Here is a 57671-nt window from a genome sequence, read left to right as displayed (position 1 = left end):
GAGTCCGCGTTTCGACCGGTATCGGTCAGTACCGAAGCCTTCATAGCATCGGTCAATGTGGCATCGCCGGTTACAACACCCGCAGAGGCCTGCCCGTTCTGCCCCGCGGCAGATGAGAGAACACCATTGAACAGCCCGGCAACGGCATTGGTTTGACCAGAACCGCTTGCACCATTGACGCCTGCACCCGGCCCTCCCGCAGACAAGGCCGCCGCGCCGGATCGACCGGCTTGTGGGTTCAACCAGGACTGTAACTCGACAAAAGTGAGTGGCAGCGCTGTTGGCTCGGCTTCGCCCTCAGCGGCAACAGCCGTTTCAGCAGATTCCCGCTGCTGGGCATCAGCGACAGCATCGGCCTTCTCGCCGCCTTTTGCCTCGGTGCGGGCGCTGGCTTCTGTCTTTGCATCGGAGTCCGCGTCGCGGGCAGACCGGGATTCATCAGCAGACTTTGCATCGGCGTGGCGATCCGCTTTCTGGCGGTCCAGCCGCTTCTTCTCTGCCTGGGAGACAGATTCAAAATCGCTTTTTCTGTCAGCCGGGTCCCGGCTGTTTCCGGATTTTGACGGGCCGGGATCTTGCTGAGTCCCCGGCGCGGGGGTTTGGGGGAGAACCATCTGGGCCATGGCAACCTCTTGCCGCTTTTATCGCATTGTCGCCCTCACCTTGCCGGACCTGGCCAGTGTTCGGGCGGTTAATCCTCTCTATGCGAAAGACTTAGCAATTGTGATGCCAGAGCAAAGAAAAACTATCGAACCAGCAATCCGTCCAGGCGCTTGATAACCTGCTCGAATTCCCTGTCGATCTCATCCAGCAAATCCGGCGCATCTTCCAGCCGCGACTCTTTCCCGGCCACCTCGGCCTTCAGACAGAGATCACCAAGCCTGGGAGCCCCGATATTGATGCAACTGCCCTTGAAACTGTGGGCGGTTCTGGCAAATGCGTCACTGTCCTCTGCCTTGAGGCCTTCCCGTAGCGCCCGGATTCTGTCCCGGGAATCTGCCAGATAGGTCTGTATCAGCACTTCGAACTCATCCTCCATGACGTCGCGAAGTTCTGCCAGTGCCTCCTCGTCCAGGTGTGGTTTATCAGTCATTTCGATTCTCCGCTGTACGGGCGAACTGCCAATCATAAACAATTTCAACATGATTGCCCTGTTCATGAAACCTGATGGTCTCAGCCAGACGTTTCAAGAGCAGCAGGCCCCGCCCTGCATAACGCCCGCTCGTCGTTGGGGAAATACCGGAGGCCACACTGGGATGATTCCGGAAATCAAACCCCTGGCCACTGTCCTCGCAAACAACACGAAGCCGGCCGCCATCCGGTTTCAGGGAATGATGCAGTGTAAACCGGATGTAGTGCCCCTCGACGCTGGCCAGACGCCGATTGCGCTCGGCATAATAACGGCCAAAGCCCTCCGGTGAGTGCTTCCATTCCGACGGCAGCTCCAGAACACCGTGTTCCAGTGCATTGTTATAGAGTTCCGCCAGCAAGGTATAGATTTCGCCGCTTTTCCTTCGCAGGCCCGGCACTTCCATGCAGATATGGAGCAACAGAGGCAGGGGACTGAACTCGCCGAGGGTCCTTTCCCGGATTTCGTAGGTGCATCGCCATTCCGCCGGCCCTGCCAGAGCAGACGGTGCAGCGCGGTCCGGCAGGGTAGCAAAACCCGCCTCGTCCATCATTTCCAGACAGCAAAGCGTCAGGTCGTCGCCATCCTCAAAGTTGCCGGTAAACCGGTGAACCGCGGCCATCATGGCGTCAAACGGGTGGTCGCCCACATCCAGTCGATCCAGCGTGCCGGTAACCCCCCGCTCTCCAAACACGTTGCCGGCGCTGTCGGCAGATTCCAGAAAGCCGTCGGTCATCATCAGCACCCGATCACCCGGGGCAGCACCGACCCTTTCGAATTCGGCATTGAACTGGTCAGGCGCAAGGATACCGAGTGGCAGATGCCTGGACGGCAATGCCACCTGCTCCCCCGAGGCCCGAATCAGCCAGCTGTCTGGCAGACCACCATTCCAGATCTGCACCTGGTTGAGCTTGAAGTCCGCCTCGACCATGGCGCCACAGCAGAACATGCCGGTGGGCAGAATACGTTTGAGCTTCTGATTAATCTCCCGCAATACGTCCTGACCGTTAAAGCCTTTGTTGGCCATACCATAGAAGATCTCGGCAACCGGCATGGCACCAATGGCAGCAGGCAGACCATGGCCGGTGAAGTCCCCCATGAAGATCAACACCCCGCCCGCCGGCCGTGGCGAGGCGAACAGCACATCACCATTGAAAATGGACTGGGGCGAGGCGTGATAGCGAATGTTGGTGGCATCCAGGCAACCCGAGTGGGCAACGTTGTCGAATACCCGCTTGGCAATTTCCTGCTCTTCGGTCAGCTGTCGATTCCGCTCTCGTATCAGATCCCGCTGGTCCGTCAGGGTCTGGTGCATGAGCCGCATCCGGTTGAACGCCTTGATCTTGGCTTCGATGATGATCCGGTTGTAGGGCTTGCTCAGAAAATCATCGCCACCGGCCTCCAGGCAGCGGGCCAGCGCGCTGGCCTCAGACAGGGAGGTCAGGAAGATCAGCGGAACCAGCCGCTCGCCAGCCAGAAATTTTATCTCACGGGCAGCCTCCATCCCGTCCATGATCGGCATGAGGGCGTCGAGCAGAACCAGATCCGGTGCTTCCTGCCGGAATAATGAAACTGCATCCAGCCCGTTGGCCACGTCCAGAACCTCGTGCCCAAGACGCTTGAGGAGTGTTTTGAGGATAAGCCGGTCGCTGTCCGAATCGTCAGCGATGAGTATTCTCAGAGGCCTGGTGTGTTCTGCGACGGGATCATCCATGACTACTCCGGCAGTCCGCGAGTATCAGCGGATGTTGAACAATTGCTCGAAATTGGAGATGGAAAGAATCCGCCGTACATCGTTATTGCAGTTTTCGATCACAATGCGGGCGCTGTCACCCCCCGCGTAATCCCTGAGCAACAACAACATGCCAAGGGCCGAGCTGTCCAGGTAGGTGGTGTCCGACAGGTCCACAATGTAGTAGCGGACATCCGGATCGCCGTGCTCATAGGCGTCCCGGAACGCCTGATGGGTGCTGAAATCAAACCGCCCCTCGATACTGATAACAAGGGTCTGACCGTCATCATCGCGGCGCGTCTGAATCGGCATTCCTTAACCTCCCGGGGTATCAAGAGCAGCATTAAACCGGCGGTTTCCGCCAGTTCTTCCTTTCGGTAAGGATAGCTGAGTGGACTGATTTTGCATCCGTATTTACTTGATGTGGAGCAAGGTTCAGCGTCGACGGCGATTAAAGGCCCGCCCGGCTGCCTCGTCCGAGATTTTCTGTTCGCGAAGATCCTGCTCTTTCTGCTCCTGTTGGCGGCAGGTTTCGATGTACTTTTCCATGCCACGCCGCCGCTCCCAGGCCTGTTGCCATTCCTGCTTGCGCGCCTCGAAGACCTGCTCAGCCTGCTCCAGCTGCTTCTGCTGTTGACGGATCACCTGATCCAGTTGCGCGATAAAGGCCTGCCAGGCCTGGAGACGCGACACCTGCACCACACCCTGCTGGCTGTTGCGGATCTGATCCCGGTATTCCTGTTGATACCGGTTCAGGTTCTGCACCTGTTCACGCTGCTGCTCCGCCAGTTTTCGAGCCTCGCCCATACGCTCCAGAGCTTCCTGCTCCTTTCGCTCTTCAAGGGAAAGTACCACTTCCAGCCGCCGGGATCGCAGCATCAGGCGTCACCCCCGCCGCCCGAGGCCGGATTCGGAACTGCCGATTTGCGCCGCTCGGGAGACCGGCGCTCCGGTACCACTGCCAGCAACTGCTCAACACTTTCTTTCAACGGGGCGCTTTCATTCAGCCCCTGCTGCAGAAACTGCCGCATATTGCCGATGTGCGTGATGGCAAAATCGGTCTCCGGGTCCGAGCCCTTCACATAGGCGCCCACGGAAATCAGGTCCCGGGCCTGCTGATAACGGGAATACACCTGTTTGAACCGTTGGGCTCTGGAGAAATGTTCGGTCTCGGTGACCTGGGGCATCACCCGGCTGATGGAAGCCTCCACATCAATGGCCGGATAATGTCCCTCTTCGGCAAGCCGACGGGACAGCACGATATGGCCGTCCAGAATCGCACGTGCCGCATCGGCAATCGGGTCCTGCTGGTCGTCGCCTTCAGTAAGCACGGTATAGAACGCAGTGATTGAGCCGCCCCCGGGTCGGCCGTTGCCGGTTCGCTCCACCAACTGGGGCAGCTTGGCAAACACCGAAGGCGGGTAGCCTTTGGTCGCCGGCGGCTCACCCACGGCCAGAGCAATTTCCCGCTGGGCCTGCGCATAGCGGGTCAGGGAATCCATCAGCAGCAGCACCCGCTTGCCCTGATCCCGGTAGTACTCGGCAATCCGGGTGGTCAGCATGGCGGCGCGCAGCCGCATCAGTGGGGAGTCATCAGCCGGCGCTGCAACCACTACCGAGCGGGAAAGGCCCTCCTCGCCCAGTATGTCTTCGATAAACTCCTTTACCTCACGCCCCCGTTCACCAATCAAGCCGACGACGGTGATGTCGGCATCGGTGAAACGGGTCATCATACCCAGCAGCATACTCTTGCCCACGCCACTGCCGGCAAACAGACCGAGGCGCTGCCCCTGACCGACGGTCATCAGCGCATTAATTGCCCGGATACCCACATCCATGGACTGTCGCACCGGCGCACGATTCAGGGGATTGATGATGTCGCCGGTAAGCGCAACGCGAGCCTCGGCCTGCAGAGGGCCTTTCCCGTCCAGGGGCTCGCCACTGCCATCCACTACGCGACCGAGCAACTGCGGCCCTACCGGCACGCGGCTCGCTGCGGAAAGAGGCACCACCCTGGCACCGGGCTTGAGTCCTTCAATCGCCGTGAGGGGCATCAGGTAAACCTTGTCGTCCTCGAACCCCACCACCTCGGCTTCAACATTGCCGGTGTTCTGGCCGAAGATCACGCAACGGTCACCGACGACCATCGGACAGCCAACACACTCGAGGGTGAGGCCGACCATGCGGGTCAATCGGCCGGAGAGCTCAGGTTCAGGTTCGTTGCCCAGAAAGCCCTGAAAACGGTTCAGGCGATCAGCGAGGTTCGAGGTCATCGCCGTCACCTTCGTCTTCAGCCGGCTTCGGGTCGTCTGCGGGTTCGCCGGAATCCCGTGAATCCAGTACGTCCCGATGGAAACCCGTCAGGTCTTCCATCATGGAATCCAGCTCCTCGGTTTCTCCGACCTCGCTGTCGTTCAACTGCTGGTCCAGCATGCTCTGAACCGCCCGCTGGAAGCGTTTTTCAACGGTGAAATCCACCAGGCTGTGGCGGGTTTCCACCTTGCAGCCACCGGGCAGAATGCTGGCGTCTTCAATGACCGAGGCGGAGGCATCCAGGCGAGCGGTCACCTCACGGACCATCTCGCAATCTTCGGGATTGATGTGGATGCGGATGTTTTCAGCGGTGGAAGGTAACGCTTCGACGGCGCGGCGAACCACATGCCGGATCTGGGAGGAGTCGATGGTCAGTTCACGGTAGACGACAGCCCGCGCCAGAACCGTGGTCAGATTGACCAGCGAGGTTTCAAGTTCGTCTTCATGCCGTTTTATTGGCAGCAGCAGCTCACCCAGCAAATGTTCGAGACGGTCGAGTTTGGTATCGATTTCCTTGCGCGTGTCGTCGTAGCCCTGGGTTCTGCCCTGCTCCCTGCCTTCTTCAAGGCCGCTTTCCAGACCTTCCCTGTGCCCTTCTTCCTTCCCGGCTTTCAGACCGTCCTCGTAGCCCTGGTCACGCCCCTCTTTATAGCCGTCTTCACGGGCTGCCTGACGGATCTCGTCTATGTCAGCTGCCGTCAGGGGTTTGACTTCCCGCTCCTCTTCCCGGGCCACTTCGTTGCCTCGGGCGTCCAGCAGTGGCAGCTCCCAGCGTTCATAGGCGGTCAGCTGCTCCTTCGGGATCCGGTTTACATCTCGGCTGGAATCTTTCATCACATCATTTCTTCGCCAGCGCCGCCGAGGGAGATTTCCCCGGCCTCGGCCATACGACGTGCGATGGTAATAATATCTTTCTGGGCCGACTCAACCTCGCTGACTTTGACCGGCCCCTTGGCCTCAAGATCATCCTGCAGCAGCTCCGCTGCACGCTTGGACATGTTCTTGAAGATCTTGTTCTGGACTTCCTCGTCGGCGCCCTTCAGAGCCACCACCAGGACTTCCGAGGACACTTCCCGCAACAATGCCTGGATGCCCCGATCGTCCACTTCCTTCAGGTTGTCGAACACGAACATCAGATCCTCGATGGTGCTGGCAAGGTCAGGATCCATGTCCTTGATGGAATCCATCAGATTGCCTTCAATGCTCCGATCCATGAAGTTCATGATGTCCGCTGCGCGCTTGACCCCGCCAATACGACTGGTCTGGGAGGCGGCACCGCCGGAGAACTGTTTCTCCAGAATGTCGTTGAGCTCCTGCAGCGCCTGGGGCTGGATACTCTCCAGTGATGCCACTCGCATCATGACGTCCAGGCGCACTTTTTCATCCAGGGTGCCAAGAATTTCGGCCGCCTGATCCGGGTCGAGGTAGGAAATAACAATGGCCTGGATTTGCGGGTGTTCGTAACGAATGATGTCCCCAACGGCACGGGGCTCCATCCACTTGAGAGTATCAAGCCCTGTGGTATTGCCGCCAATCAGGATACGGTCGATCAGGCTGGATGCCTTATCATCGCCCAGGGCCTGAGTGAGCATCGTCCGGATGTACTCGTCATTGCCCACACCCAGACCGGTCTGACCGCCCACGGCATCGACAAACTGGTTCATCACGTAGGTGACTTCGTCTTTGCTGACATCCTTCATCTGGGCCATGGCCACGCCCACACGCTGAACCTCCTTGGGGCCCATGTGCTTGAGGATTTCAGCCGCGTCTGCTTCGCCCAGTGACATCAGCAGAATCGCAGCCTGCTCCACCCTCGGGATTTTCCGCTGGGGCTTCTTTGGCTCAGTGCCACCCTGTTGATTGGCTTGCTCAGTCATCGACATTCACCCATTGGCGCATTACCTGTGCGACCCGCGCCGGGTCTTCGGCAATCAGACCTTTCAGTGCGTTCAACTGCCTATCATAACCGTCCGTGGCACCCGGCAAAAGAAGATCATCCTGGGAGGACATGGCCTTGCGCAACTCATCGCCACCCTCTATGTCGTCCAGAGCGCCGTAGCCGCCGCTATCTCCGGAATCCAGCCCACGCTCCCGCTGACCACCGCCCGACAGGCTCTTGAGCGTGGGACGCAGCAGCCCAAGCACCAGAACCAGTATGACCAGGCCGGCCAGTACCTGCTTCATCAGGTCCCAGAACCAGGGCTGCTCCCAGAAGGCCGGGGCTTCGAATTCAACCGTTTCTTCCGGTGCGAAGGCAGTATTCATCACCGTAACACTGTCGCCCCGGGCAGCGGAATAACCCACTGCATCCCGCACCAGCATGCTCAGGCGCTGTAGTTCCTGCTCCGGCCAGGGCTCGTAGCTGACTTCGCCAGTCTGGGGATCGACCACTTTCATGTCATCCACCGCCAGAGCGACAGTAACCCGCTTAACTCGTCCCAGCTCCTGCCGCCGGTAGCTCACCGTTCGATCCATCTCGTAGTTCCGGGTGGATTCACGACGCACGTTGACCGGCTGGGGAGCCGCCCCTTCGCCATCGCCTTGAGCACCGGCAGCCTGCTCCGGAACAGCGGCATCGGCCGGCGGCTGGTTCGCCAGCGCGCCGGGAATACCGCCCTGGGCCCCTGCGGCACGCTGTTCCGTTAGCTCACGCTCACTGCGGACAGCCTGTTGTTCAGGATTAAACAGCTCCTCTGCCTGTTCCACCGAGGAAAAATCAAGATCTGCCGAGACTTCAGCACGATAGCGACCATCACCCACAATCGGTGCAATCAGCGAGGCGACTCGGCGGGTAAGGCGCTCCTCGACTTTGGCGGTATATTCATACTGGTCCGCCATCTGGTCGGCATTGGTCTGGCTTTCCTTGCCGGTCAGCAAATTGCCGTTCTGGTCGACAACGGTCACATGTTCCTTGCTCATCATGGGAACACTGCCGGCTACCAGGTTCACAATGGCACTGATCTGCTCCTGTTCCGGCCGGCGGCCAGCAAAGACTTCGAGAAATACCGACGCAGACGGATCGCGGGCATCGCGTACAAACACAGAGCGCTCCGGAATCGCCAGGTGCACCCGTGCATTCCGCACCCCGCGCATACTGGCAACGGTGCGGGCAAGCTCACCCTCGAGCCCACGACGATAAGAAATGGTTTCCATGAATTGGGACGTACCCAGACCGCGCTCCTGGTCCAGCAGCTCGTAGCCCATGGTTTGCCGATCTGTAACACCCTCGGCCGCCAGCTTCAGCCGCGCGTTGTAGACCTGATCCGAGGGAACCAGCAACGCGCCGGTGCGCGGGTCCATTTTATAGTCGATGCCGTTGCTCTCGAGGATGGTGGTTACGTCCTGGGGGTTGTAGGAGGAGAGATCGCCCACCACCGGCTGGTAGTTGGGCTCCTGGGCCCAAAGCACAACCGCCAGGCCCAACGCTACACTGGCGGCAAGCCCTACCATCAGGCCGATCTGGCGCAGCAGGTTCAGCCGGTTGAACCCCATGAAAAGGTCGCTACGGCTCTCTGACGCATCACCCTCGCGGGCCGCCGGCATGTTCGAGGCGTTGGTTTCTGCAGGTACGCTGGCCATGACTCTGCTCCGTTATCAGATCGGCATGTTCATAATGTCTTCGTAGGCCCGAACCACCCGGTTACGTACCTGGGTCAGCGCTTCGAAGGAGACAGAGGATTTCTGGGCGGCAATCATCACGCGCGTGATGTCCACGTTCGGATCGCCCATATCGTATGCGGTTCGCAGATCCCCCGCGGTTTTCTGGAGGTCGTTCACGTTGTTCACGGCATTGCTCAGCATGTCATTGAAGCTGGGCGTTTCCTGGGTTTCCTGAACCTGGCGGGGACCGTCGATGCGGCCACGAACCGATTGATCCTGCTCGATCCGCTGGTTCTGCATCATCTGGGAACGCAGGGACCGGATATCGGACAAAACACTGTTGATGTCGGCACGCTGAACCATAACTTTCTCCTGGCGCCGCCCTCCCCGGGACGGATTTGCTCTTGGGGTGCTATTAGTCCCGATAAAGCAATTGGCAGGCCAAGTAGTTTTTAACATTAAATATCATACAGTTAGATATCTAACGCCTGGTGCGCAAGAAATCACTGACGGACTTTTGACGACGGATAAAAAAACGGCACCCCGAGGGGTGCCAATGAAGGAGTTCGTCTTGCAGGGGGTCAGACCAAGGCCATTTCGGCGTCCAGATCGATTCCGGCGTCGCGCATCTGGGCCAGCTTGTACCTGAGTGTTCGGGGACTGATCCCCAATTGCTCTGCAGCCCTGTTGCGACGCCCACGCTCTTTCCGGAGTGTCTGGATAATAATACGGAATTCCTGCTGTCTCAGATCATCCCCCAGCGAAACTGCGCCTTCAGGCTCATCGAACTGGCCATGAGGCGGCTGATCGCAGGCGGAACTTCCGGAGTCTGAAATGCCCGCCGCGTCCTCTGTGGTGCCGCCGAATTCAGGTGGCGAAGCCGGCTCCACACTCCGAATGTCCGGTCGGCCGGTGATACCCAGCTCCAGGCACAGGTCGCCGGAGTGAATAACATTGCCCTGGTGCAGCACCAGGGCTCGCTGGATTGCGTTGTCCAGCTCCCGGACATTGCCCGGCCACTGATGATTCATCAACGCGCTTTTCGCGTCCTGGGCAAAGGCAATCCCGGTCAGCTTCATTTTTCGGCAGTGTTTTTTAAGCAGCGACGTGGCCAACGGCATGATGTCCAGTCGGCGCTCCCGGAGCGGCTGCCAGTGCATCGGAAACACCGTCAGGCGGTAGTACAGATCTTCCCGGAACTTGCCTTCGCGCACGTAATCCGCGAGGTCCCGGTTGGTCGTTGCCACTACCCGGACATCCAGACTGATGGTCTTGCGACCACCAACCCGCTCCACTTCGCGCTCCTGCAACACCCGCAACAGCTTGGACTGGAGCCCCAGGTCCATCTCCGATATCTCGTCCAGAAGAATGGTGCCACCGTTGGCCTGCTCGAACTTGCCGGGCGAAGAGGCGACGGCACCGGTGAAGGCGCCCTTCTCGTGCCCGAACAGGATGGCCTCCAGCATGTTTTCGGGAATCGCCGCACAGTTGATAGCCACGAAGGGCTGATCCGCCCTTGGGGATTGCTGATGGATATAACGGGCGAGCACTTCCTTGCCGGTTCCGCTTTCCCCGGAGATCATGACCGTCGAATCACTGCCGGCCACCTTGGTTGCCAGCTGGAACATGCGCTTGCTGATCGGATCCTCGGCCACCGGCTCATCGCTGGCTTTTTCGCGCCCGCCGCCGACGATCTTGCTGACGGCGTCCACCAGGAAACGCGGCTCGAACGGCTTGACCAGGTAATCAATGGCGCCAGCCTGCATGGCCGACACCGCATCGCTAATCTGGCCATAGGCCGTGATCAGCATCATTGGCAGCCCCGGATACAACCGTTGGACCTCGGCCAGCAACTGGTGCCCCGACAGACCCGGCATGTTGACATCGCTGACCACCATATCCACCGGGGACTCTGCCAGTCTCTCGAGCGCCTCATTAGCATTGGACGCTTCCCGTACCCGGAATTTTGCCAGTTCAAGGGTGGTTACCAGCGCTTCCCGCAGGTCATGGTCATCCTCAACAATCAGAATCTGGGCCTTGGCCATGGTTGCCTCCGATCAGTGTCTGTTACGTAATTGCGGTAGACGCAAAGTAGCGATGGCGCCGCCCTGGTCCGGCGATTCAATGGTGAACCGCCCCTGATGGGCCTTGATAACGGCCTGTACCACCGCAAGACCAAGCCCTGTTCCGTGGGATTTGGTCGTGTAAAAAGCTTCTGTTAAACGGCCCGCGTCCGAAGACTCGAACCCCGGCCCGTTATCCAGAACACGAATGACGAGTTCGCCGGTTTCTTCCTTTACCCGGACGACAACATGGGTCGCACCGGCTTCAAGGCTGTTATTAACAAGATTGGTGCAGGCGCCTACGAGGGCGTCACGGTTACACATGAGACGACAGTCGCTGGAGATGTCGTTCTCGAGACTTACCTGTGCGCCGGGAGCAGGCTTCAGCCCTTCGACAGCCGAGGCCAGTGCTGAAACCAGCTTACCGGCAGACAGCTCCTCTGCCAGCCGGGTTTCGCCCCGGGCGAAGATCAGCATATCGCGCACCTGTTGCTCCAGATGGGTCAGGCGGGACATCAAACGCGAGGCACAGCGCTGTCGCATTTCCTCATCCAGGTCTTCCTGGCTCAGATGGCCGCCATAGAGAATGGCCGCAGACAGCGGGGTGCGAATCTGGTGAGCAAGGGACGCAACCATCTTGCCCATGGCAGACAGACGCTGGGCGTGGGCCAGCTGCGCCTGCAAATGCCGGGTTTCAGTAAGGTCGGTCAGCAGAATCAGCTGGCCGGGCTGGTTCTCCATGGTCCGGATCTCGATGCTGACCCTGCGACCGTCTTTCAGGGAAACCTCGTGGCCATCGTCCCGCCGGGGCGCGAAACAGCGATGGATGACATCCACCCAGCGGGCGCCATCCAGGGGTTCTCCCAGCAACGCAATGGCTGCCGGGTTCGTCTGCGTCACCACGCCCTGGCTGTCCAGGACCACAACGCCGGCCGGCAATGCTTTCAGAAGGGTCGACAGGCGGTCCGCCAGTTGCTCTTTCTCTTCAAGCTCCTGTTGACGCTGAAGCGATTCCTGAGTCAGCTCGCCGGAAAGCTGGTTGACCCGTGATTCAAGGGTTCTGTAGGAGTCAGTAATCTGTCGCGACATCCGGTTGAACAATTCCAGGGCGGAATCCACCGCCGCGTCGTCCTGCTCTGGAAACAGGGCCGTAACCTTGTCGTTTACATCCGCCGCAGCGTTGGCTTTCGCGCTGCCCGCGCCGGACTGAAGAACAAACTGTGCCTGACTCATAACCTGACTCCCCGATCGGCCCGTCGGTTCGGACCCCATAGTTCGGATACTTCGTTTGCAGGTTCTTAAGCCAGCACCGTGCCAACTTGAATTTTTCTATATATTTCAGAAAGAAAGGTAATTCCGGAAGAGGGGAATGACAATTTTACGTCGGCGGGAAATGCAAACGGCGCCTCAGGTTACGAACCTTTGACGCCGTTTCAGCAACTTCAGAAACCGGACATTCCCGGTCAGGATTCCTCGGATTCCTCTTCCCGGAGCCCGTACTTGCGAACCTTCTCGACCAGGGTGGTGCGACGGATTCGCAGCTTCTCGGCCGCCCTGGCCACCACACCACCGGCTTCGTCGAGCGCCTGTTGGATCAGCTGCTTCTCGAGGTTGGAGAGGTAGTCCTTGAGGTCAATGCCGTTCACCGGCAACAACGCCGGGGCATCCAGACCCACCAGACCGGGAATGCTGGATGGCATCCCGGTGTCCTCCACCGGACGGTTTTCGTCGTAGTCGTCAACATAGCGGAACTTCTTGGGCAGCTCCTGCACGCCAATCACGCCGTAGGGGTGCATGATCGACAGGCGTTCAACCAGATTGGCCAGCTCACGGACATTACCGGGCCAATCGTGGCGACACAGACTCATGATCGCCGCCGAGTTCATCCGCAACGAACCGCGCTTCTCTTTTTCCATCCGGGAAATAAGCTCGTTGATCAGCAGGGGAATATCTTCCACCCGATCACGCAGAGCCGGCATTTCGATGGGGAACACATTCAGGCGGTAATAGAGATCCTCCCGGAAATCCCCGGACTCGATCATGTCTTCCAGATGCTTGTGAGTGGCGGCAATTACCCGAACATCCGCGGACTGGGTCCGATTGCTACCCACCCGCTCGAAGGTACGCTCCTGCAAAACCCGAAGAATCTTCACCTGCATGTTGAGCGGCATGTCGCCGATCTCGTCCAGAAACAGGGTACCGCCCTCCGCCATCTCGAAGCGCCCTACCCGGGCCGTGATTGCACCGGTAAAGGCGCCTTTTTCATGGCCGAACAGTTCGCTTTCCAGCAGTTCGGCCGGAATGGCGCCACAGTTAACCGGCACAAACGGTTTGTCCCGGCGGGACGAATGATAATGCAGGTTGCGGGCAACCACCTCCTTGCCGGTGCCCGATTCGCCGGTAATCAGGACACTGACGTCCTTATCGGCCACCTGTTCCATCAACTGCCGTACCTGCTGGACCTTACGGCTGGTTCCCACAAGGCTGCGAAAGAGCTGAAGACCTCGCTGCTGGCCCCGCTCCCGGGAACGGCTGAACTGGTCCCGGTAAATCTGGGCCCGGTAGAGGGAATCAACAAACTTGGTGTAATTCAGCGGCCATTCCATGCGGGCAATAATGCGCCCGCTGGCATCATCGGGCAGGCCCTTCAGTTCAGGATGCCCAACAACCAGCAAAGGAACTCCCTTGACGGCATTGCTGACAGTCGTAATGGCCTCGGTGGCGCCAGCGTCCTCTCCGTTCACCACCGCGACCGAGATATCTGAAAGGCTATCCTCGTCGCCGCTGTTCAAAAGTGCCCTGGCGTCATCGCCAGCAAGGACCTGCTCCTCGCCGATGAACTCAAGAATGGTGACCATGTCCCGCAATCTTGAATCGTCCTCGCTCAGCACCAGCACTTTGTTATTTTTAGACATTCAACCGGATCTCTTGAGGGATTTGTGCGGTATTTAAGACTGTAAGGACGACAGAGTCAATTTTATGACGCTATTTCGGTCGATTCGAGGAGACGTTCTGATAGGCCTTTGCTGCACTTCGATTCCGGTTGACTCCCTTGAGACCGTCTTCCGCTTCCTTGCGGGCAATGCGGGCAGATTCATCCGCTGCGTCAATAAACTGCTGCAACTCCTGCAAGCGGAGCCTCACCGGCTCCGCCTCCACCTCTCCCGCTTCCAGGGCAGCCATGAGTGGCTCGACGGCCGGCTTCACCTTCTCGTTAAGACTGGCCATCGCCTCCCAGTCTTTGTCCGCGAGAGCGCGACCAAGATCGGCCATCAGCTGGTCGAGGTGGTCGAGGTGAGTCTGCGGGTCTGCCATGTCGGTCTCCTTGAAATTCAACGGCGAGCAGCACGACGGGCAGCTGAGGCAGTAAACTCACTGCCCCGGAACCCGGGGCTGAAATCATACGCCGGGAAACCATCATCCAACCCATCAATGTAGTAACGCTCCGCCTTCAGGTCGTAAGTCATCTCCATGGTAGTCCAGAAAACCGGCTCACTGTAATAGCTGATGTTGTGGGCCTCGGACACACGCCACAAATTTCCCTCCGCATCGTATTCCTCGGAGGCCAGAATCTGCCAGCTGTCCTCATCCACGTAGAAAACGCGGCGATCATAGATGTGGCTGATCCCGGTCCGGCGTTTCGCTTCCACCACCCATACCCGATGAAGCTCATACCGGGTCAGTTCCTGATTGATGTGGCCCGGACGAATCACGTCATCGGCTTCAACCTGCGGACCGTGCAGCTTGTAGGCGTTGTAGGGCACGAACAGCTCCCGCTTGCCTTTCAGCTCCCAGTCGTACTGGTTGGGCGCCCCGTTGTACATATCTTTCTGGTCTACCGAACGCAGGGACGATGAATTCGGAAGGTCGGTCTCGTAGGCCAGGTTGGGCGACCTGCGAAGCCGCCGGGAACCGGAATCATAACGCCAGGCCAGACGCGGTGAGCGCACCTGATCGAGGGTTTCGTGGACCAGCGTAATGGTGCCAGCCAGCGACGAGGGCGCAATGGTGTCTGTCTTCAGGTAGAAAATCTTGTTATCGATTTCCGCCAGTTCCGCTCCTTTCTGACTATAAGCAAAAAAGTAGTCGTAATCATTGATCACCGGATTGTAGGAGCCATCCCTCTGCGGCGTCGCAGACGCACTGCGCAGGGAAATCTCTTCCCCCCGGTAACGCAGGATGTGGTTCCAGATGACTTCCAGGCCGTCTTTCGGAATCGGGAACGGGCTGGTCATGATGGTGTCACGGACACCATTACCATTGTCGAGCAGCTCCGCTGTGAGGGCATTGTCGCGAAACTTGTCGTAAACATGCTCCGGAAACGCGGCGGTGCGCCGGGTCTGGTAAACCGGCATGAAAAAGTCAGGCCCATACTTCTCCAGCATGGCAATGTGGCCATCCGACAGCTTATCCCGGTACAGGTCAAGATTGTCGGAGGTTATAACGAAAAGGGCCTCATCTTCCGGAAATGGATCAATTTCAACCTGGCCCTTGCGCCAACCCTCCGGGGGCGTAGCAAGGCCTCCGGTCCACTCGGGAATGCTGCCTGACCGGTTGCCCTCCCGCTCGGCTCCAACCGGAGTGAGATCCTCACCCAACCGCTCGGCTTCGGCGGTCGTGACTTTGGCCAGAGCCTGTCCGGAAAAACCGAGAAAAACCAGGGCGACACCTGCAACGATGTGGCTTCGCATCCCTTACACCTCCAGAAGTTCATGCTGTTGGGTAGCCGCAACGATCAGAACTCGCACAGCCGGGCGCCTTTTTGCCAAATTCAAACGGTCGTTTCAAGTGAATGTTTGTATTTTCTTGTGAAACCTGCCTGCCCAGACAGTTGAAGAAATTTGCCACCAGAAATGGTATAGTGGCCAATTAATTTTCCGGGGTTACACCCGCGCTGGCGATTGAAGGTATTCCATGGCCTCGCAATGGCACTCACTGGTTTCGCAAAAGCTCTTTCTCGCCCGCACTTTGCTGGGACAACTGGACCAGGCAGGAGCTGAGGGTGAAGGCCAACCCCCTAATGAGGCGGAACAGGCCTTGCGCCGTGAGGCAGCCATCCAGGGAGCAATCGAGTTGCTCCTACGGTCCCGGAAATTATTGCTGGTGATGGTTGCCAGGCTGTACCAGAGAAAATCGGAAGAACCTGCAACTCTGGATGAACTGGCCGCTCTGATCGGACCAGAACCGAATGAAATCGGTCGGCTGAGAGAACTGGAACAGCGCTCAGGAAGCTGGTGGAACCACATGGAACAACTGGAACGCTCACAGAGCCGACCACCGGCGACCAAAAAAACCGTGAGCGCGGAGAACATCATTGCGGTATCCGCCGATGCCGGCCCGGATAGATCCGCTACGGCGTTACTGAAAACCCTGAACGCCGTCAAACATTTTGCCGATGATCTGGAAGACCAGCACAGCGAGTGGTAAGCCACTTCAGCGGCAGGCAGTTTCAGATCTTATTAACTTGAAGGTTTATTTAATGTCACCATCGTTTTTTGAAATCGTGCAACTGACCAACGGTGATTACGCCCTGCGCCGCATTGATGATGACAGTGCGCCGCTGGTAAGAATCTCTTTCTCGGAAGAAGCCCGGGAAATGATGGAAGACCGTGATATGTCAGTCGCCAAAGCAATGATTGCCGCAGGTATTGAGGCGGTTGGCAATGTTGCCCACGATATCGACTGGGAAGATGACGAACTGGACGCCCCAGACGCCCAGCCCTCCTACACTCTCCACTGAGTAATTAACGCTGCCTGAGAACCACCCCATGGCTGTTGCCTTCGGCAGAAGCCTTTTGCAGGGATTCGAGGGCAGTGCGGCCCAATTTACGGGTCCACATCACTACCGCATGACACGTACCTGCGCTGAGGGCTCGCTCGGCCAGCTCCTGCGCGGGATAGTCCGGTGTTGATCGAAGCACCAGCAACTCGCCCGCCACGATGCCATGCATTTTTTGCCACTTGCTGACCAACGCCTGAGGCGGGTCGATCCAGGCCAGCCAACGCTTTTCCTGATTCAGCTGGGTAAGCATGGGCAACAGTAGCTGGAAGTTTTCCACCTGACCCTCGGGCAGGATAATTTCCGTTACATTGCCCGAAGCCCTCGCATCAGAAGGCTCCGAAGAACGTCGGGCGCGAATGACAGAGCGTCGCTCGCGGGCGGCAGTTGCCGGCACTGAACAGGACAGAGCATTGGGATTGTAGGCCAGATTCTGATTAAAGCTCATTTGTTCCATAATTCACCCGTTTTCAATCTATCAGAGGCTATCCGGCCTGATCAGTGCAGATCAGAGCGGCGGATAACACCGACACCCAGACCTTCGATGAACAGTTCCTGTTCGGTCAGGTCCACTTCAATAGGTGCGAATTCCTCGTTCTCGGCAATCAGGTAGACTTTTGATCCTTCCCTGCGGAAACGTTTTACCGTGACCTCATCGCCAACCCGGGCAACCACCACCTGGCCATTGTGAACATCCTGGGTGCTGTGCACTGCCAGTAAATCGCCATCAAGAATGCCAATATCCTTCATGCTCATGCCCCGAACCCGCAGCAGGTAATCTGCAGACGGCGAGAAGAACTCAGGCTGAAGCGTACAATGATCCTCAATATGCTCCTGGGCGAGAATTGGACTACCCGCCGCGACCTGCCCAATAACCGGCAACCCCAGATCCTCTTCGGCCTCAGGCAGGCGGATCCCGCGACTGGCACCGGGCACCATTTCAATGGCCCCTTTCCGGGCCAGCGCACGAAGGTGCTCCTCCGCGGCATTGGCCGAACGGAAGCCCAGCTCCGCAGCGATTTCAGCGCGGGTTGGCGGATAGCCGGTCTCATCGACGTATCGGCGTATGATCTCCAGTACCTGTGACTGCCTTGCTGTGAGCTTCATCAAGCTACTCCGCTAATTCGGGCCCGAGCTCGGATTTTCCTTACGGAAACCCGTTTCGGGCGCCCTGTTTTTATATACAGTACAGTGACTATATACAGTGTTTTATCCAGTGTAAAGTCAACCCCCATGATTTTCTTGCGTTCGCTTAACAATGATGATCAACAGCGGTGTGATATGGTTGATGCACGAGTCCTCACGAACCTGGGAGCAGCATGACTCAAGACAGCACCTGCAGGATGCCTGATGTCCTGGAGACAAACGAAGGGAAGGAACGCCGCGTTGGCGTCGAGATCGAATTGTCTGGTCTGGGCTACGATGAGCTGGTCACACTGGCCGCCAGACTGCTGAAAGGAACCCCGGTACTGAAGTCACGATATGTAACGGCGCTGCAAACAGAGCTGGGCGAATTCACGGTGGAACTGGATTCCGATCCTATCAAGGATCTTGATCTGGCCGATGAGCGGCTTCCGGAATCCATCCGGGAGTTGGGAGGCCAGGCAATGGACGTGATCGATGCAGCCGCCGAGCGCGTTGTGCCCCTGGAGATCATCAGCCCTCCCCTGCCATTTTCCAGCCTGGAAGCCATCGAATCCCTCGTCGACAACCTCAGAGAGGCCGGTGCACTGGGCAGCCGGGATGCCATCTACTTCGCGTTCGGCCTGCAGCTTAACCCGGAATTGCCCGATCTCAGGCCAGAGACAATGGTCCGTTACTTCCAGGCGTTTGCGGCGTTGTACGACTGGCTCAAGAACCGGCATCAGCTGGATGTCAGCCGCAAATTCACCACCTATATCGAACCCTGGCACGGCCGCTACACCGAGCTTCTGATGGAAGAAAACTACCATCCAAACCTTGGCGAGCTGATGGAGGACTACCTGGAGTTCAATCCGACCCGCAACCGGGCGCTTGATCTGCTGCCGCTCTTTGCCCATCTGGACAGGGAGCGCCTTGAACGCCATGTGCGGGATCCGAGGATCAAGAGCCGGCCCACCCTGCACTACCGCTTGCCGGATTGCGACATCGATAATCCTGATTGGCATTTTTCCACCGTGTGGAACGATTGGATCGTCCTGGAGCAACTGGCCAATAATCCGGACGATCTGGCCGATATGCGCCGACTCTTCCGGGAACGGCGGAAACTCAATCTCCACAACCTGACCCACAGCTGGCAGGAAACTACCAACGACTGGCTGGCCAAGAACGGGTATGTCTGAACAAGATCCCGAACAGGAGCTCGAGGTTCCCGGCCTGACCATCGGCATCAGCGGTCCCGCCCGAAAAAGCCTGGCCCATCGTCTGATCAGCCTGGGCCTGCGTCTTCACGGCGCCCGCACCCACTACATTCGCCCCGGGTCACGGGTCGCCGTGGCCATGCTGGATGGCCTGGTGCTCTCTGGCGGCACCCATGTCCATCCGGAGCGATATGGCCAGGAACCCCAGGTTACCGCCAACTATGATCGCAAACGGGATGCAACCGATCAGTCACTGCTTGAGCAGGCTGAGGCCATTGGTATCCCGGTGCTCGGAATTTGCCGGGGCGCACAGTTCATCAACGTATTTCACGGCGGGTCCCTGTGCCAGAACGTGACCCCGCTGAGGGTAAACACCCGGCACCGCCCCTTGCTGCTCCCTCTGCAAACCGTGCGCCTGGTAACGCCCAGCCGGCTTGAAGCGGCCATGCGCTCGCCGGTAATCGGCGCCAACCGGATCCACAGCCAGGCGATCAAGCGCCTGGGCCGCAATCTGCGCGTAACCGCCGTGGACAATGATCTTTTCGTACAGGCCATTGAGAGCACGCGAGGTCAGTGGTTAACGGGCATTCAGTGGCACCCGGAATACCTGCTCTATCACGGTGGGCATCGGCGCATCTTTGGCCAGTTCGTGGATGCCGCCCGCCGATTCAAACTGGCGCGCCTGGAACCCGATTCCGGCGAAGCCTGACCCATCAACGATTTCCAAAGGAGGAAATCCCGTGAACGGACGGAACCCCGAACACCGGATACTTCGACAATCCCGTTATCTTCTTTCCCTGGCACTCGCATTGCCGGCTGTGGCCCTGGCGGGAGAGGTGACGCTTACCGGCGAAGGCAGTGTTCGTTATGAGCCAGACAGCGCCCGGCTACAGTTTACCGCCAGTGCCGAGCACGCCCTCCCCCAAAAGGCTACCGAACGGGTGGCTGAACTGATGTCGCAGTGGCGTGATCGCATCACCGATTATCGGGATCGACTCAACGACTATTCCGATGCGACGGTGAACCTTTACACCCGCATGATTCCAGCGCCGGAGCGCGGTGAGGACCCCGAAAAACAGGCTGTCGCCTCGCAGACCATAAGCTTCAGCATCAGTGACCTGAGCCTGTTGAACCCGCTACTACGTGAAGCTCAGGCCGTGGGTCTGGATTACCAGCTTGGGCCCCATCAGTTCTTCCATTCGGATGAAACCGGCATGGAGCAGGAAGCACTGGCCAGAGCCATTGCCGACGCGCAGGCGAGGTGCAGGTTCGTGGCGAGCCGGCTCGACCAGACCTGCGGCGATGTGGTCACCATCAACATTAATGGTGGGCATCGACCGGTGCCGATGATGATGTCGGAAGCCAAATCAATGTCAGATACCGTTTCAAGCGTGGGCGAGCGGGAGATCCGTGCTTCGGTGAGTGCGACCTTCGAACTGGAGTAACCTCAGAAATCCCGCGTATAGAAGATATCCAGGGAGGCCGCCAGCCCACTGGCAGCCTCCAGGTAGAAGTACCGGCCCAGATCATAGCGTAAGGCAACGGTGGTGATCGGCTCAAAGATGCCGACACCGTATCGAACGCTCAACTCATCCGTGAGGTAACCGCTGGCCACCACCGACGTCTGATCGCCGGAGCCCTCTGCCTCAAGAGTCAGCTGGCGAATACCGAACTCCTCGCCAATCTGCCCGGTCACCTTGCTGGCCTGGGTCAGCCCCAACGAAAGCGCCGCCCGGCTCATCTGACCTTCGTCACCCTGGCTTTGGGGGGGCCTGCCCAGGATCACGTAGGACAATGCATCTGTCTGCGGCATATCCGGGTTGGAGAACACCTCCGTCTCCGGTGATTGCACCGGCCCCGTCAGACGTATACCGGCAACCACGGTATCCACCCGCCGCACGGCCTCGATATCGAGATAGGGTTGAGCCAGGTTACCGACGAACAGCAGCCTGGCACGCCTGAGTTCGAGCTCCTGACCATAGGCCTCATACTGGCCATTGACCAGTTGAAGCGTGCCCCGGGTGTCCATATCGTTGCTGATCCTGAGGGAGCCCTCCAGATCGCCCGTCACGCCGAAGGCGGCAAACGTCACCTGATCTTCCCCTACTACGACCTTTACATCCATGTTGAGTGAACGGACTACGGGCTCCTCCCTCTCGACACCGACGATGACTTCATCCTCGGAAACCGACACAGCCTGTTCAGGTAGCCCCTTTATTTCTATATCCCCTCTCGGAACGGCAACCTGTCCAACGATTTCCAGGGTTCCCTCCCGGAACACAAGAGTCAGATCCGGCTCTACCTCAAGCTGGGCATAAGGCTCAACATTGAACGGTATCCGCTCCCCGGAGATGCGGATTTCCCCCCGCGGCGCCTGTTGCCAGTCGACCTCACCATCCAGGATGGTCTTACTTCGGGCATTGCTCTGGATTCTGCCGCTAATTTGTGCCGAATATCCCGAGAATTCGATACTGGCAATCATCTCCTCAATGGGCACCGGCAACCGGGGATCTGAAACCCGTCCATCCACCAGGTGCAATTCGCCGGTTACAGCTGGTTTCATCAGCGGGCCTGAAAGCTGACCCTGGCCGTTTACCTGCCCCGCCACCTCATCAAGCCCTGACAGCAGCCCGGCAAGGGCAATATCCAGCCCTTCCAGATTGAAGGATCCCTCAACATTGCGGTTTTCGGAGTTCGGGTCCAGCCCCATATCCAGGGTAAATCTGCCCAACTCGGGACCGGACAGACGAACGGCGACATCGGCTTGTTGAGGCTTGAACGCAACCTCGGTGGTAAACGCATCATAGTCCAGTGATTCCCACTCACCATCGACCAACAGCTGGAACTCGCCGTCACCGGCATCAAGATAAACCCGACCATCCGGGCCTTCCGCTGTCGTCGTAAAATCAATCTCGCCATTTAACCGCGCGTTCCAGCGCACGGTTTCCGGCAACAAGGGTGCCAGGGCCACCGTTGGGAACCGGTCGATGCGATAGGCGATATCGGGAACAGGTAGCAGTGTCTGATCATCGGCGCAGACGGTGCTCTGTTGCCAGCGCCAGCAATGGTTACCGAAGGCCAGCTTTCCATTGGCGCCATAGTCCAGGGTCGCCGGCGATTCCAGCTGCCATCGCTGGGACTGCTCCGGAAGATTGATCAGACCGCTCGAGAGCTGACCCTGCCAGGTTTTCCATTCAGAACCAGCCCCACCCTCAAACGCCAACTCCAGATCTGCTTCGGAATGCTCAGCCCTCACACTCAATGTGTGTTGCCCCGGGGTTCCGTTCGCCTGGAGCGTGAGCGTTTCAAGGTCCTGGCCGAATCCCCGGAGATTCTCGGCCCGTAGCCGGCTTGCAAGACTCAGCCCGTCTTCCAGTTCGGCATCCAGGCTCAGGGTCTCAATGGATAGCTGATCCTGCCAGGCAAGGTTTTGGCCGCTCGCTTTCAGCTCTCCCGCCGGGCGCTCTGGCGTTCCCTCAGCCATCAAGGTCGCTTCAAGATTACCGGTCAGGCCGGGCAGAACGATCTCGGGCTCGGGCAAGTACAGGGCCAGGTCACCGCGCAACAGATTGCCCCAGGTGCCACTTCCTTCCACCCGATTGTTACCAATCACCAGATTCAGCCCGGACAACTCCCAGCTACCGGATGAAGTATCAAGGCTTCCTTCAAGAGACGCGGGATTGGAGCGCCAGTCACCCTTGAGGTCCCAGTTGGCGCTCATGGCAGGTATAGGGCCGTCTCCGAGCTGCCCTTCGGTAGTGACATCGCCACTCAGGCTGGCTTCAAGGACCGGCACCCAGTAACCCGGGTTGAAATCCTGGAGGGCCAGCGCCGCCTGCCAGGATAGCGGCCCGGAAAAGTTCACCGAGCCCTTCCCGGTAAGCGATCCGGCGCCGGTACTGATCCTCAGATCGGTCAGTTTGGTTTGCTCGGTGTCACCATCGACAGTTGTCGACAGTTCAGCACTCCCCTGAGGGCCATCGACCCCGGCTTCAAGCTCTGCGTGGTAGCTTCCCTCCCGCCAGGAGGCGGTGCCATCCAGCGACCGAAGCACAACCGCAGGCTCTTCAAGGCCCGGAACCAGGGTGTACCAGGGAAACCCACGCAAGCGCACATCGGTGCTGGCCTCCAGGCCCTCACTCCAGGCCACACGCCCGTTGGCCACCACAGTATCCCGCTCACTGCCATTCTCCCCATCGGTGGCCAGCTCAATACGGATATTCTCGGCTGCCTGTGTGGTAACGCGCCCCTCCAGTGTCAGCTGCACCGGCCCCGTTGTGCCGGGCAACCTGGCCTGACCCCGGGTCTGGAAACCTCTCTGAAGGCTGCCACGGGCTTCCAGGAACCAGTCGTTGAGCACCAGCGTCTCCGGCAGGGTCTCAACTGCCCGGAACTGTTCAGAGGTAATCCGAAGTTTTGCCGGCAGGCTTGGATCCAGCGGTTCGACTTCCCCGGAGAGTTCGGCATTCAGATAACCGCGACTCGTGACCTCCACCATCAGGTCTCGCACGCTGCCAGAGAGTATGGCGTCCAGCATCCACTGGTCACCATAGGGTGGCGGAATATCCGCGGTGACCTCCAGATTGACGGGCCAATCCCGTCGGGTCTCGATCCGCCCGGCGGCGGACACGGTGTAATCGCCCAACTGATACCAGGCGCGGTCGATCCTCCAGTCAGCACCCGACCCACCGGCATCCAGCTCAAGCCGGTCCCAGACCCTGTTACCATTCAAGGTGAAAGGCCCCATCCGGACGCCGCTGATATTCAGCCCAAGGGGCAGGTCCACGCCCGGCAGCGTGATTGCGCCCCCGCTTCCGGACTTGTCGGCAGGAGGCAACTGTGTGACTTCGAGGGTCTCTGCCCTCAGGCTTTCGACACAAAGCTGCTTTTTCAACAGGCAGGAAGGCGACCAGTCCACGAGCGGGGATTCAACGATGACTTCAACCCCGTAGCCACGCCATTGCAGGTGGTCAGCCTGCCACTGGCCAAATAGTGAACCGCGGTCATTTTCGACCTGTAGCCCCGGCACCTGTTCTATGACCCAGGCAGTTCCGGTCTCGGAACGCAGAGCAAGCAAGACAGCCGCCAGCAACAAAACGGGCACCAGGAACAGAAGCCCCAGACACACAAGCAGCCAGAAGCGCAGGCGGTGCCGGCGAGCCGGTTGCTGCTGATGCTTGTCGTCGGACGTTTCCGGTGTCTGCGTCACAGCTCAGGCCCCATGGAAAAGTGAAGTCGCCAGTCCCCGCCAAATTCCCGGTCCAGTCCTTTGGCGATGTCCAGCCGCAGCGGACCAACCGGGCTGATCCAGCGAATGCCGATGCCCGCGCCCGTTGCCAGGGGATCATTCAGATCATTAATGGCATTACCGTGATCGACAAACACCGCTGCCCGCCATTGGTCGGCAAACTGGTACTGATACTCTCCGCTACCCACCATCAAAAAGCGGCCGCCCACTGGCACACCATTGTCATTTTCAGGCGAAAGGGTTTCATAACCATAGCCCCGGACGCTTTGATCGCCACCAGCAAAAAAGCGCAGGGACGGCGGCACATCCGAGAACTGGTTTGTGGCAACGGCTCCCGCCTGAAAGCGTCCGACAAAGCGATGCTTGCCGGCAATGGTAAACAGCCCCTTGGCCAGGGCGTTAACGTGCAGGATGTCGACATCCGAGAGCACAGCCCGATGAGAGCCGGTAACATCCAGCTGCAAACGGTAGCCGCGGGACGGGTCCAGAGGTGAATCCGCGTGAATCTTCGAGTAACCAGCTCCCGGGAGCAACAGTGTGCTCGTACCTTTCTCATCATTGCCGATATTGAACCGTTCGCCTTCCCAGCGTAATGACAGAACCTGGAGCCACCCGTTATCAAGCTGATGCTGCCATTGCTGCCCAAGGGTAAGAAGTTCCGATTCAACATTCTCGATATCCTCCCGCTGATATCCGGCGGTAAGACGGATCAGATCCGTCATGGGAGGATCCAGGGGCAACTCGTACCAGGTGCTCAGGTTCTGACGAGGCACCGATAGCTCCGTTTCGGCTCCCCGCTTGTGCCCCATGGGATTAATCCAATGCTCCCGCCAGGTGCCCCGGAACCGGGGACCAACGTCGGTCGAGAAACCGACACCGGCGGCTACCGAGCGCGCTTCGCGCCGGGAAAGGGCAACGCTAACAGGAATGACCCCGTTTTCGGCATCCTGTGGTGAGATATTGACGTCAACGTTGCTGAAGTAGCCGCTGTTCAGAAGATCCTTGTTCAGCCGCGCTATTTCGTCGGCGTGATAGGGGGTTCCCGGTTCAAAGGTGACGAAATCCCTCAGAAGCTCAATCTCAAACCAGTGCCCTTCTTCAAAGGTAACCTCTCCCAACCGGTATCGCTGGCCGCTCTCATAAATGAGCGTAATTTCGGCGCTGCGCTCGGTCGGATCCACCTCCAGGGAGCGGGTGACAAACCGGCCGTCGAAATACCCCCTGCGCCGGGCACGGTTCTGGATGGTGTCTCTCAGGTTGGAGTAGTCGCCGTGATTGAGAATATCGCCCTCTGCCGGATGTGGCGGCAGATCAGAGGTAAACCTTGAATCAGACGCAGCTTCGCCCCGTATCCCCACGATACGGGAGGTAACTCTTACCGGCTCACCCGGGGTAATGGACAGGGTGAGGGTCGCCGTTGTGTCCGAGTCGCCCTCTTCTAACCGCCAGTCAACCAGGGGGCCATAATACCCCAAGGCACGCAAGGCTTCCCGGGCCTGATTTACAGCGGTGGGGGCATATCGCCTCAGGTTGCCGGCACTTCGACCTTCAACCTCACCAATGAAGGCCTCAGCGTTCGATTTCAGCTTTGGATAGTCTCCTTCGATATTAACAACCACCTGTTGCGCAAAGACCCACGACGGCAGCCAGCAGAGCAGGAGGATCAGAAGCCGGACCCGGCCCGAATTCACAACTTGGTAGATTGATAGCATCCGGCTATTTCAGTGTTGGTGGTAACAAGAAGGATTCACGTTCAAGCGTGGGAGTTTAATGGCAGACGGTCAAGTTAATCCATGGTTGGCCCTGCGGCATGTCTAGAGCGGCATCACGGCGAGTCGTCTGTGCCGTCAAAATAAGCTAACCTGTCAGATACTTAGCCACAGACCGGGCCCTGGGGAATGCTGAAGATAAATCGAGAAAACCTGAAATCGAGCCATCAGCTTATCTGGTTCATCATTGATTTCCTGATGCTGGGGCTGTTGATCATCAACCTTGCGTTCATTATCTGGGACTCGATCTATAACTTTGTTGCTGTTCAGAATCTTCTGAAAGAACACGCCCCCGCCATTCAGTCGGCCTACCACCCCATTCACGAACGCTTCATCTTCTACGATCTGATCTTCGTGAGCATCTTCCTGACCGAGTTCTTTATTCGCTGGGGTTACGCCATCAGGGCCAAGGTCTACGACCGCTGGTACTTTTACCCGTTCATACACTGGTACGACCTGGTGGGCTGTATTCCGGTTGGAAGCCTGCGTTTCCTCCGTATTCTGCGGGTAATCTCGATCATCTACCGCCTGCACCAGTACAAGATCATCGATATCACGAACACCAAGATCTACCGGTTCGTGAATTTCTATTACGAAGCCTTTATGGAAGAACTTTCGGACCGCATTGTGCTCAAGGTGCTGAGTGGCGTGCAGCAGGAAGTCAAACGGGGCTCACCGCTGTTTGACAAGATCCAGGAGGACATTCTCTATCCCCGCAGGGACATGCTCTCAGACTGGATATCCAAGCGGGTTGCCGAGGCAGCCCAGGAAGGCTACGTACCCAACCGCGGAGCGCTGCGAAGCTATCTGGAGGACCGGGTCGACAACGCCCTCAAGCAAAATCTGGAACTGTCGCGACTGAAATACCTGCCGGTGGTTGGTCCCACCATACAGGAAACCCTTGAAGAGGCCGTGGGCGATATCGTTGCCCATGTGATACACCAGATTCTCGAAGACCTCGCCTCAGCCTCCAACCATGCCTTTATTGAAGACATCGTGAACGTCTTCCTGCCGACACCCGGTGAAGTAAGAGCCAATGAGGCCCAGAACGAAGCGCTGATCAACCTGATTATCGAGATCATCGACGCGATCAAGGGGCAGGTAAAGGTAAAACACTGGCGATCCGAGTTGCCTTGACAGACCGGCGGGATTTTCCAGAAACCAACAACAAAGAGAACATCCATGGATGCATCACAAGTGCCATTGCACTATCAATCGGCCCATGAGCTTCTGGCACAGCTGGAGGCCCCCACCCTGACCAGCGAAGCTCTGACCACTGCTCTGCTGAACCGCATACGCGAGCATAATCCGGCCATCAATGCCGTCGTGACCCTGGATGAACAGCGGGCACTCGCCAGCGCCCGTCAGGCCGATGAACAACGTGCAGCCAACGCCGTGAAAGGCCCTCTCCACGGACTACCGCTTACCCTGAAAGACACCTGGGAAGTGGCAGGTATGAATTGCACCGCCGGCGCGCCGGCCCTCAGAACCCATAAGCCGGAACGCCACGCTGATGTGGTGCAGAGGCTGGAAAACGCCGGCGCCATTATCCTGGGCAAAACCAATGTGCCCATCTACGCCACGGACCTTCAGAGCTACAACAAGCTGTTCGGGGTTACCAACAACCCCCATAACCCGGCACACACTCCCGGGGGCTCCTCGGGCGGTGCAGCGGCTGCCCTGGCCGCCGGCATGACGCCTCTCGAAGTGGGCAGTGATCTGGCCGGCTCCATTCGCACACCGGCCCATTTCTGTGGCGTGTTCGGCCACAAGCCAACCCGTTCCCTCGTCTCATTTCGCGGCCACATACCCGGACCACCCGGCACCCAATCCCGACCCGACCTGGTCGAGGGCGGCCCGATGGCGCGCAGCGCGCGGGACCTGGAGCTTTTGCTGAAAGTCATTGCCGGGCCACGGCCAGCCGAGGAACGAAGCTGGGCGCTTCACATGGCGCCATCAGACTTGCAAAGCCTCGACCAGGCCCGGGTGGGTTTATGGCTGGAAGACCCCCTGTGCCCGGTCGAGCAGGAACTGACCAAGGGCTATCAGGCCCTGGGCAAGTCACTGGCTGAACGGGGCGCACTGGTCACCGACGCCAGCCATCCTTTGCTCAGCCTCGAGCATATCCTGCCCGCTTACTTCAATCTGCTCGGGACTCTGCTCAGCACGTCCCTGAAACCCGCCCAGCGCCGGCAGATGAAATGGATCGCCCGGCTGGAACCCTGGCTCAAGTTCCTGGGTCCGATGACGCCTTTTGTGGGTGAATACGGACGGGGCGTGAATCAACCGGTTCACCAATGGATGGCCTGGAACGAAATGCGCGAGAAAATGCGGGCTGAAATCGAATCCCTGTTTCAGGAAGTGGACGTTCTACTAACGCCGGTAACACCAACCACCGCCATCCGGCATGACCACACCCACCCGGTCTTCAAACGCCGAATCACCGTCGCCGGCCAGCCACGAGCCTACATGGACCAGTTCTGCTGGATCGCCTTCGCCACCCTGCTGGGACTGCCCGCCACTTCCGTACCCATGGGACGGACGACCGAGGGCCTGCCATTCAATGTTCAGGTGATCGGGGCACCGGGGATGGATCTGACGACGATCGGGTTTGCGGGACTGCTGGAAGAAGCGGGGCTGGCTGGATTTGTTCAGCCGGAAGGCTTTTGAAATCGGTGAGGGTATAAACGAATAAAGCCGGCTCTCGGCCGGCTTTATTCAAATTGGTAGCGGGGGCTGGATTCGAACCAACGACCTCCGGGTTATGAGCCCGACGAGCTACCAGACTGCTCTACCCCGCATCAAACTTTTCATCAATTCTTTCTTCTGAGTCCGCCTCTTGGTCGGGCTCATAAGCCGAAGGTCGATGGCTCCCTCCGGCTTTCTCGGGATTGGGAGCCCGACAAGCTGCCAGACTGCTCTACCCCGCATCAAACTGGTTGTTCACCAGGGAACCCCTGATCAACGTGGCGCGCATGATAAGGGGTGTGACCGACCCTGTCAAAGGAAAGTTCCGGTTTTCCGCAAACTTACCTTTCCAGAATCGCAGTAACCCCCTGCCCACCGGCGGCACAGATGGAAATGAGGCCCCGACCGCTGCCTTTCTCCTCCAATAGCTTGGCCAGCGTCGCAACAATGCGGGCACCGGTAGCTGCAAACGGATGGCCGGTCGCCAGGCTGCTGCCTTTCACGTTGAGCTTGTCGCGGTCAATGCTACCCAAGGGCTTGTCCAGGCCCAGCCGCTCCTTGCAAAAGGCCGGATCTTCCCAGGCTTTTAAAGTGCAGAGCACCTGGGCGGCGAAGGCTTCGTGAATTTCATAGAAGTCGAAATCCTGAAGAGTCAGCCCCGCTTTTTCCAGCATACGGGGCACCGCATAGGCAGGCGCCATCAGCAGACCTTCCTTCTTGTCCACAAAATCGACCGCCGCAACCTCTGAGAACGTCAGCCAGGCCTTGACCTCGTAATTATTGGCCTTCGCCCATTCCTCACTGGCCAGCAACACGCAGGACGCGCCATCCGTCAAAGCCGTACTGTTGGCTGCAGTCATGGTGCCGTTTTCCCGATCAAAAACCGGCTTGAGCGTAGCCAGCTTCTCCAGCGTAGTATCCGGGCGCAGAATGTTGTCCTTCTCCAGCCCCGCCATCGGCGTCAGCAATTCGTTGAAGAAACCCTCATCATAGGCTTTGGCCAGCTTCTGGTGGCTCTCGAAGGCCAGCTTGTCCTGATCTTCCCGGGGAATGCCCCACTCCTTGGCCGTCACCTGAGCATGCTCACCCATCGACATACCCGTGCGAGGCTCACCATTTTCAGGAACCTCAGGCTTGAGGTGACTCGGCCGGAACCGCCCAAGAATCTTCAGCCGCTCGCCCGCCGTCTTGGCCCGGTTCAAATCCAGCAAAATCTCCCGAAGCCCCTCGCCTACACCGATCGGCGCATCGGATGTAGTGTCCGTTCCACCAGCAATGCCACACTCAATCTGCCCCAGGGCAATCTTGTTGGCCACCAGAATAGCCGCCTCCAGCCCCGTGCCACAGGCCTGCTGGATATCGTACGCCGGCGTCTCCGGCGCCAGCCCACAACTCATCACCGCCTCCCGGGTAAGATTGAAATCCCGGGAATGCTTGATAACCGCCCCGGCAGCTACCTCGCCCAGCCGCTGCCCCTCAAGACCATACCGATCCACCAGCCCCCGCAGCGCCGACGTCAGCAACTCCTGGTTACTGATCTTGCTGTAGGCCGTATTGGAACGCGCGAACGGAATCCGGTTACCACCCAGCACAGCTACGCGGCGAATAGCCGAAGGGGCAGTTCCGGTTTTTTTTGAACCAGCGGTTTTTTTGCGTGGAGTTTTCGATGCTTCTGCCATGATCAACTCTATCCTTTTATGCGATATCTGAAATGTTCAAAGGAGCAATGGGGTTGGGCTTCCCAAAACACGCCCGTAAATACTTCCCTGTAGGGCTCGGTCGCGCCATCCCTGGCGCTCCACGGTTTTGGGAAGCCCAACCCCATTGCTCCCTGCACCCAAATTCGAAATCCCTGATTTCCAGACAGTGTATAGAGAACACCAAGTGCCTCATTGGCACCCCTGACAACACCCTACAGGCATTGAGTCAATCCAAAAACTATCCGATTCTTTACCCTGTAGGACGATTCGCATCCAGCAACCCGAATGCAAACACAAGGAAGCCACCCATGTCTGACCTCTATCTTAGAATAGTAAACACCCCGGTAGGTAAAACCGCCGCACAATCCCTGGGCCTGCCGGCGCCGGTCCCCTTGAAACGCCTCAAACGCACCGACCAGCCATTTATCGAAGGCGACGTGCTCGTTGGTGCCGCCACCGGCGGAAAGGCCATCGCAACCATTGGCAGCACCCTCAGCGCCAGTGCCGCCACACTGCATCACGCCAGCGGCAATGACCGCCTGAACGATTCATCCAAAGCCGGCAACAAAGCCCGACCATTGGATCTGGGTTCGGAAATCGACCACAAATTCTCGGCCCTGGTATTTGACGCCACTGGCTTGAAAGGACCCGAGGATCTGCGGGCCCTATACGACTTTTTCCACCCCACCATCAAAAAGCTCGGCAGCAACGCTCGCGTCCTGGTCGTTGGCCAGAACCCCGCCACCTGCAGGAAAGCGCCCCAGGCAGCGGCTCAGCAGGCACTTGAAGGATTTGTTCGCAGCGTGGGCAAGGAAATCGGCAAGAAAGGCTCAACGGCAAACCTGCTGTGGATGGCGCCCGGAGCAGAGAAACAACTGGATTCCAGCGTGCGATTCTTCCTCTCCGCCCGCTCGGCTTATGTGTCCGGCCAGGTCGTCAAAATCGGCAAAAGCGATGCTACGCCCGCTACCAACCCCGTTGCCCCACTGACCGGGAAAATCGCCTTGGTCACAGGTGCCTCGCGCGGCATCGGCGCTGCCATCGCAGAAACCCTTGCCCGGGACGGGGCTACCGTTATCGGCCTGGACATTCCGCCTGCCATGGAAGATCTGGAAAAGGTCACCTCTGCCATCAAGGGGAAAGCTCTGGCCTGCGACATTACCGACGATAAAGCACCCAAGCTGATCGCCGACTTCGTAGAAGAGCATTTCGGCGGGGTTGACCTGGTCATCCACAATGCCGGCATTACCCGCGACAAGACCCTCGGCAACATGCCCGAGCACTTCTGGGATATGACCATCGCCGTGAATCTGACCGCGGAGGAATTGATCGACGAGGAGTTGGCGAAACGGGAACTGATGAAAGAGAACGGGCGCATTGTCTGCATCTCTTCCATCAGCGGCATTGCCGGCAATTTCGGGCAAACCAACTACTCCACCGCCAAGTGCGGGGTAATCGGCTATGTGGAAGCCATGGCCCGGCAGTTAAAGAACGGGGTAACCATCAACGCCATTGCCCCCGGGTTTATCGAAACCCAGATGACCGCAGCCATGCCGGTCACCATCCGCGAGGCCGGTCGCCGGATGAACAGCCTTTCCCAGGGCGGGCAGCCGGTGGATGTAGCGGAGGCCATCGCATGGTATTGCAGCCCGGCATCCAATGGGGTGAACGGCAATGTTGTGCGGGTTTGTGGGCAGTCGTTGATTGGCAAGTAAGGATCTGTCGGAGCTGGGTGTCGGATTACGCCTTTGGCTAATCCGACCTACGTGGGTAGGGGAATGTTCATGTAGGTTGGATTAGCCGAAGGCGTAATCCAACAACCCAGACATAAAAAAAGAGCCGATCCTTGCGGATCGGCTCTTTTCGGAATTTTGGTGGGTGGTACTGGGATCGAACCAGTGACCCTCGCCTTGTAAGGGCGATGCTCTCCCAGCTGAGCTAACCACCCGGGAATACTTTCTAAATAAAAAATGGCGGAGCGGACGGGACTCGAACCCGCGACCCCCGGCGTGACAGGCCGGTATTCTAACCAACTGAACTACCGCTCCGCATCAATTCCGGCCCTCGGGCCCGAACCTGAAACCGGATGGGGTGATCCGGTGATGCCTTCGAAAGTGGTGGGTGGTACTGGGATCGAACCAGTGACCCTCGCCTTGTAAGGGCGATGCTCTCCCAGCTGAGCTAACCACCCACTTTCAAACCTTTCTATCAATTCCAAAAGGCGCTCACTTGTTGTCCAGCTGTGCTGTCTCAACCAAGTGAGAGGCGCATTTTAAGCATTTGGCTGGCGGTGTCAAATATTTTCCCGGAAATTTCTTAAAAAACCTGCAAGCCATTCAAAAGCGTACAGTTTTTGAGCAAATTTACTTCCTTGCAGAAGTTTTGCGCGCCGTTTTTACAGCCCGTACAACCGGCCGATCCTGACCAGCCTGCTGCGCTTTCTCCTGCAGAGATAACTCGCTGACCCGGCTACGCCTGTCTTCGGGAACAGCGCGATCAGCGAGAGAGCAATTCAGATCGTCTAATCGCTTCTGCAGGTCACCCCAACTTTCCAGCAGTTGGGGAACGACATCATCCGCCAGTTTTTCAAATCTGAGTCGAAGAGAATCCTTGAGAGCCATCGTTTCTGAATTTCCCGAGTCTTTCACCTGCCGACAGTGTAGTCGGCACTCAGAAAATCCACCAGCCACCCCCGGATTCCGCCTCTTCCCGCCGTTCACGCTCCAGCTCAAGCTCCGCGTATTCCCGTTCCAGCTTCTCAATCTTGCGGTCCGTCTCCAGAGGAACCGTGGGGCCGCCGCCAAACGGCCAGAACCAGGAAGCGGATTCGTATTTGCCCTCTTCCTTCAAACGCTCGATCTCAAGCTCCCGCTCCTCTTCAAGCAGCACCAGTTGCCGCTCGTAATCCAGGTCTTCGTTCACTTCCACAATCGAGGTAGCTGCATGGTTCGGGGCCAACAGATCACTGTTCAGAAAACGGGTGGAAACAATCTCTTCCGCCTGCATGGCGTATTCACGCGTCACCAGCTGAAGGTCGCCCTGAGCCAGCGGGTGGTCAGGATCCAGATCAGGATGCCGTTGGTCCGGCTCCGAGAGCTCGTTGTAACGCAGGTAGTAGATCTTCCCGGGCTCAACCTCCAACGTGGCATCGGCGATCAGGCTCAGACTGAAAGAGTTCATCCCCTCCAGCCCCAGCAGTGGCCGACGCATGGCAATATGGCGCTCCCCGGGGCTTACCTCCAGCCAGGTGAAGCTGTCGTTGCGGATGTTGAAATAGTGGGTGTCATCTATGTAGACGCTGGGGGCCTCAATCTCATCGGCCGCCCATTGGGAATGGGTGCGGTAGAAATACAGCACGGCGTTGCGCCGGTCCCAGCTATCGTTATCGATGTGGACGAAATCATGGCCGGAAACCGGATGCAGGAACGAACCGACGCTTTTACCAATGGACTGGTAAACCGTGCACCCGGATACCGCCAGCAACAGAAGTAACGCCACCAGCGGCCGGAGAACGGAAAAAACGGAAGGCACTCGGGTTTTCATTGTTGTTAACTCTTCATCCTGATTGCGAGTTGCCTGATCATAACAACTGCAAATCGCCAGAAATGAGAGCTACCGCAAGGGATGGCTACAAACCGTTACAAAACCCGAAATGCGATGACCTGAACGCCTTGCGGGCCAGTTACTGCCCGCTGACCTGACTCCGCAGCTGGTTCACCTCCTCAGACAGCCGAACCAGACGGGACGTCAGCTGTGAGCGGGAAGCATCGATGGACTCCACCGTCCGCTTGAGACTGACCAAGTCATTCCGAAGTGCCTGAACCCGGCCGTCTCCGGCCAACTGATCCGTCTCCCGCTCCAGGGCCGAAATCCGCCCTTCCATGCCACTGATACCGAGCTTCTGCTCCTGCTCAAACCTCCGGATACGGCTTTCGATAACCTGATCCACATCCGCCAGTTGCTGACTCAGTTTCGTCAACTGATCCGTTGCCTGCCGGTTGGCATCCTCCAGCGCCGTGATCGACGTTTCCGTCTGCTGTTTGAGAGCTGCGATATCTGCTGAAAGCGATGACCGAACCTTCTCGACCGACGCTTCCAGAGCCCCAATCGACTGCTTGCCCTCCGCAAGGCCGGATTCCAACGCTGCAATCCGTTCCTGCTGTTCGTCCAGACGCTTCTTGTTCCGCTCATTGGCAATCGCCCAAAGCTTCCGGATCTCACTTTCCGCCGTATCCAGACGCTTCGTGTGCGCTGCCAGCTGATCCTCCAGAGACGCTCCCCGCTCCTGAAGGTTCTCCCCCGTCTCTGAAAGCTCACCCTCAAACCGGGCCAGCGCCAGCTTGCTCTGGCGAGCCCAGTAATCCGCTTCCTCAAGCTGGCCTTCCAACGCCTGAACCCGCTGCTCCTGCGAATACCAACCGGCACCGGCCGCCACGGCCAGCGCAATCAACAGCACCCACAGCATCGCCGAACTGCCGCGACCGTTGCCTCCAGAACCACCGCTACCGCCCTTGCCACCTTTGGGCGGCTTCGCTGGCGCCGACGGTTCGCCTTTCCCACCGGCAGATGGCCTGGACTTCTTCTCCGCCGCTTTCTTCGGCTCGGCACTACCAATCGGTCGTTCAGCCCTCAGCTCATCATCATCTGGACGAATGGGTTCCATTACAGCTCCTGACTATGGACGGTTAAAATAATAAGGTCTGATAATACCTGTACTTACCCGCAGGTAAAAATGAAGCTGCGCTCATGCCAAATCTTCCAGAGCGTTCGGGGCGGAGTTGAGAGGCCTTTTCCGGAAATGTCTGAAGCCAAGGATGGCTTCAGTCAAGCGCACAGGGATGTGCTCGTAGCGGTTTCCGGAAAAGGCCTCTCAACTGCGCCTTCCTCCCAGGTTTGTTGCATGGTAGGTAGGCAAAACATACAATGGCCGGCTTTCCAATTATCACAGGACTGTTGCATATGCAGCCGCTTGTAGGACTCATCATGGGCTCCAAATCCGACTGGCCCACCATGGAACACGCCGCCAACATGCTCGAAAAACTCGGCGTGCCCTATGAAACCAAAGTCGTCTCGGCCCATCGTACCCCGGATCTGCTGTTTGATTACGCCAAAACCGCCGCAGACCGCGGCCTGAAAGTGATCATTGCTGGTGCCGGCGGGGCAGCGCACCTACCTGGAATGGTTGCTTCCCAAACCGCCCTGCCGGTCCTGGGTGTGCCTGTTCAGTCCAAAGCACTGAACGGTCTGGATTCGCTGCTGTCCATCGTCCAGATGCCAGGCGGCATCGCCGTCGGCACACTGGCCATTGGCAAAGCCGGCGCAACCAACGCTGGCCTGCTGGCAGCGCAGATTATCGGCACCTCAGACGACAGCGTACGCAAAGCGGTTGAGCAGTTCCGGGCCACACAGACCGAAACGATTCTGGACAATCCTGATCCCAGAGATCAGTAAGCCCTCAGCTCTGGAGAAAGAAGCGGGCGGGACCTTGTGTCCAAAACACGCTACAAGCACATCCATGTGCGCTTGTTTCGGGCCGTCCCTGGCCCTCAACAGTTTTGGACACAAGGTCCCGCCCGCTTCCCCAACTTTTGAAATATGCCGAACAGAGGCAGGAGAACACAAATGAGAATTGGTGTACTGGGCGCCGGCCAACTCGGAAGAATGCTGGCACTGGCCGGATACCCACTGGCCAAGACTTTTGTTTTCTATGACATGTCCGGCAGCCCCAGTGCCGGCCTTGGTGAAGTCATCATCGACCGCGATGGCGAATACCTGGATGATTTCCTCTCAAGGGTTGACCGCGTTACCTACGAGTTTGAACACCTGCCGGTAGAGGTGGCGGAGAAGATCGCCGCCCACAAACCCGTTCACCCCTGCCCCCGGGCACTGCAGGTTTGCCAGAATCGCGAGGCGGAAAAAACGCTGTTCGGCCAACTGGGCATCCCCACGCCCAAGTGGAAAATTGCCGATAGCGCCGCCTCACTAAAAGCCGCTGCCGAAGAACTTGGCTGCCCGGTGGTGGCAAAGTCCAACACAGAAGGATATGACGGCAAGGGCCAGGCTGTGCTCAGAACACCCGAGGAAGCAGAGGCTGCATGGGCGTCCATTGGCCACCCGCGCCTGATCGTGGAAAAGTTTGTCGATTTTCATCGGGAAGTATCGATTATCGCCGTGCGTGCTGAAGACGGTGAACTGGCATTCTATCCGATGGCGGAGAACACCCACCACGAGGGCATCCTTCGTTACTCGATTGCTCCGGCACCGAAGCTCGAAAAACACATTCAGGAAGACGCCGAGCGCTACATCAAGGCACTACTGAACGAATTGAACTATGTCGGCGTATTAACACTTGAACTGTTCGAGACGGCCGATGGCCTGGTGGCTAACGAGATGGCCCCGAGGGTTCATAATTCCGGGCACTGGACCATCGAAGGGGCGATGACTAGCCAGTTCGAGAACCACATCCGCGCTGTGAGCGGCCACCCACTTGGAAACGTCGCGCCCCGTGGCGTAAGCTGCATGATCAATATCATCGGCGAGCATGGTGACATCGACCGAATCCTCGAACTGCCCTATGCCCATGTTCACCTCTATAATAAAGGTGAACGGCCGGGCCGGAAGTTGGGCCATGTGAACATACTGGCCGACAGCTACGAAGAACTGGTGTGGCGGGTGAAGAACTGCGCGCAGTTCCTGCCCGGTAGCCCCGAGTTTAAAAGTTCTTTAACACCAAAGGGTTGATCTGACTCAAATCGACCTTATATTGCTTTTACGTACACCAACATAAACAGAGAGACAGGGAGAACGACCTCATGGCATTTGAACTTCCCGCACTGCCTTATGAAAAGAACGCACTGGAACCGCACATCTCTCAGGAAACTCTTGAGTACCATTACGGCAAGCACCACAACACCTACGTCACCAAGCTCAATGGCCTGATCGAAGGTACTGACAACGCCAACAAGTCTCTTGAAGACATCATCAAGAGCGCCAGCGGCCCGCTGTTCAACAACGCCGCACAGGTCTGGAACCACACCTTCTACTGGCACTGCCTGAGCCCGAACGGTGGCGGTGAGCCAACCGGTGCTGCAAAGGAAGCTATCGAAAAGGCATTCGGTTCTTTCGAAGACTTCAAGAAAGAATTCAACGACAAGGCCGCCAACAACTTCGGTTCTGGCTGGACCTGGCTGGTGAAGAAAGCCGACGGCAGCGTTGGCATCGTTAACACCAGCAACGCGGAGACGCCGCTGACCGGTGCCGACAAGCCGGTACTGACCGTCGACGTGTGGGAGCACGCGTACTATATCGATTACCGCAACTCCCGTCCGAACTACCTGGAAGCTTTCTGGAACCTGGTCAACTGGGATTTCGTGAACGAAAACCTGGCCTGATCGAAGCTTCGCTTCCAGGCATAGCCTCTGCGGAGGCTGTGTTGAAACGCCCGCCCCTGGCGGGCGTTTTTGTGTCTGTCATACCAAAGCAATTACAATTTGATACAAGCACACCCTGAAATCTTTGAAAAAATCGCCGATACTCCATGAAGATATCGCAACTCTGAACCATACTTAGCAACAATAATCAGGGTGGGACCCCAGCACATCGCCCGAAGTGCGACATTTTCGCCCTGAACAGTGCGGAACGCTCGTCCTGCATAACCGGAACAAGACAGGCTTGAATGCAAAGATCCTTCGAGGTTGAACATCGCCTGGGCTATCGAATCTTACGGTGGATTCTCGCCGTGGCCCTTGTCAGTGGCGTTATTGTCAGCACCATACAGGTCATTCTGGATGCCCAGCGGGTGTCCAGGGGGCTGGATAGCGACGCCGATCAGACAATCGCGATGGTAAAAGACGCCGCCACACAGGCAGTGTTCAGCATAGATGCCGAACTTGCCCAGCAAGTGGTGGACGGCCTCTTTGCGAAGGAGGCGATACACATGGCCCAAATCGTTCATCCGGACGGTGAGCCACTCGGTAACCGCGAGCGTCCTTTGCAGCATACTGTCTTCCGGCCTGTGACTGACCCCTTCTTCGATGCTGAACGCCTGTTCCGGGAGCCTCTGTTCCGGGAAGGCAATCCGGAAGACGTCTACGGCTACCTGGATGTTCATTACGATACGGCGCCGGCAGCGCGCACGTGGCTTGATAGGGCCGCGGTCACCTTCGCGTCTGGCATAGCGACGGCCCTCATCCTCGGGATGGTGCTCTTCTATGTGTTCCATCTGCTTCTCACCCGCCCGCTCCTCAGAATTGTCAGCTCCGTGAAACAGGTAGACCCGGCCCACCCGGATGATCGCCTGGTCTCCACGCCAGCCGGTCATCAGAGTGACGAGCTGGGCCTATGGGTAAACGCCACCAACAATCTGCTGGTCGCCATTGGTGACAGCCAGAAACGTCATCGCGAAGCAGAGGATCGGGTCAGCCGCCTGTCCCGCTATGATCAGCTCACCGGCCTGCCCAGCCGGGATACTTTTATGGAATTGCTGGTGCGGGACATTGAAGAAGCCAACAAGCGTAACTCACAGCTGTCTCTGATTGTTTGTGGCATTGACGACTTCAAGTCGATAAACGAGCAGTGCGGTTTCCGCTCCGGCGATCTAATCCTGCAAACGGTTGCAGATCGGCTGACCAGCAAACTGGACAACGCCCGCTTTACCATTGCTCGCCTCGGCAGCGACCAGTTCGTGATTGTCCAGAAAGGGCTCCGGGACGGGTTTCAGGCAGCGGACACGGCCGAACGGATTCTTGCCTGCATCAGTACCCCCATGCTCGTTGACGATCAGAGCATTTCCATGACCGCTACCATGGGGGTTGCGCTGTACCCCTCTGACACCAACCAGCCAGACCGGCTGCTTCAGAGTGCCGAACAGACCATGACACTGGCCAAGCAGAATGGCCACAATCACTTCCAGTTCTACGTCGCCAGCATTGATCAGGAAATCCGGGACCGGAAACAACTGGAAAAAGATCTTTCCCAGGCACTTGCCAACCACCAGTTGCACCTCGTTTACCAACCCCAGATCAACCTCGAGAGCAAGCGGGTGATCGGGGCCGAGGCGCTGCTTCGTTGGGAGCACCCAACTCGCGGCATGGTTCCGCCAGACTTTTTCATTCCTGTGGCCGAAGCCAATGGCTCCATCGTTGATATTGGCCAGTGGGTTCTGGACCAGGCTTGTTGGCAGGCGTCGCGCTGGGCATCGGATGGCACGCCACTGCGGATTGCGGTTAACCTCTCGGCGGTTCAGTTGCGCCAGGAAACCATCGTCGATGACATCCTCGATACCCTGCGACGACACAAGATTCCTGCCGGGCGACTGGAACTTGAGGTAACCGAAACCAGCTTCATGACCAACCTTTCAGACGCCGTGGCCAAACTTCACAGGCTCAACAAGGCCGGAATCAGCATCGCCGTAGACGACTTCGGCACCGGTTATTCCTCCCTCACCTACCTCAAACAGATGCCCGTGCAGCATCTGAAAATCGACAAACAGTTTATCCGGGACCTGCTGGTCAACGAGGAAGACACCCGAATCGCAAACACCATCATCGATCTTGGCAAGAGTCTGAATCTGTCAGTGGTTGCTGAAGGTGTGGAAACGGCAGAGCAGGAATATTACCTGAGTCAGCGCGGCTGCAAGCTGGCTCAGGGTTATTTCTTCAGCAAGCCGCTGCCGCCGCGTGAATTTGAGACCTTCGTAAAAGGTTTCCACGAGCAAATCGTGGAAAATAACGCCTGATCCAAACCCTGAGGAGTTGCCATGGGAACTACCGTTATCGGCCTGATCGTTATTGCCGTCGTTGTTTTCTACCTGGTCTTTATCTACAACCGCCTGGTTTCCCTGCGCAACCAGTTCAAGAACGGGTTTGCCCAGATTGATGTGCAGCTTCAGCGCCGGCACGATCTTATCCCCAACCTGGTGGAAGCCGCCAAAGCCTACCTTACTCATGAGAAAAGCACCCTCACCCAGGTGATGGAAGCACGCAACAATGCGGTCAGCGCCCAAAAGGATGCCGCCAAGGATCCGGGAGACGGAACCAAAATCCAGCGCCTGGGCAGTGCCGAGAACCTGCTGACCAAGGCCCTTGCCAATTTTTACGCAGTGGCGGAGAACTATCCGGAGCTGAAGGCCAACGAAACCATCCAGCAGCTGATGGAAGAGCTCTCCAGCACCGAGAACCGCGTCGCCTTTGCCCGCCAGGCCTATAATGACGGCGTGATGAGCTACAACATTTTCCGGGAGCAGTTCCCCAACAACGTCATTGCCGGCATGTTTGCGTTCAAGGAAACCTCGCAACTGGAACTGGAATCACCGGAAGCCCGTCAGGCACCGAAAGTGGCCATCTGAGGCCCTGAGGCATGGCTCATCCCGGTTTCTTTCAGCGCCAGGCCCACGCCCGGCGCAACACCAGTCTGCTGGTATTTCTTTTCCTGACGGCGGTCGCGTTTATTACGCTCGCCGTCTGCCTCGTAGGGTATTTCGTAACCCGCAGTGAATCCTCAGGTCTCGCCTTCCACCACTGGCTGCTCTCCAACCATGGCCTTTTAACGGCCGTTACCGTTGTCGGGCTGATTGTTCTGGGTTCCCTACTCCGCTGGGTCGACCTGGCCGGCGGCGGCGACCGGGTTGCCAAAATGGTAGGCGCACGACCAATTGATCCGGATACCCGGGACAGCGACGAGCGCAAACTGCGCAACATTGTCGAGGAAATGGCCATTGCCAGCGGTGTCTCCGTGCCGGAACTCTATGTGATGGACCAGGAAACCGGCATCAATGCGTTCGTGGCAGGCTATACGCCCGGCGAAGCCGTCATGGTCGTGACCCACGGCGCCATCACCCAGTTGTCCCGTGATGAACTGCAGGGCGTGGTGGCCCACGAATTCAGCCATATTTTCAACGGCGACATGCGGCTGAACGTCCGGCTGATTGCTTTGCTCGCCGGCATCCTGATGATCGGTCAGATTGGCGGCTTCCTGCTTCGAGCTTCCTTCTATCGTGGCCACAGAGTGGGTCGATCCCGGGACGGAAGGGCCCAGGCGGCGATGGGCATTATCGGCCTGGCCCTGTTCGTGATTGGTTATGTCGGGGTTTTCTTTGGCCGGCTGATCCAGGCGGCCGTCTCCCGGCAACGGGAGATGCTGGCGGATGCTTCTTCTGTGCAGTTTACCCGGAACCCCGAGGGCATCGCCGGCGCCCTGTTCAAGATTGGCATGAAGGGCGGCTACCTGGACACCACCAGCCATGCCAGTGATATGAATCACATGTGTTTCGGCGAAAGTGCCCGGATGAAGTTTACCTCGCTGCTGGCATCCCATCCGCCGATTGACGAACGAATCAATGCCATTAAGCCGGGCATGCTGGCCAGATTGCGAAGCCGGCTGAGGGATACCGAGCCCGGTGCCGACCTTTACCGCAGTTCCTCACCGGCTACAGAAGCCGGCGCTTCCGGCTTCACCGGCGCGGCATCCGACATCCTCGGACCAATCACCGGCAAGACCGGGAGAACCTCGCCCCTGGCGTCGACCCCGGAGGCACCGATCAAGCCGGGGCGGAAATTCTCAGACCAGGTTGGAACCATCAACCGGCAAAGCGAAGACTTCGCATTGCGCTTTCTGGAGCGACTGCCAGCCACCTTCCGGAACCTTCTGTATACCCGGGCCGGGGCTGCCCAGCTTTGCTACGCCATGCTGATCAGTGAACTGCCGCGCCCACAGCAAAACGAACGACTGGACCTGTTGCCGGCTCACCCGGTATTGGGCAGCCAGCCACAGCTGCTGGAGAAGCTCTTACCCGCCCTGAAGACTATTGGGGATGGCGTCCGCTTTCCTGCCCTGGAGCTGGCCATGCCGGCGTTGCGCAAGCTGGACCCGGAAGAACGGGAGATGCTGATCACCAACGTTCAGAAACTGGTGGCGGCGGACAACCGGGTAACCCTGTTTGAACTGGCCCTGACAAGCTTCCTGTCACGGCACCTGGGTGATGAGGCGGCCAGAGTGGTTCCCGTTCGCTACAAGAGCTACAAACCGGTCATGCCGGCCCTGCAGCGGCTCCTGAGCCTGATGGCGCGGGCGGGTTCTGAGTCCCAGGCTGAGGCCGAAAAGCTCTACCGGGAAGCCATGGCAGGATTCATGAATGCGAAGGATGGTGTTGAACCGGTGCTGGAGAAAGTCACCATGCGCCAGCTGCGGGAGGCTTTGACTGCACTCAACGGCCTCTCGCCACTGCTAAAACCGGCGATCATTGATGCCTGCGGGCACTGCATCACCCATGATGGCAAGGTGGAAACAAAGGAATACGAACTGATGCGACTGGTGGCGGATCAGATGGATTGTCCGATGCCGCCACTGGCTGTCTGAGCCTACTGGACCCGGGAGCCCCCGCCTTCGAACAGCGCATCCACCGTCGGGCGCTGCTCTTCCGTCGGGACACCCAGTTTTTCCCGGATGTTCAGGTTCACGTCCCAGAGCTGATTGAATTTGTCGGAGGTTGCTGCAACAGCCTCCTCTTTGCCCAGCATGATCTTCGGGCGCAGGAACACCAGCAGGTTACGCTTTACCCGACGCTCCGACTCCGATGAGAACAGGCGTCCGATAAACGGAATATCACCCAGCAGGGGCACCTTGCTCTTGTTGACCTGGTAATCATCCCGGGTCAAACCGCCCAGTACGATGGTCTCACCGTCATCGGCGAGCACCGTGGTCTTGATTTCCCGCTTGTTGGTGACGATATCCGAGGCGTCCTCGATACTGTCTGCCACGTTCTCCGTGGTCTGTTCTACCACCAGACGTACCAGGCCATCGGCGCTGATGGTCGGGGTAACCTTGAGGGTCAGACCGATATCGCGACGCTCGATGGTGGTGAACGGGTTGGTGGTGCCATCACCAGTAACTGTTGACTGGCCGGTACGGAACGGCACGTTCTGGCCCACGATAATTTCTGATTCCTGGTTGTCCAGGGTAATGATGCTCGGCGTGGAAAGCAGGTTTGCCGCCGCCGAGGTGGAAAGCGCCTGCAGGAGAATGCCCCAACTCACACCATCCTCGTTCCGCTGCCCGGCGCCGACGGTGATACCACCTACTGCCGGAGTAATGGCGGACTCGGTGAGAATCGCGCTGAGCACCTCGCCCAGACTGCGACCCACGTTGCCGAAGTTGGTACCGGCAACCGGTGTGGATTCGCCGGACTCATCACCCACCGCAACCTGGACGCCCAGATCCTGGCCCAGTTCGTCACTGATCTCGACAATTGCAGCCTCAATCATCACCTGTGCACGACGCACATCCAGAGCGGCAACAATCTGTTCGGCTTCCTGCATCAGGGACGGCTCGCCGCGCACCACCAGAGCGTTCAAGCCCTCATCGGCAAAAACTGCGAAGCTACTCTGTGGCTTGGTACCGCCTGCACCTCCCGAGCCTGTGCCCTCTTTCACCAGCTCGCCCATAACCCCCTTCAGAATCTCAGTGAGGTTTTTGGCGTCGGCGTGCTTCAACCGGAGGACCTTGGTGGTGCCGCCAGTCGCCGACGGTTGATCCAGTTGCCGGATCAGGCCGCGCATCTTGTCTCGGAAAGTTTCATCGCCCCGCAGAATGAGCCGGTTGCTGCGCTCGTCAGCGGTCACACTGTATTTTCTGGCCGCGTTGTCGCCACCAGCCCGGCCCAACTCATCCGGGGCCAGCTCCTGCAGCAGCGTCACCATATCACCGACCCAGGCTTCCTGAAGCTGGATGACTTCCACTTCGTACTTGGACGGGCTATCCAGTTCCCGGACAATCTGCTCGATACGCTGAATGTTCGAGGAATGATCGCTGATGATCAAAGCGTTGGCAGCGGCCACACCGGCCAGGTGGCCGTACTTGGCGACCAGCGGACGCAGAATCGGCACCAGCTCCAGGGCATTGGCGTTGTCGATCTGGATAACCCGGGTGATCAACTGCTCGGAGGGCGTTTCGGGAAAGCGCTCCAGAATCTCCGCCGACTGCTTGGCGTCAACCTGCTGCACCACCTTGATCACTTCTTCGCCGGGAATGGCAGTAAAGCCGTGAACATTAAGAACAGCCAGGAACAGATCGTAAATTTCATCCTTGTTCATGGGCGCGCTGGAAAGCACGGTGACCTTGCCCTTCACCCTGGGATCCACCACAAAACTGTACCCGGTAATATCAGCCACCTGAGTCACGAAGGCGCGGATATCGGCGTCTTTCAGATTCAGCCGCCATGTCTCGGCATCCTGCCCGTGCGCCATGGACATAAAGGGCAGGAGAACAAGCAGGACAATGGCCCGCAAAAGATTGGTCTTGTGGTTATACATCTGGCGATTTCGTCCTGTTTCGATGAACCCGGTCAGCGCCACTGCTCGGGTATGGCATAACTGATGGTGAGGATGGATCCGTCACGCTCTATTTCTATTTCCAGCTGGGCCTGGCCGCGCCAGCTCTCCAGCAGGGCTTTGTCCTGGCTGATATCACCCAATCGCTGGCCGTTGATCGCGGTAATCACGTCTCCGGCCTGCAGGTTGACGGCATTCAGCATGGGATTGGAGCCGTCGTATACGTACCCGGACATGCCGCTGTCATCCACCGGGCTCAACCCGAAGGGCGCGAGTGCGGCAATGCCCTGGCTATCAATCTGTTCACGGGCGCTGGCCAGGAACTCATCCGGTCCTGATTCTGCCGGCTCGGCGGCTACCTCTGCAACCAGATCCGAAGACACCTGCTCTTCAAACGTCAGGGTCTCGTAGCGTCCGCCGCGACGAATCAGGATGCGACCGGGTTCCACCTCCGCCAGCTCGGCGTTGCCGGGCAACATTTCTCCTACCCGGTAATAGGCCGTTTCGCCATTGCTTCCAGCAACTATAGCACCGGAGTCCTCCGGGCGCTGTGCTACCAGTACGCCTTCCAGCCTGAGCCGAAGACGGGTTTCGGGGGCCGACCGGCGAACAGCCTCAGCCACCTCAACCGGCCGCTCCGAACGCCCGAAAAAATCATAGACGGCCATGGAGGTTGTCAGGCGGCTGCTCCCGGCCATGTTCCCTGCGCTACCTGTGGTTGGCGCGCTTGCAACCGGCCTGTCGTCCCAGGCGAACAGCCAGGTCATCCGTGCCAGCGTGACAGCCAGATATACCACCAGCATCAGCAGCAATAGGTTCGCCAGAACCCGCGAAATCCGGCTCTGGGCCGGCGTACTCAACAGGGCCATACTATCGTGCCCCCGGTACGAGAGGCTGGCGCACCCGGAACACCACATCGCCGGGGCTGGCAGAATCCGGCCAGGGCTGGCCGGCAAGATCCACCATGCGCTTGTAGACACGCAGCTCCATCATTCCGTTCCACAGTATGGAGGCATCTGCCGCCGGCCCTTCTCCGCCCCGTTCTGAAACGGTCAGCGCAACACCGCCCTGGGTGGTATCCATGGTTGCCTGCATGGGCGGAAAATCTGCCTGACCCCGCTGATCGCCCATTGGCCAGGTTACCAGGCCTCCGTCCCAGCGCCCCAGGCCTTCGGCCCGGGTAATCCGGTTATCGGCCCAGGCCATGTTCAGTCGGTCGATTATCACCTCGCCTTCGATCATTGCACCACCACTCTGGCGGATCAGTTCTTCGAATTCGGCCACCATGACCCGACCATTGGCATGCAGCTGAACGCTTGCTGGCCAACCGATCGTAACATCGCCGTCGAGCGAAGAGTGTGAAGATTCCGCAGAAATTCTGACGGGCCACTCAAGACTGGTAACGGAAGGCATGTGCAGATTCCAGTCAACACGGAGCGGGAAGCCGGCAACAACAACCCCGGCCTCACCATCCCAGACTTTTCCGGCAACCTGTCGAACCTGAACCTGGGGCGGCAAAGAAACGTGAGCGGAAGCCTGCTGCCAGACCCACCCGGCGGGTACCAGAAAGACCAGTGACAGCACATAAACCAGAGCGCCCAGCAGCAGGAGCAAAAATACCTTGCCGGGGCGAAGAAAGGATTTGGGTTCAGCGTCACTCATTCGGCGTTGCACAGATAATGGACCGGAAGCCGAGTCTAGCAAAGGCATGGGGCAAGTTCATGACAAAAAAACAAAAACCCCGCGTCAGCGTGAACCAACGCGGGGTTTTCAGTGGTGATCGGGCAGCGCCCCGAGCTTCGGAGCGCCTGGGATCAGGCCGGCATTACATCATGCCGCCCATGCCTCCCATTCCGCCCATGCCACCCATGTCCGGCATACCGCCGCCGGCTTTCTCGTCTTCCGGCTCATCCGCAACCATCGCCTCGGTCGTGATGATCAGGGACGCAACGGAAGCGGCCGCCTGCAGTGCAGAACGGGTAACCTTGGCAGGATCCAGGATACCCATTTCCAGCATGTCGCCGTACTGCTCGGTGGAGGCGTTGAAACCGAAGGAGCCTTCGCCTTCACGAACCTTGGCAACCACCACAGAAGACTCGCCGCCTGCGTTGTATACGATCTGGCGCAGCGGGGCTTCCATGGCACGGCGCAGGATGTTTACACCGGCTTTCTGCTCTTCGTTGATGGCATCGACCTTGTCCAGAGCCGCGATGGCACGGATCAGGGTAACGCCGCCACCCGGCACAATGCCCTCTTCAACCGCAGCGCGGGTAGAGTGCAGTGCGTCTTCAACGCGGGCCTTCTTCTCTTTCATTTCCACTTCGGAACCGGCACCAACCTTGATGACGGCAACACCGCCAGCCAGCTTGGCAACACGCTCCTGCAGCTTCTCCTTGTCGTAATCGGAAGAGCTGTCTTCGATCTGCTTGCGGATCTGCTCAACGCGAGCTTCGATGTCCGCCTGTGCACCGGCACCGCCGATGATGGTGGTGTTTTCCTTGGTGACGTTCACACGCTTGGCTGTGCCCAGGTCATCCAGGGTGGTGTTTTCCAGAGTCAGGCCGACCTCTTCGGAGATCACGGTACCACCGGATAGGATGGCGATGTCCTGCAGCATTTCCTTACGACGGTCACCAAAGCCAGGCGCCTTCACAGCGTTGACTTTCACGATGCCACGCATGTTGTTCACAACCAGAGTTGCAAGCGCTTCGCCTTCGATGTCTTCAGCGATGATCTGCAGCGGCTTGCCAGCCTTGGCGACAGCTTCCAGCACCGGCAGCAGCTCGCGGATGTTGGAGATCTTCTTGTCGACCAGCAGGATGTACGGGTCTTCCAGCTCGGCAGACATGTTGTCCTGGTTGTTGATGAAGTACGGGCTCAGGTAACCGCGGTCGAACTGCATGCCTTCAACCACGTCCAGCTCGTCTTCAAGGCCACGGCCTTCCTCAACGGTGATGACGCCTTCCTTGCCAACTTTTTCCATCGCGTCAGCAATGATCTTGCCGATGGTCTCGTCACCGTTGGCAGAGATGGTGCCCACCTGGGCGATCATCTTGCTGTCGTCGCAGGGCTTGGCCATATCGCGGATCGCTTTGACCGCTTCGGTAGTGGCCTTGTCGATGCCACGCTTCAGATCCATCGGGTTCATACCGGCAGTAACCGCCTTCACACCCTCGTTAACGATGGACTGGGCCAGAACGGTTGCTGTGGTAGTACCGTCACCAGCGGTATCGTTGGCTTGGGAAGCCACTTCTTTCACCATCTGGGCGCCCATGTTCTCGAACTTGTCAGACAGTTCGATTTCCTTGGCTACGGAAACACCATCTTTGGTGATGGTCGGCGCGCCGAAGGACTTTTCCAGAACCACGTTGCGGCCTTTCGGGCCGAGGGTCACTTTAACCGCGTCTGCCAGAACGTTGACGCCTGCGACCATGCGCTTACGCGCGCTATCACCGAATTTAACGTCTTTTGCTGCCATGTCTTCTATTCCTGTTCGTTAAACCGAAGTCGTTGAATCAATCGGATTAATGAGAGTTCGTGCGATTCGCCTGAGCGATCACTCAAGCACGCCGTAGATGTCGCTCTCGCTCATGATGAGCAGCTCTTCGCCGTCGATCTTGACGGTGTTACCGGCGTACTGGCCGAAGACCACGGTGTCACCCACCTTGACCGCCAGTGAGCGGGTTTCGCCGTTTTCCAGGATGCGACCGTTACCAACGGCAATCACTTCGCCCTGGGAAGGCTTCTCTTTGGCGTTACCCGGCAGCACGATGCCACCCGCAGTTTTCTCTTCTTCTTCCTTACGGCGCACGACAACACGATCGTGTAGCGGACGAATTTTCATTGCTCGGTTTCTCCAATAGTCAGATTAATGTGGCAATGACATTGTTGATGTAGGTCGGATTAGCGAAGCGTAATCCGACAAATTGCCCGGCTGCTAACCGTCTGTTTTTCAGTGGTTATCAGCCTGCAGCGAACTTGTGGTTCCTATTTGGGGTAGCAGGTAGGTGTTTTCAACACCCCGGAGAGAAAATTTTTTCACTTTTTTTCGATCCGGTCCCGATCGGATTCCGTCTCGTCCTGGTACTCACCTTCAATGATGTCGCCATTGCTGTCCCGGTCAAACGGGCGTTGCCGGCCGAACGGGTTTTCCCGGCCGCCAAACGAATCCTGCCCGAACGGATTGGAACCGCCACCGGCGCGAAAATAGAAGCTGCTGCCACGGCTTTGACCAGCCACAACCATCCGCTTGAGCGCCTGGGCTGCGAGCCAGTGGCGGGTGCCCGGAATCAGGCACAGGAAGCCCACAGTATCGGTAATAAAACCCGGCGTCAGCAGCAAGGCACCGCCAATAGCCAGAATCAGCCCCTCGGCAACCTCCTTGGCAGGCAATTCGCCACTGTTCAACCGCTGGTTGGCCTTCAAGAGCGTTGCCAGACCCTGCTGGCGAAGCAGCCACGCACCGATCACGGCAGTCAGCAGCACCAGCCCGATGGTATTGAGCACACCGATCATGCCGCCGACCTGAATCAGGACTGCCATCTCGGCGATTGGCATGATAATGAAAAGAAAAAGGAAAAGGGACAAAGTGCCTCCATTGGTTCAGATACTGTCGGGTTACGCTTCGCCAGGCCGACTTCGGCTATGCTCCGATCTTGGGTGTCTTTTTGTCGGGTTACGCTTCGCTAACCCGACCTACAGTACCGGCACGCACATCAAAAGTAGGTCGGATTAGGCGAAGCCGTAATCCGACGCAAGCCCGGTAGGTCAGATCAGCGACGCCTCATCCAACGCAAGCCTGGTAGGTCGGATTAGCGAAGCCGTAATCCGACAAGGATAAAACCCCACCATAGTCGTATTTGATATACTCCGCGCACAAAAATAACCGCACAGACGCACAGCAACCGTAAAACCACCTGATAACAGTAGTTAGGGCAAAACATGAAACTTCAAGATTCCGTGATTGCAATTACCGGCGGCGGCCAGGGCCTTGGCCGCGCCATGGGTGAATACCTTGCCGCCAAAGGGGCAAAAGTCGCGCTGATCGACCTGATGCCGGAGAAACTGGACGAAGCCGTGGCAGCCTGCAAAGCCGCCGGCTCGGAAGCCAGAAGCTACGTTTGCAACGTTGCCAAAGAAGAAGACGTCGAAAAAACCTTTGAAGCCATCGTAAAAGACTTCGGCCACCTCAATGGCCTGGTCAACAACGCCGGTATCCTGCGGGACGGCCTGATGGTCAAAGTGAAGGATGGCGAAGTCGAGCGCCGCATGGAGCTGTCCCAGTGGCAGGCGGTTATCGACGTCAACCTCACCGGGGTATTCCTCTGCGGCCGCGAAGCCGCCACCCAGATGATCAAGAATGGCGACCAGGGCGCGATCATCAACATCGCCTCCATTTCCCGTGCCGGCAACATGGGCCAGAGCAACTATTCCGCCGCCAAGGCCGGTGTCTCTGCACTGGTACCCGTGTGGGCCAAGGAACTCGCCCGTTACGGTATCCGCTGTGCCGGCATCGCCCCGGGCTTCATCGAAACCGAAATGACAGCTTCCATGAAGCCTGAAGCCCTGGAGAAAATGACCGCAGGCATTCCGCTCAAGCGCATGGGCAAGCCGGAAGAAATTGCTTCGGCTGCGGCGTTCATCTTTGAGAACGACTATGTGTCAGGGCGGATGATTGAAGTGGATGGGGCTCTGAGGCTCTAATTCCGCCGGAACCGAAGTGAATTGTCGGATTACGGCCCTTTGGGCCTAATCCGACCTACAATTTCCGCGCCTGCCTCCCGCACCCCGTAGGTCGGATTAGCGAAGCGTAATCCGACAAGAGCCATTCGCCACCGACAAAACCATCCATCACGGGTAGGTCGGATTAGCAAAGCGTAATCCGACAACAAATTCGAAATCTACCAGCCAAGCACCTACTCCCGCCCAACCCCAACCAACAGTTCCTCATCAACCGCCCAATCCCGCGGCAAAACACCCTCACGAACATACCGATGAAAACTCGAATACGGCCAATCCGATGCCCTGGCGACATACCCATGCTTCACCGGATTAAAATGGATGTAATCCACATGCCGCTCAAAGTCCTGACCATCCCGAATCGTATGCTCCCAGAACCGCTTCTGCCATAGCGAGCCATTTACACCCATTGGAAGCCCCGGGATGTCTTTAGCTCCCTTCGTAAACCCAGTCTTTATTAATCGCCAACGCCTGGAGAAATCATTATCGCCCTCGGGCAATGTCCATATGCTGTGAAGATGATCCGGGAGCACTACCATGGCATCCATTGAGAAAGGATATCGCCGCATGACGGAGCGGAATGATGACCGCAGGCAGGCAACGGCAGCGGGTGAACTGAAAACAGGTGTTCGATTTGCGGTTCCGACGGTGAAGAAATAGGTGCCGCCTTGTACGCGGTTTCTGCGGTAGTTCATCATACGTCCTTGTATGAAGTGGATGTGTTGTCGGGTTATGGCTCTTCGTGCCTAGCCCGCACTACGATTTAGGAGTTTTGGGTTGTCGGATTACGGCTTTGCCTAATCCGACCTACTGTCAATCCGATTTATGGTTGCTTTGCCTACTCCGACCTACGGTTGCCACTGAAAGCGGCGCATGGAGACGCGGCCGTTGGTGACCTCTACGCCCTCCCCCTTCAATCTGCCAACCTGAGTTTCGTACGCGTCGGAGCCTTCCGGGAACGCGATCTGGCCGTTGCTGCGGATCACCCGAAACCAGGGGATGCTGTGGCCGGCGGGCAACTTGCCCAGCGCACGGCCAATATATCTGGCCTGGCGGCCGAGGCCGGCCATGGCGGCTATCTGGCCATAACTGGCCACCTGGCCGGGCGGGATTGCGGCGACGACTTGCCAGATTTTTTGGTCCTTTGTTGGTTCGGACATGCTTTAGGCGTCTCGTTCTTTGTCGGATTACGCTTTGCTAATCCGACCTACGGAGCCGCGTTCAACTCCTCACAATTGTAGGTTGGATTAGCCGCTGGCGTAATGCAACGGCCTCTGTCGGATTACGCTCCGCTAATCCGACCTACGGAGCCGAGTTCAACTCCTCACAATCGTAGGTTGGATTAGCCGCAGGCGTAATCCAACGGTTTTTGTCGGATTAGGCTCCGCTAATCCGACCTACTTTCCGCTTCTTCATCAGGCTTCGATTCATTGCGCGGTGCCAATGCATCCAATCGATGGCCATTTCGGATCATGAAAATGGCCAACAGAATGGCAGGCACGCCCATGATGCCGGCTACCAGGAAGAATTCGGCGTAACCGAAGCCCGCCACAACAATGCCCGAGAACCCTCCCAGGAACTTACCTGGCAGGGTCATCAGGGAACTGAACAGGGCGTACTGCGTGGCTGTGAACGAGGCACTGGTCATGCTGGAGAGCCAGGCAATCAGGGCAACATTGGCAATGCCGCCACTGAGGTTATCGGCGCTAACCACTGCGGCCAGGGTGATGATGTTGGGTGGATACTGGGCCAGCAAGACGAACAGCAGATTGGTGGCCGCGGTCATGACCGCCCCCAACAGAAGAATCCGGCGAACGCCGTAACGAACCACCATCACCCCACCAACCAGCGAGCCGGCGATGGTCATGAAGAAGCCAAAAATCTTGGTCACATCCGCCACCTGGGTTTTGCTGAAGCCCATGAAATCCAGGTAGAAGGGATTGGCCATTACGCCCATGGCGATGTCCGAGATCCGGTAGACGGCAACCATAAGCAAAATAATGAGGGCCAGCTCTTTGTACCGGCGGAAGAAATCCAGAAACGGGCCGGCCACGGCGGCGTAGAACCAGCCAACCAGTCTCGCCAGGCGGGGATTCAGATGGGTTCGCTTGGCGGCCTCCTGCTCGATCTTGTGAGCGATGTCCTGGGCGGCGGCAAAGTGGTTTACGCTGGGCTCGCGAACGATGAGAACGGTGAGCGCGCCAACCCCCACCAGGGCCGCCATCACCTCATAGGACACCTGCCAGGACCAGAACTCCGCCAGGTAAAGAGCACCGGCGCCGGCTACCAGCAGTGCCAGCCGGTAGCCAAAGATATAGGTTGCAGCCAGTGCTGCCTGCAGCCGTTCCTCGGCAATCTCGATACGGTAGGCATCAATGGCCACATCCTGGGTAGCTGAGGAAAAAGCCACCAGCAGGCCACATAGCGCCATCATTTCCGGAGCTGCCGTGGCGTCCACCTGAGCCATCAGGTAAAGCCCCGTGGCGATCCCCGCCTGCGCAAAGATGATCCAGCTTCGTCTTTTGCCCAGCAGCCGGTCGAGCAGCGGCAGTTTCAGGCGGTCCACGATGGGCGCCCAGAACACCTTGATGGAGTAGGTAATGCCCAGCCAACTGAAAAACCCGATGGTGGCGGTTTCCACCCCGACATCCGCGAGACGGGCATTCAGCGTGGAAAACACCAGCAGGAACGGCAAACCCGCCGAAAAGCCCAGGAATAACAGGGCAATCACCTGCCAACGCGTGTAGGTGTAGAGCGTGTCCCGAATCAGGGTCAGGCGGGTGCCGGTTAAGATGGTGAAGCCTCCGGATCAGTCGCGGAAATTATTGAACTGCAGCGGAATATCCAGCTCAGCTTCGCGCAGCATGGCAATGGCTTCCTGGAGATCGTCCCGTTTCTTGCCGGTCACCCGCACCTTATCGCCCTGGATACTGGCCTGGACCTTCATCTTCTGGTCCTTGATCATCTTTACAATCTTCTTGGCCATATCCGTTTCAATGCCCTGCTTCAGCAGCAAGTGCTGCTTTACCAGCTTGCCGGACTTGCTGTCACCATCTTCTGCCAGCGCGCGGGCATCGATATTCCGCTTGGCAAACGCCATCCGCAGCATATCCAGCAACTGCTCCAGCTGAAACTCCTGCTCGGCACTGATGGTAATGCCCTTGTCGTCCAGCTCAATGTCGGCTTCAACGTTCTTGAAATCCCAACGATTGCCCAGCTCCCGCTTGGCCTGGTCGACCGCATTGGTCACTTCGTGCATATCGATTTCTGAAACAATGTCAAAAGAAGGCATGGTCGTTATTCTCCAACAGGGTAAGAAGGTATACTTCTTCAATTTGCTGGGGATGATACCAACCCCCGGCAACTCCCGCACCTGACAACGGACTGGTAAAAGTAGATAACAATGCCAAATCTGGACCTGCCCATCCTTGTAGTAGATGACGCGAAATTCAGCAGTATGGTGGTTGGCCGCACGCTGCGAAATGCCGGCTATCGCGACGTACGCATCGTGAACAACGCACCGGAAGCCCTCAAGCTGATCGAACAGCGCCCGGTGAGCGTGCTGATTGCAGACTGGCTGATGCCCGAGATGGATGGCCTGGAACTCACGGACCAGGTGCGACAACAGGACGAGCAGAACAACCATTACACTTACGTGATCCTGCTCACCGCCCGGGAAAGCGTCGAGGCCCTCTCCGAAGCCTTCGACCGGGGCGTCGACGACTTCATCTACAAGTCCGACATGACCAAGCAGCTTATACCCCGCATCTTCGCAGCAGACCGAATGGCTGACCGCCAAAACACCCTGCTACGGGCCAACTCTCTGCTGATCGAGAACAACCGGGAACTGGAATCCACCAACATCATTGATCTGGAAACCGGCCTCTGCAACACCAAATACGGCCGTGAGCGGCTGACCAAAATGCTGCGCCACGCCGAATCCCGCGGCGGCTGCTCTGCTTACGTACTGTGCGGCATCCGCAACTGGCAGGAGCTCAAACGGAAACACCCGCCCACAGTGATGAGCGAACTAGCCATCGGCATTGCCCGCCGCCTGAGCACCCTGATTCGCCCCATCGATGCCCTGTGCCGCGTTGGCGACAACCAGTTCGCCATCATCGCCTACTTCCCGAACAGCGACCACTGCACCACCACCGCCTTCCGGCGCGTGTTCGACGGCATCAACCACAAGGCCCTGAAAACCACAGCCGGCTATATCTCGGTAGAAGCCGGCATGGTGCTGTGCAAAGCCGACGCCCAAAATGGCACGCCGTCGATCCAGGACATGGAACGGGCCGCCGTGCAGGGGTTGGTGGATGCGTATGATACACGGCGGTTTACCGAGACAGCGCCAGAAGTTAGTGCAACGGCATAATCTGTTTTTCGGATTACGGCTTCGCCTAATCCGACCTACGGATGACACACAGCTTCGGGCAGGGATGTTCATGTCGGATTACGCTTCGCTAATCCGACCTACGGAAATCTAATGAATCGGTAGGGTAGGTCGGATTAGCGCAGCGTAATCCGACAACCAACCCCACAAACAAGCCCCATTCCAGCGACACACTCGGTAACACTGATACACACTTCACAAACAGACAGGAAGGCACGGAAGACTTATTCTGCAATTGTGGATTTAAGCAGTATCCCCCATGGCGGAGGAGCCGAGTAGTACCTCCGCCGCCATATGGGGAATCGAATCCACCGGATTAACGAATTTTTCAGGCACTTTCGTTCTTTCCTTGTTTTTAGGCCAGCTTTTTAGCTGGCCTTTTTATTTTCCACTCCAGACGTTTCCGCACCAGTTCCGTTATACTCCCGCTATAACGATTCCAAAAACAGTGCTGTAACCATGAAAACCCTCGGAACCGCCTCTGTCGCCGCCCTGCGCCAATACGTTCGTGCCGCCGAATCCGCCGGCGTGGATATCAATCGCCTTTTCGACCAGACCGGCCTGGACCAGAACATCCTCGACACCGACGACGGCCGCATTAACGGCGAGCAGTTCCAGCACTTTATCCGCTTATTGTGCGAACAAACCGGCAACCCGATCCTGGGCCTGGAAACCGGCGACTTCGTTCAACCCGGCTCCTACAGCGTGCTTGGCTACATCACCATGAGCTGCGCCACCCTGGGCGAAGCCGTGGCACGCATTGCGCCGTTCGAAAAACTCGTCGGAGACATGGGTACAACCAGCCTCGCCATGAAAGGCGAAGACATCAAACTGACCTGGAACTGCAACTACACCGATCCCATCGTCCGACCGCAACTGGTGGATAACGTGTTTGCCTCCTGGGTGAACTACGCCCGCTGGCTTGCGGATAATCAGCAGGCATCACCCAGCTCGGTAAGACTCCGGCGTGAATCGCCCGGCTCAGAGTTTGAGAAAGCCTATCAAGAGCGCTGGCACTGCCCGGTCACTTTCTCAGCGCATGACGACAGCATCACCCTAAAGAAAACCCTGCTGGAAACCCGGCTGAGACAACCAGACCCCCTGCTGCGCAAAACCCTGGAAGCCCACGCCCTGAGCCAGCTCGCCTCCCTGGATACCAACAGCGACCTGACCTCAAAGGTCCGCCACAGCATTCAGCAACAACTTATGCACGGTATTACAAGGCAAGACATGGTGGCCGAAGACCTCGGCATGACCAGCCGGACCCTGCAAAGAAAACTCGGTCAGGAAGGCGTGTCCTACCAGAAACTTTTAGATGAGGTGCGGCAAAAAATGGCCGAGGACTATCTACAAAACAGCGAGTTGGCCATTCCGGATATTGCACTCAGGCTGGGATACAGTGAAACCACCTCGTTTCACAGGAAGTTCAAGGCGGTGACGGGGAAGACGCCGGGAGAGTTTCGTCAACTTGAGACAAACCTGAAAGCCTGAACGATCAAGGCCGGTGCAAGCTTCCAGAAACGTGGAGCGCCAGGGATGGCGCGACCGAGCCCTACAGGGACGTATTCACGGGCGTTTTCTGGAAGCTTGCACCGGCCTTGGTCCGGCACGAAGCCTCAGTCTTACAGCTTGCGGCCTTTGCCAGCAGCAATCCGCAGACGCAGCGCATTCAGCTTGATGAAGCCTTCCGCATCCTTCTGATCGTATGCACCCTGATCTTCCTCAAAGGTGGCAATCTTCTCATCGAACAGAGAATCCTCAGACTTGCGGCCAACCACATCCACATTGCCCTTATAGAGCTTCAGACGAACAGTACCGTTTACATAGTTCTGAGTCTGATCGATCAGCGCCTGCAGAGCCTCACGCTCCGGGGACCACCAGTAACCGTTGTAGATCACCTCGGCGTAGCGCGGCATGATGCTGTCTTTCAGGTGCGCCACTTCACGATCCAGGGTAATGGATTCAATGGCACGGTGGGCACGCAGCATGATGGTACCGCCCGGGGTTTCGTAACAGCCGCGGGACTTCATGCCGACATAGCGGTTCTCGACGATATCCAGACGGCCAATGCCGTTGGCACCCGCCAGCTTGTTCAGGGTTTCCAGAACCACGTGGGGCTTCATGTCCTGACCGTCGATGGCAACAATGTCGCCCTTCTTGTAGGTCAGCTCAACGTAGGTCGGCTCATCCGGCGCAGCTTCCGGAGACACACTCCAGCGCCACATATCTTCCTCGGCTTCCGCCCAGGGATCTTCGAGGTTGATACCTTCGTAAGAGATGTGCAGCAGGTTGGCATCCATGGAGTACGGGCTCTTGCCCTTCTTCTTCTCCACCGGAATGTTGCGCTCATCACAGTAGGCCAGCAGCTTCTCGCGGGAATTCAGGTCCCACTCACGCCAGGGTGCAATCACCTTTACACCCGGCTTCAGCGCGTAGGCACCGAGCTCGAAACGCACCTGGTCATTACCCTTGCCGGTTGCGCCATGGGAAATCGCATCGGCGCCGGTTTCATTGGCGATATCGATCAAACGCTTGGCAATCAGAGGACGGGCAATGGACGTACCCAGAAGGTACTCACCCTCATAGATGGTGTTCGCGCGGAACATCGGGAACACGTAATCGCGCACAAACTCCTCGCGCAGGTCCTCGATGTAGATTTCCTTAACGCCCAACGCCTCGGCTTTCGCCCGCGCCGGCTCAACTTCCTCGCCCTGGCCAATGTCGGCGGTGAAGGTCACCACCTCACAGTTATAGGTATCCTGCAACCACCGAACGATAACGGAAGTATCCAGGCCACCGGAATAGGCCAGCACCACCTTTTTGATATCAGACATGCCCTTGCTCCAGACTGAACA

Annotated in this window: 51 protein-coding genes and 4 tRNA genes (1 of these 55 running past the window's edge); 17 read left to right on the top strand and 38 right to left on the bottom strand. The window is 58.0% G+C overall.

What is annotated here, in order from left to right; translation table 11 throughout:
* The 15 genes from QZ534_RS06695 to QZ534_RS06625 all read right to left on the bottom strand — a co-directional run.
* Window positions 1–623, bottom strand: partial view of a flagellar hook-length control protein FliK gene (locus QZ534_RS06695; RefSeq protein WP_296932985.1) — the 5' portion only. 565 nt of this gene lie to the left of the window's left edge; the window shows 623 of its 1188 coding nt (coding positions 1–623); it begins with the start codon at window positions 621–623; its stop codon lies off the left edge, out of view.
* 122 nt (window positions 624–745) lie between these two features.
* Entirely contained in the window at window positions 746–1093 is a 348-nt protein-coding gene (locus QZ534_RS06690; RefSeq protein WP_296932982.1) for an Hpt domain-containing protein, read from the bottom strand.
* Entirely contained in the window at window positions 1086–2843 is a 1758-nt protein-coding gene (locus QZ534_RS06685) for a PP2C family protein-serine/threonine phosphatase (protein WP_296932979.1), read from the bottom strand. Before QZ534_RS06685 ends, QZ534_RS06690 begins: the two co-directional genes overlap by 8 nt.
* Before the next feature lie 24 nt (window positions 2844–2867).
* Window positions 2868–3173, bottom strand: coding sequence for an STAS domain-containing protein (locus QZ534_RS06680; protein WP_296932977.1), 306 nt, complete (start codon window positions 3171–3173; stop codon window positions 2868–2870).
* Between the two features lie 123 nt (window positions 3174–3296).
* A complete protein-coding gene (fliJ, locus tag QZ534_RS06675; protein WP_296932975.1) occupies window positions 3297–3740 on the bottom strand; it encodes a flagellar export protein FliJ in 444 nt (147 codons plus the stop codon).
* Entirely contained in the window at window positions 3740–5134 is a 1395-nt protein-coding gene (gene fliI / locus QZ534_RS06670; protein ID WP_296932974.1) for a flagellar protein export ATPase FliI, read from the bottom strand. The genes fliJ and fliI overlap by 1 nt, the downstream gene beginning before the upstream one ends.
* The gene (locus tag QZ534_RS06665; RefSeq protein ID WP_296932972.1) at window positions 5115–6008 is read right to left on the bottom strand and encodes a flagellar assembly protein FliH; all 894 of its coding nucleotides are present in this window, start codon (window positions 6006–6008) and stop codon (window positions 5115–5117) included. Before QZ534_RS06665 ends, fliI begins: the two co-directional genes overlap by 20 nt.
* Window positions 6008–7051: a flagellar motor switch protein FliG gene (gene fliG, locus QZ534_RS06660; protein ID WP_296932970.1), complete on the bottom strand. Its 1044-nt coding sequence runs from the start codon at window positions 7049–7051 to the stop codon at window positions 6008–6010. Before fliG ends, QZ534_RS06665 begins: the two co-directional genes overlap by 1 nt.
* Window positions 7044–8753, bottom strand: a complete 1710-nt coding sequence (gene fliF / locus QZ534_RS06655; RefSeq protein WP_296932969.1) for a flagellar basal-body MS-ring/collar protein FliF — start codon at window positions 8751–8753, stop codon at window positions 7044–7046. Before fliF ends, fliG begins: the two co-directional genes overlap by 8 nt.
* Window positions 8754–8768: 15 nt before the next feature.
* On the bottom strand, window positions 8769–9137 hold the full coding sequence (fliE, locus tag QZ534_RS06650; RefSeq protein ID WP_296932967.1) for a flagellar hook-basal body complex protein FliE: 369 nt from the start codon (window positions 9135–9137) through the stop codon (window positions 8769–8771).
* Window positions 9138–9355: 218 nt separating this feature from the next.
* Window positions 9356–10819 carry a sigma-54 dependent transcriptional regulator gene (locus QZ534_RS06645; protein ID WP_296932964.1) on the bottom strand — a complete coding sequence of 488 codons (1464 nt, stop codon included), beginning with the start codon at window positions 10817–10819 and terminating at the stop codon, window positions 9356–9358.
* Window positions 10820–10831: 12 nt separating this feature from the next.
* Window positions 10832–12070, bottom strand: coding sequence for an ATP-binding protein (locus QZ534_RS06640; protein WP_296932960.1), 1239 nt, complete (start codon window positions 12068–12070; stop codon window positions 10832–10834).
* Window positions 12071–12300: 230 nt separating this feature from the next.
* On the bottom strand, window positions 12301–13752 hold the full coding sequence (locus QZ534_RS06635; protein WP_296932957.1) for a sigma-54 dependent transcriptional regulator: 1452 nt from the start codon (window positions 13750–13752) through the stop codon (window positions 12301–12303).
* Between the two features lie 70 nt (window positions 13753–13822).
* A complete protein-coding gene (locus tag QZ534_RS06630; RefSeq protein WP_296932955.1) occupies window positions 13823–14152 on the bottom strand; it encodes an SOS cell division inhibitor in 330 nt (109 codons plus the stop codon).
* A 17-nt stretch (window positions 14153–14169) separates the two neighbouring features.
* A complete protein-coding gene (locus QZ534_RS06625) occupies window positions 14170–15528 on the bottom strand; it encodes a DUF1329 domain-containing protein (RefSeq protein WP_296932952.1) in 1359 nt (452 codons plus the stop codon).
* A 223-nt stretch (window positions 15529–15751) separates the two neighbouring features.
* Between QZ534_RS06625 and QZ534_RS06620 the strand changes: the two genes are divergently transcribed.
* Window positions 15752–16264 carry a DUF6586 family protein gene (locus QZ534_RS06620; RefSeq protein ID WP_296932950.1) on the top strand — a complete coding sequence of 171 codons (513 nt, stop codon included), beginning with the start codon at window positions 15752–15754 and terminating at the stop codon, window positions 16262–16264.
* Between the two features lie 52 nt (window positions 16265–16316).
* On the top strand, window positions 16317–16577 hold the full coding sequence (locus QZ534_RS06615; RefSeq protein ID WP_296932947.1) for a hypothetical protein: 261 nt from the start codon (window positions 16317–16319) through the stop codon (window positions 16575–16577).
* 4 nt (window positions 16578–16581) lie between these two features.
* Here the strand turns inward: QZ534_RS06615 and QZ534_RS06610 are convergent, their stop codons facing one another.
* Window positions 16582–17073 (bottom strand): SulA-like leucine-rich domain-containing protein, encoded by a 492-nt coding sequence (locus QZ534_RS06610; protein ID WP_296932945.1) that lies wholly within the window; start codon window positions 17071–17073, stop codon window positions 16582–16584.
* A gap of 41 nt (window positions 17074–17114) precedes the next feature.
* Window positions 17115–17726 (bottom strand): transcriptional repressor LexA, encoded by a 612-nt coding sequence (lexA, locus tag QZ534_RS06605; RefSeq protein WP_296932943.1) that lies wholly within the window; start codon window positions 17724–17726, stop codon window positions 17115–17117.
* 209 nt (window positions 17727–17935) lie between these two features.
* Between lexA and QZ534_RS06600 the strand changes: the two genes are divergently transcribed.
* From QZ534_RS06600 to QZ534_RS06590, 3 genes are read left to right on the top strand one after another with little or no spacing between them, the layout of a single operon-like run.
* Entirely contained in the window at window positions 17936–18937 is a 1002-nt protein-coding gene (locus QZ534_RS06600) for an amidoligase family protein (RefSeq protein WP_296932938.1), read from the top strand.
* The gene (locus QZ534_RS06595) at window positions 18930–19664 is read left to right on the top strand and encodes a gamma-glutamyl-gamma-aminobutyrate hydrolase family protein (protein WP_296932935.1); all 735 of its coding nucleotides are present in this window, start codon (window positions 18930–18932) and stop codon (window positions 19662–19664) included. Before QZ534_RS06600 ends, QZ534_RS06595 begins: the two co-directional genes overlap by 8 nt.
* A 31-nt stretch (window positions 19665–19695) precedes the next feature.
* Window positions 19696–20400: an SIMPL domain-containing protein gene (locus QZ534_RS06590; protein WP_296932932.1), complete on the top strand. Its 705-nt coding sequence runs from the start codon at window positions 19696–19698 to the stop codon at window positions 20398–20400.
* A gap of 2 nt (window positions 20401–20402) precedes the next feature.
* Here the strand turns inward: QZ534_RS06590 and QZ534_RS06585 are convergent, their stop codons facing one another.
* Window positions 20403–24164, bottom strand: coding sequence for a translocation/assembly module TamB domain-containing protein (locus tag QZ534_RS06585; RefSeq protein WP_296932929.1), 3762 nt, complete (start codon window positions 24162–24164; stop codon window positions 20403–20405).
* On the bottom strand, window positions 24161–25915 hold the full coding sequence (locus QZ534_RS06580) for an autotransporter assembly complex family protein (protein WP_296932926.1): 1755 nt from the start codon (window positions 25913–25915) through the stop codon (window positions 24161–24163). Before QZ534_RS06580 ends, QZ534_RS06585 begins: the two co-directional genes overlap by 4 nt.
* Before the next feature lie 186 nt (window positions 25916–26101).
* On the opposite strand from QZ534_RS06580, the gene QZ534_RS06575 reads away from it, so the two are divergent.
* Window positions 26102–27109: a hypothetical protein gene (locus tag QZ534_RS06575; RefSeq protein WP_296932923.1), complete on the top strand. Its 1008-nt coding sequence runs from the start codon at window positions 26102–26104 to the stop codon at window positions 27107–27109.
* Window positions 27110–27154: 45 nt separating this feature from the next.
* Window positions 27155–28642, top strand: coding sequence for an amidase (locus tag QZ534_RS06570; RefSeq protein WP_296932919.1), 1488 nt, complete (start codon window positions 27155–27157; stop codon window positions 28640–28642).
* 54 nt (window positions 28643–28696) lie between these two features.
* On the opposite strand, the gene QZ534_RS06565 is transcribed toward QZ534_RS06570, so the two are convergent.
* Window positions 28697–28773 (bottom strand) — tRNA-Met (locus QZ534_RS06565).
* 228 nt (window positions 28774–29001) lie between these two features.
* Window positions 29002–30339: an acetyl-CoA C-acetyltransferase gene (locus tag QZ534_RS06560; RefSeq protein WP_296932916.1), complete on the bottom strand. Its 1338-nt coding sequence runs from the start codon at window positions 30337–30339 to the stop codon at window positions 29002–29004.
* 329 nt (window positions 30340–30668) lie between these two features.
* On the opposite strand from QZ534_RS06560, the gene QZ534_RS06555 reads away from it, so the two are divergent.
* On the top strand, window positions 30669–32075 hold the full coding sequence (locus tag QZ534_RS06555) for a 3-oxoacyl-ACP reductase (RefSeq protein ID WP_296932913.1): 1407 nt from the start codon (window positions 30669–30671) through the stop codon (window positions 32073–32075).
* Between the two features lie 157 nt (window positions 32076–32232).
* On the opposite strand, the gene QZ534_RS06550 is transcribed toward QZ534_RS06555, so the two are convergent.
* The 6 genes from QZ534_RS06550 to QZ534_RS06525 all read right to left on the bottom strand — a co-directional run bounded on the left by QZ534_RS06550 (window position 32233) and on the right by QZ534_RS06525 (window position 35023).
* Window positions 32233–32308, bottom strand: a tRNA-Val gene (locus QZ534_RS06550).
* 23 nt (window positions 32309–32331) lie between these two features.
* Window positions 32332–32408: transfer RNA gene (locus QZ534_RS06545), tRNA-Asp, on the bottom strand.
* Window positions 32409–32475: 67 nt separating this feature from the next.
* Window positions 32476–32551: transfer RNA gene (locus tag QZ534_RS06540), tRNA-Val, on the bottom strand.
* A gap of 172 nt (window positions 32552–32723) precedes the next feature.
* A complete protein-coding gene (locus QZ534_RS06535; RefSeq protein ID WP_296932909.1) occupies window positions 32724–32981 on the bottom strand; it encodes a hypothetical protein in 258 nt (85 codons plus the stop codon).
* A 49-nt stretch (window positions 32982–33030) separates the two neighbouring features.
* Window positions 33031–33903 carry a DUF2846 domain-containing protein gene (locus QZ534_RS06530; RefSeq protein ID WP_296932907.1) on the bottom strand — a complete coding sequence of 291 codons (873 nt, stop codon included), beginning with the start codon at window positions 33901–33903 and terminating at the stop codon, window positions 33031–33033.
* A 139-nt stretch (window positions 33904–34042) separates the two neighbouring features.
* Window positions 34043–35023, bottom strand: coding sequence for a hypothetical protein (locus QZ534_RS06525; protein ID WP_296932906.1), 981 nt, complete (start codon window positions 35021–35023; stop codon window positions 34043–34045).
* Between the two features lie 296 nt (window positions 35024–35319).
* Here QZ534_RS06525 and purE point away from each other — a divergent pair, with 296 nt between their 5' ends.
* The 6 genes from purE (at window position 35320) to QZ534_RS06495 (ending at window position 42714) form a co-directional block, all read left to right on the top strand.
* The gene (gene purE, locus QZ534_RS06520; protein WP_296932903.1) at window positions 35320–35811 is read left to right on the top strand and encodes a 5-(carboxyamino)imidazole ribonucleotide mutase; all 492 of its coding nucleotides are present in this window, start codon (window positions 35320–35322) and stop codon (window positions 35809–35811) included.
* A 171-nt stretch (window positions 35812–35982) separates the two neighbouring features.
* A complete protein-coding gene (locus QZ534_RS06515; protein WP_296932898.1) occupies window positions 35983–37101 on the top strand; it encodes a 5-(carboxyamino)imidazole ribonucleotide synthase in 1119 nt (372 codons plus the stop codon).
* Window positions 37102–37172: 71 nt separating this feature from the next.
* Window positions 37173–37751, top strand: a complete 579-nt coding sequence (sodB, locus tag QZ534_RS06510; RefSeq protein WP_064228770.1) for a superoxide dismutase [Fe] — start codon at window positions 37173–37175, stop codon at window positions 37749–37751.
* 284 nt (window positions 37752–38035) lie between these two features.
* The gene (locus tag QZ534_RS06505; protein ID WP_296932894.1) at window positions 38036–40096 is read left to right on the top strand and encodes a bifunctional diguanylate cyclase/phosphodiesterase; all 2061 of its coding nucleotides are present in this window, start codon (window positions 38036–38038) and stop codon (window positions 40094–40096) included.
* Between the two features lie 21 nt (window positions 40097–40117).
* Window positions 40118–40705 (top strand): LemA family protein, encoded by a 588-nt coding sequence (locus QZ534_RS06500; RefSeq protein ID WP_296932890.1) that lies wholly within the window; start codon window positions 40118–40120, stop codon window positions 40703–40705.
* Between the two features lie 11 nt (window positions 40706–40716).
* Entirely contained in the window at window positions 40717–42714 is a 1998-nt protein-coding gene (locus QZ534_RS06495) for a M48 family metallopeptidase (RefSeq protein WP_296932887.1), read from the top strand.
* 2 nt (window positions 42715–42716) lie between these two features.
* Here the strand turns inward: QZ534_RS06495 and gspD are convergent, their stop codons facing one another.
* From gspD to QZ534_RS06465, 6 genes are all read right to left on the bottom strand, one after another.
* Window positions 42717–44666 carry a type II secretion system secretin GspD gene (gene gspD / locus QZ534_RS06490; protein WP_296932884.1) on the bottom strand — a complete coding sequence of 650 codons (1950 nt, stop codon included), beginning with the start codon at window positions 44664–44666 and terminating at the stop codon, window positions 42717–42719.
* 32 nt (window positions 44667–44698) lie between these two features.
* Window positions 44699–45553 carry a type II secretion system protein N gene (locus QZ534_RS06485; protein WP_296932882.1) on the bottom strand — a complete coding sequence of 285 codons (855 nt, stop codon included), beginning with the start codon at window positions 45551–45553 and terminating at the stop codon, window positions 44699–44701.
* Between the two features lies 1 nt (window position 45554).
* Window positions 45555–46346: a type II secretion system protein N gene (gene gspN, locus QZ534_RS06480; protein ID WP_296932880.1), complete on the bottom strand. Its 792-nt coding sequence runs from the start codon at window positions 46344–46346 to the stop codon at window positions 45555–45557.
* Between the two features lie 163 nt (window positions 46347–46509).
* Window positions 46510–48162: a chaperonin GroEL gene (gene groL, locus QZ534_RS06475; protein WP_296932876.1), complete on the bottom strand. Its 1653-nt coding sequence runs from the start codon at window positions 48160–48162 to the stop codon at window positions 46510–46512.
* A 78-nt stretch (window positions 48163–48240) separates the two neighbouring features.
* Window positions 48241–48528: a co-chaperone GroES gene (groES, locus tag QZ534_RS06470; protein WP_008171363.1), complete on the bottom strand. Its 288-nt coding sequence runs from the start codon at window positions 48526–48528 to the stop codon at window positions 48241–48243.
* A gap of 194 nt (window positions 48529–48722) precedes the next feature.
* Complete coding sequence (locus QZ534_RS06465) at window positions 48723–49271, bottom strand: FxsA family protein (protein ID WP_296932873.1); 549 nt, start codon at window positions 49269–49271, stop codon at window positions 48723–48725.
* A 354-nt stretch (window positions 49272–49625) separates the two neighbouring features.
* Here QZ534_RS06465 and QZ534_RS06460 point away from each other — a divergent pair, with 354 nt between their 5' ends.
* Window positions 49626–50387 carry an SDR family oxidoreductase gene (locus tag QZ534_RS06460; RefSeq protein WP_153633643.1) on the top strand — a complete coding sequence of 254 codons (762 nt, stop codon included), beginning with the start codon at window positions 49626–49628 and terminating at the stop codon, window positions 50385–50387.
* A gap of 212 nt (window positions 50388–50599) precedes the next feature.
* Here the strand turns inward: QZ534_RS06460 and QZ534_RS06455 are convergent, their stop codons facing one another.
* From QZ534_RS06455 to QZ534_RS06440, 4 genes are all read right to left on the bottom strand, one after another.
* Window positions 50600–51118, bottom strand: a complete 519-nt coding sequence (locus QZ534_RS06455; protein WP_366935811.1) for a transposase — start codon at window positions 51116–51118, stop codon at window positions 50600–50602.
* Between the two features lie 153 nt (window positions 51119–51271).
* Window positions 51272–51583, bottom strand: a complete 312-nt coding sequence (locus QZ534_RS06450; protein ID WP_296932865.1) for an MGMT family protein — start codon at window positions 51581–51583, stop codon at window positions 51272–51274.
* A 227-nt stretch (window positions 51584–51810) separates the two neighbouring features.
* Window positions 51811–53154 (bottom strand): MFS transporter, encoded by a 1344-nt coding sequence (locus tag QZ534_RS06445; protein ID WP_296932861.1) that lies wholly within the window; start codon window positions 53152–53154, stop codon window positions 51811–51813.
* Window positions 53155–53232: 78 nt separating this feature from the next.
* Window positions 53233–53715, bottom strand: a complete 483-nt coding sequence (locus QZ534_RS06440; protein ID WP_008171349.1) for a YajQ family cyclic di-GMP-binding protein — start codon at window positions 53713–53715, stop codon at window positions 53233–53235.
* A gap of 111 nt (window positions 53716–53826) precedes the next feature.
* On the opposite strand from QZ534_RS06440, the gene QZ534_RS06435 reads away from it, so the two are divergent.
* A complete protein-coding gene (locus QZ534_RS06435) occupies window positions 53827–54798 on the top strand; it encodes a response regulator (protein ID WP_296932856.1) in 972 nt (323 codons plus the stop codon).
* 477 nt (window positions 54799–55275) lie between these two features.
* Window positions 55276–56307, top strand: a complete 1032-nt coding sequence (locus QZ534_RS06430; RefSeq protein WP_296932851.1) for an AraC family transcriptional regulator — start codon at window positions 55276–55278, stop codon at window positions 56305–56307.
* Window positions 56308–56438: 131 nt separating this feature from the next.
* Here the strand turns inward: QZ534_RS06430 and QZ534_RS06425 are convergent, their stop codons facing one another.
* Window positions 56439–57650 carry an argininosuccinate synthase gene (locus QZ534_RS06425; RefSeq protein ID WP_296932848.1) on the bottom strand — a complete coding sequence of 404 codons (1212 nt, stop codon included), beginning with the start codon at window positions 57648–57650 and terminating at the stop codon, window positions 56439–56441.
* Window positions 57651–57671: the final 21 nt, after the last annotated feature.

The organism is uncultured Marinobacter sp. (assembly GCF_913055835.1).
Lineage (GTDB): Bacteria > Pseudomonadota > Gammaproteobacteria > Pseudomonadales > Oleiphilaceae > Marinobacter.
This window is presented reverse-complemented; position numbering and strand designations above follow the sequence as displayed.

What these genes read in the sequence shown, in the direction of transcription:
- groES (WP_008171363.1), bottom strand. Translation starts at nt 48,528, where the DNA reads ATGAAAATTCGTCCGCTACACGATCGTGTTGTCGTGCGCCGTAAGGAA.
- QZ534_RS06690 (WP_296932982.1), bottom strand. Translation starts at nt 1,093, where the DNA reads ATGACTGATAAACCACACCTGGACGAGGAGGCACTGGCAGAACTTCGC.
- fliE (WP_296932967.1), bottom strand. Translation starts at nt 9,137, where the DNA reads ATGGTTCAGCGTGCCGACATCAACAGTGTTTTGTCCGATATCCGGTCC.
- QZ534_RS06440 (WP_008171349.1), bottom strand. Translation starts at nt 53,715, where the DNA reads ATGCCTTCTTTTGACATTGTTTCAGAAATCGATATGCACGAAGTGACC.
- QZ534_RS06600 (WP_296932938.1), top strand. Translation starts at nt 17,936, where the DNA reads ATGACTCAAGACAGCACCTGCAGGATGCCTGATGTCCTGGAGACAAAC.
- sodB (WP_064228770.1), top strand. Translation starts at nt 37,173, where the DNA reads ATGGCATTTGAACTTCCCGCACTGCCTTATGAAAAGAACGCACTGGAA.
- QZ534_RS06435 (WP_296932856.1), top strand. Translation starts at nt 53,827, where the DNA reads ATGCCAAATCTGGACCTGCCCATCCTTGTAGTAGATGACGCGAAATTC.
- QZ534_RS06430 (WP_296932851.1), top strand. Translation starts at nt 55,276, where the DNA reads ATGAAAACCCTCGGAACCGCCTCTGTCGCCGCCCTGCGCCAATACGTT.
- QZ534_RS06450 (WP_296932865.1), bottom strand. Translation starts at nt 51,583, where the DNA reads ATGTCCGAACCAACAAAGGACCAAAAAATCTGGCAAGTCGTCGCCGCA.
- QZ534_RS06525 (WP_296932906.1), bottom strand. Translation starts at nt 35,023, where the DNA reads ATGGAACCCATTCGTCCAGATGATGATGAGCTGAGGGCTGAACGACCG.
- QZ534_RS06665 (WP_296932972.1), bottom strand. Translation starts at nt 6,008, where the DNA reads ATGAAAGATTCCAGCCGAGATGTAAACCGGATCCCGAAGGAGCAGCTG.
- QZ534_RS06630 (WP_296932955.1), bottom strand. Translation starts at nt 14,152, where the DNA reads ATGGCAGACCCGCAGACTCACCTCGACCACCTCGACCAGCTGATGGCC.
- QZ534_RS06615 (WP_296932947.1), top strand. Translation starts at nt 16,317, where the DNA reads ATGTCACCATCGTTTTTTGAAATCGTGCAACTGACCAACGGTGATTAC.
- QZ534_RS06535 (WP_296932909.1), bottom strand. Translation starts at nt 32,981, where the DNA reads ATGGCTCTCAAGGATTCTCTTCGACTCAGATTTGAAAAACTGGCGGAT.
- fliG (WP_296932970.1), bottom strand. Translation starts at nt 7,051, where the DNA reads ATGACTGAGCAAGCCAATCAACAGGGTGGCACTGAGCCAAAGAAGCCC.
- QZ534_RS06515 (WP_296932898.1), top strand. Translation starts at nt 35,983, where the DNA reads ATGAGAATTGGTGTACTGGGCGCCGGCCAACTCGGAAGAATGCTGGCA.
- QZ534_RS06635 (WP_296932957.1), bottom strand. Translation starts at nt 13,752, where the DNA reads ATGTCTAAAAATAACAAAGTGCTGGTGCTGAGCGAGGACGATTCAAGA.
- QZ534_RS06460 (WP_153633643.1), top strand. Translation starts at nt 49,626, where the DNA reads ATGAAACTTCAAGATTCCGTGATTGCAATTACCGGCGGCGGCCAGGGC.
- QZ534_RS06640 (WP_296932960.1), bottom strand. Translation starts at nt 12,070, where the DNA reads ATGAGTCAGGCACAGTTTGTTCTTCAGTCCGGCGCGGGCAGCGCGAAA.
- QZ534_RS06530 (WP_296932907.1), bottom strand. Translation starts at nt 33,903, where the DNA reads ATGAAAACCCGAGTGCCTTCCGTTTTTTCCGTTCTCCGGCCGCTGGTG.
- QZ534_RS06580 (WP_296932926.1), bottom strand. Translation starts at nt 25,915, where the DNA reads ATGCTATCAATCTACCAAGTTGTGAATTCGGGCCGGGTCCGGCTTCTG.
- QZ534_RS06685 (WP_296932979.1), bottom strand. Translation starts at nt 2,843, where the DNA reads ATGGATGATCCCGTCGCAGAACACACCAGGCCTCTGAGAATACTCATC.
- QZ534_RS06485 (WP_296932882.1), bottom strand. Translation starts at nt 45,553, where the DNA reads ATGGCCCTGTTGAGTACGCCGGCCCAGAGCCGGATTTCGCGGGTTCTG.
- QZ534_RS06555 (WP_296932913.1), top strand. Translation starts at nt 30,669, where the DNA reads ATGTCTGACCTCTATCTTAGAATAGTAAACACCCCGGTAGGTAAAACC.
- QZ534_RS06455 (WP_366935811.1), bottom strand. Translation starts at nt 51,118, where the DNA reads ATGAACTACCGCAGAAACCGCGTACAAGGCGGCACCTATTTCTTCACC.
- fliI (WP_296932974.1), bottom strand. Translation starts at nt 5,134, where the DNA reads ATGACCTCGAACCTCGCTGATCGCCTGAACCGTTTTCAGGGCTTTCTG.
- gspN (WP_296932880.1), bottom strand. Translation starts at nt 46,346, where the DNA reads ATGAGTGACGCTGAACCCAAATCCTTTCTTCGCCCCGGCAAGGTATTT.
- QZ534_RS06575 (WP_296932923.1), top strand. Translation starts at nt 26,102, where the DNA reads ATGCTGAAGATAAATCGAGAAAACCTGAAATCGAGCCATCAGCTTATC.
- QZ534_RS06595 (WP_296932935.1), top strand. Translation starts at nt 18,930, where the DNA reads ATGTCTGAACAAGATCCCGAACAGGAGCTCGAGGTTCCCGGCCTGACC.
- QZ534_RS06625 (WP_296932952.1), bottom strand. Translation starts at nt 15,528, where the DNA reads ATGCGAAGCCACATCGTTGCAGGTGTCGCCCTGGTTTTTCTCGGTTTT.
- QZ534_RS06610 (WP_296932945.1), bottom strand. Translation starts at nt 17,073, where the DNA reads ATGGAACAAATGAGCTTTAATCAGAATCTGGCCTACAATCCCAATGCT.
- QZ534_RS06495 (WP_296932887.1), top strand. Translation starts at nt 40,717, where the DNA reads ATGGCTCATCCCGGTTTCTTTCAGCGCCAGGCCCACGCCCGGCGCAAC.
- QZ534_RS06680 (WP_296932977.1), bottom strand. Translation starts at nt 3,173, where the DNA reads ATGCCGATTCAGACGCGCCGCGATGATGACGGTCAGACCCTTGTTATC.
- QZ534_RS06620 (WP_296932950.1), top strand. Translation starts at nt 15,752, where the DNA reads ATGGCCTCGCAATGGCACTCACTGGTTTCGCAAAAGCTCTTTCTCGCC.
- fliJ (WP_296932975.1), bottom strand. Translation starts at nt 3,740, where the DNA reads ATGCTGCGATCCCGGCGGCTGGAAGTGGTACTTTCCCTTGAAGAGCGA.
- fliF (WP_296932969.1), bottom strand. Translation starts at nt 8,753, where the DNA reads ATGGCCAGCGTACCTGCAGAAACCAACGCCTCGAACATGCCGGCGGCC.
- QZ534_RS06645 (WP_296932964.1), bottom strand. Translation starts at nt 10,819, where the DNA reads ATGGCCAAGGCCCAGATTCTGATTGTTGAGGATGACCATGACCTGCGG.
- groL (WP_296932876.1), bottom strand. Translation starts at nt 48,162, where the DNA reads ATGGCAGCAAAAGACGTTAAATTCGGTGATAGCGCGCGTAAGCGCATG.
- QZ534_RS06505 (WP_296932894.1), top strand. Translation starts at nt 38,036, where the DNA reads ATGCAAAGATCCTTCGAGGTTGAACATCGCCTGGGCTATCGAATCTTA.
- QZ534_RS06570 (WP_296932919.1), top strand. Translation starts at nt 27,155, where the DNA reads ATGGATGCATCACAAGTGCCATTGCACTATCAATCGGCCCATGAGCTT.
- QZ534_RS06560 (WP_296932916.1), bottom strand. Translation starts at nt 30,339, where the DNA reads ATGGCAGAAGCATCGAAAACTCCACGCAAAAAAACCGCTGGTTCAAAA.
- gspD (WP_296932884.1), bottom strand. Translation starts at nt 44,666, where the DNA reads ATGTATAACCACAAGACCAATCTTTTGCGGGCCATTGTCCTGCTTGTT.
- QZ534_RS06425 (WP_296932848.1), bottom strand. Translation starts at nt 57,650, where the DNA reads ATGTCTGATATCAAAAAGGTGGTGCTGGCCTATTCCGGTGGCCTGGAT.
- purE (WP_296932903.1), top strand. Translation starts at nt 35,320, where the DNA reads ATGCAGCCGCTTGTAGGACTCATCATGGGCTCCAAATCCGACTGGCCC.
- QZ534_RS06500 (WP_296932890.1), top strand. Translation starts at nt 40,118, where the DNA reads ATGGGAACTACCGTTATCGGCCTGATCGTTATTGCCGTCGTTGTTTTC.